Annotated in this window: 60 protein-coding genes (1 of these 60 cut by a window edge); 41 read left to right on the top strand and 19 right to left on the bottom strand. The window is 63.1% G+C overall.

The genetic code is table 11. From position 1 onward, the window contains the following. The 3 genes from dapA to LB555_RS20300 form a co-directional block, all read left to right on the top strand. On the top strand, positions 1-212 hold the 3' portion of the coding sequence (gene dapA / locus LB555_RS20310; RefSeq protein WP_015318586.1) for a 4-hydroxy-tetrahydrodipicolinate synthase. It extends 670 nt beyond the left edge of the window; 212 of the gene's 882 nt are visible here — the last part of the coding sequence; its start codon lies beyond the left edge, outside the window; it ends in the stop codon at positions 210-212. Positions 213-362: 150 nt separating this feature from the next. Continuing rightward, on the top strand, positions 363-842 hold the full coding sequence (smpB, locus tag LB555_RS20305) for an SsrA-binding protein SmpB (protein WP_006202221.1): 480 nt from the start codon (positions 363-365) through the stop codon (positions 840-842). Positions 843-915: 73 nt separating this feature from the next. Beyond that, positions 916-1,626: a GH25 family lysozyme gene (locus LB555_RS20300; protein ID WP_224683590.1), complete on the top strand. Its 711-nt coding sequence runs from the start codon at positions 916-918 to the stop codon at positions 1,624-1,626. Positions 1,627-1,688: 62 nt separating this feature from the next. On the opposite strand, the gene LB555_RS20295 is transcribed toward LB555_RS20300, so the two are convergent. Further along, positions 1,689-2,612 (bottom strand): DMT family transporter, encoded by a 924-nt coding sequence (locus LB555_RS20295; RefSeq protein WP_224683589.1) that lies wholly within the window; start codon positions 2,610-2,612, stop codon positions 1,689-1,691. A gap of 145 nt (positions 2,613-2,757) precedes the next feature. Here LB555_RS20295 and LB555_RS20290 point away from each other — a divergent pair, with 145 nt between their 5' ends. Then, the gene (locus LB555_RS20290; RefSeq protein WP_015318584.1) at positions 2,758-3,231 is read left to right on the top strand and encodes an Lrp/AsnC family transcriptional regulator; all 474 of its coding nucleotides are present in this window, start codon (positions 2,758-2,760) and stop codon (positions 3,229-3,231) included. 33 nt (positions 3,232-3,264) lie between these two features. Here LB555_RS20290 and LB555_RS20285 read toward each other — a convergent pair whose 3' ends face one another. Together LB555_RS20285 and LB555_RS20280 are read right to left on the bottom strand one after the other, a co-directional pair. Next, entirely contained in the window at positions 3,265-3,921 is a 657-nt protein-coding gene (locus LB555_RS20285) for a uracil-DNA glycosylase (RefSeq protein ID WP_140663089.1), read from the bottom strand. An 11-nt stretch (positions 3,922-3,932) separates the two neighbouring features. Beyond that, a complete protein-coding gene (locus tag LB555_RS20280; protein ID WP_015318582.1) occupies positions 3,933-4,514 on the bottom strand; it encodes an NYN domain-containing protein in 582 nt (193 codons plus the stop codon). Positions 4,515-4,831: 317 nt separating this feature from the next. Between LB555_RS20280 and rpoZ the strand changes: the two genes are divergently transcribed. The 18 genes from rpoZ (at position 4,832) to LB555_RS29325 (ending at position 23,139) form a co-directional block, all read left to right on the top strand. Continuing rightward, positions 4,832-5,233: a DNA-directed RNA polymerase subunit omega gene (gene rpoZ / locus LB555_RS20275; protein WP_015318581.1), complete on the top strand. Its 402-nt coding sequence runs from the start codon at positions 4,832-4,834 to the stop codon at positions 5,231-5,233. Between the two features lie 187 nt (positions 5,234-5,420). After that, positions 5,421-7,649 (top strand): RelA/SpoT family protein, encoded by a 2,229-nt coding sequence (locus tag LB555_RS20270; protein ID WP_023771627.1) that lies wholly within the window; start codon positions 5,421-5,423, stop codon positions 7,647-7,649. A gap of 24 nt (positions 7,650-7,673) precedes the next feature. Continuing rightward, positions 7,674-8,252 (top strand): orotate phosphoribosyltransferase, encoded by a 579-nt coding sequence (gene pyrE / locus LB555_RS20265; RefSeq protein ID WP_023771628.1) that lies wholly within the window; start codon positions 7,674-7,676, stop codon positions 8,250-8,252. 13 nt (positions 8,253-8,265) lie between these two features. Beyond that, entirely contained in the window at positions 8,266-8,646 is a 381-nt protein-coding gene (locus LB555_RS20260) for a VOC family protein (RefSeq protein WP_015318578.1), read from the top strand. A 335-nt stretch (positions 8,647-8,981) separates the two neighbouring features. Continuing rightward, positions 8,982-9,581 carry a DUF2062 domain-containing protein gene (locus LB555_RS20255; RefSeq protein ID WP_015318577.1) on the top strand — a complete coding sequence of 200 codons (600 nt, stop codon included), beginning with the start codon at positions 8,982-8,984 and terminating at the stop codon, positions 9,579-9,581. Further along, positions 9,578-9,991: a holo-ACP synthase gene (gene acpS / locus LB555_RS20250; RefSeq protein ID WP_224683588.1), complete on the top strand. Its 414-nt coding sequence runs from the start codon at positions 9,578-9,580 to the stop codon at positions 9,989-9,991. The genes LB555_RS20255 and acpS overlap by 4 nt, the downstream gene beginning before the upstream one ends. 78 nt (positions 9,992-10,069) lie before the next feature. Next, positions 10,070-10,819, top strand: coding sequence for a signal peptidase I (gene lepB / locus LB555_RS20245; protein ID WP_027144187.1), 750 nt, complete (start codon positions 10,070-10,072; stop codon positions 10,817-10,819). Continuing rightward, a complete protein-coding gene (gene rnc, locus LB555_RS20240) occupies positions 10,819-11,535 on the top strand; it encodes a ribonuclease III (protein ID WP_140663269.1) in 717 nt (238 codons plus the stop codon). Before lepB ends, rnc begins: the two co-directional genes overlap by 1 nt. Continuing rightward, a complete protein-coding gene (gene era / locus LB555_RS20235) occupies positions 11,532-12,452 on the top strand; it encodes a GTPase Era (protein WP_015318573.1) in 921 nt (306 codons plus the stop codon). The genes rnc and era overlap by 4 nt, the downstream gene beginning before the upstream one ends. A 743-nt stretch (positions 12,453-13,195) precedes the next feature. Continuing rightward, the gene (locus LB555_RS20230) at positions 13,196-14,356 is read left to right on the top strand and encodes a porin (protein ID WP_140618485.1); all 1,161 of its coding nucleotides are present in this window, start codon (positions 13,196-13,198) and stop codon (positions 14,354-14,356) included. Positions 14,357-14,489: 133 nt separating this feature from the next. Beyond that, a complete protein-coding gene (gene recO / locus LB555_RS20225) occupies positions 14,490-15,266 on the top strand; it encodes a DNA repair protein RecO (protein WP_224683587.1) in 777 nt (258 codons plus the stop codon). Beyond that, positions 15,263-15,781, top strand: a complete 519-nt coding sequence (locus LB555_RS20220; protein ID WP_224683586.1) for a PaaI family thioesterase — start codon at positions 15,263-15,265, stop codon at positions 15,779-15,781. The genes recO and LB555_RS20220 overlap by 4 nt, the downstream gene beginning before the upstream one ends. Before the next feature lie 82 nt (positions 15,782-15,863). After that, positions 15,864-18,611 (top strand): DUF2339 domain-containing protein, encoded by a 2,748-nt coding sequence (locus LB555_RS20215; RefSeq protein ID WP_224683585.1) that lies wholly within the window; start codon positions 15,864-15,866, stop codon positions 18,609-18,611. A gap of 161 nt (positions 18,612-18,772) precedes the next feature. Continuing rightward, complete coding sequence (locus LB555_RS20210) at positions 18,773-19,291, top strand: RNA polymerase sigma factor (protein ID WP_140618480.1); 519 nt, start codon at positions 18,773-18,775, stop codon at positions 19,289-19,291. Further along, the gene (locus tag LB555_RS20205; protein WP_140618479.1) at positions 19,288-20,079 is read left to right on the top strand and encodes an anti-sigma factor family protein; all 792 of its coding nucleotides are present in this window, start codon (positions 19,288-19,290) and stop codon (positions 20,077-20,079) included. The genes LB555_RS20210 and LB555_RS20205 overlap by 4 nt, the downstream gene beginning before the upstream one ends. A 208-nt stretch (positions 20,080-20,287) precedes the next feature. Next, positions 20,288-21,385: a peptidase C39 family protein gene (locus LB555_RS20200; RefSeq protein ID WP_140663080.1), complete on the top strand. Its 1,098-nt coding sequence runs from the start codon at positions 20,288-20,290 to the stop codon at positions 21,383-21,385. Continuing rightward, a complete protein-coding gene (locus LB555_RS20195) occupies positions 21,385-22,848 on the top strand; it encodes a RimK family alpha-L-glutamate ligase (RefSeq protein WP_015318565.1) in 1,464 nt (487 codons plus the stop codon). The genes LB555_RS20200 and LB555_RS20195 overlap by 1 nt, the downstream gene beginning before the upstream one ends. Before the next feature lie 117 nt (positions 22,849-22,965). Then, positions 22,966-23,139: a DUF3303 domain-containing protein gene (locus LB555_RS29325; protein WP_246671945.1), complete on the top strand. Its 174-nt coding sequence runs from the start codon at positions 22,966-22,968 to the stop codon at positions 23,137-23,139. 15 nt (positions 23,140-23,154) lie between these two features. Here the strand turns inward: LB555_RS29325 and LB555_RS20185 are convergent, their stop codons facing one another. After that, positions 23,155-24,072, bottom strand: a complete 918-nt coding sequence (locus tag LB555_RS20185) for a LysR substrate-binding domain-containing protein (protein WP_140791794.1) — start codon at positions 24,070-24,072, stop codon at positions 23,155-23,157. A 111-nt stretch (positions 24,073-24,183) separates the two neighbouring features. On the opposite strand from LB555_RS20185, the gene LB555_RS20180 reads away from it, so the two are divergent. Beyond that, on the top strand, positions 24,184-25,074 hold the full coding sequence (locus LB555_RS20180; RefSeq protein WP_224683584.1) for a fatty acid desaturase family protein: 891 nt from the start codon (positions 24,184-24,186) through the stop codon (positions 25,072-25,074). A gap of 15 nt (positions 25,075-25,089) precedes the next feature. Here LB555_RS20180 and LB555_RS20175 read toward each other — a convergent pair whose 3' ends face one another. The 3 genes from LB555_RS20175 to LB555_RS20165 all read right to left on the bottom strand — a co-directional run bounded on the left by LB555_RS20175 (position 25,090) and on the right by LB555_RS20165 (position 28,792). Then, entirely contained in the window at positions 25,090-27,231 is a 2,142-nt protein-coding gene (locus tag LB555_RS20175) for a putative bifunctional diguanylate cyclase/phosphodiesterase (RefSeq protein ID WP_140726432.1), read from the bottom strand. Between the two features lie 65 nt (positions 27,232-27,296). Beyond that, positions 27,297-27,932, bottom strand: a complete 636-nt coding sequence (locus LB555_RS20170; protein ID WP_015318561.1) for an HD family hydrolase — start codon at positions 27,930-27,932, stop codon at positions 27,297-27,299. After that, entirely contained in the window at positions 27,932-28,792 is an 861-nt protein-coding gene (locus LB555_RS20165; RefSeq protein ID WP_015318560.1) for a YgfZ/GcvT domain-containing protein, read from the bottom strand. Before LB555_RS20165 ends, LB555_RS20170 begins: the two co-directional genes overlap by 1 nt. Positions 28,793-28,874: 82 nt before the next feature. Here LB555_RS20165 and LB555_RS20160 point away from each other — a divergent pair, with 82 nt between their 5' ends. Further along, positions 28,875-30,200 carry a dihydroorotase gene (locus tag LB555_RS20160; protein ID WP_224683583.1) on the top strand — a complete coding sequence of 442 codons (1,326 nt, stop codon included), beginning with the start codon at positions 28,875-28,877 and terminating at the stop codon, positions 30,198-30,200. A gap of 83 nt (positions 30,201-30,283) precedes the next feature. Then, positions 30,284-30,478: a hypothetical protein gene (locus LB555_RS20155; protein ID WP_015318558.1), complete on the top strand. Its 195-nt coding sequence runs from the start codon at positions 30,284-30,286 to the stop codon at positions 30,476-30,478. Between the two features lie 214 nt (positions 30,479-30,692). On the opposite strand, the gene LB555_RS20150 is transcribed toward LB555_RS20155, so the two are convergent. The 4 genes from LB555_RS20150 to LB555_RS20135 all read right to left on the bottom strand — a co-directional run bounded on the left by LB555_RS20150 (position 30,693) and on the right by LB555_RS20135 (position 33,084). Then, the gene (locus LB555_RS20150) at positions 30,693-31,478 is read right to left on the bottom strand and encodes a hypothetical protein (protein ID WP_015318557.1); all 786 of its coding nucleotides are present in this window, start codon (positions 31,476-31,478) and stop codon (positions 30,693-30,695) included. A 70-nt stretch (positions 31,479-31,548) separates the two neighbouring features. Further along, entirely contained in the window at positions 31,549-31,806 is a 258-nt protein-coding gene (locus LB555_RS20145) for a hypothetical protein (protein ID WP_015318556.1), read from the bottom strand. Between the two features lie 351 nt (positions 31,807-32,157). Next, on the bottom strand, positions 32,158-32,532 hold the full coding sequence (locus LB555_RS20140; protein WP_015318555.1) for a TIGR02301 family protein: 375 nt from the start codon (positions 32,530-32,532) through the stop codon (positions 32,158-32,160). A 129-nt stretch (positions 32,533-32,661) separates the two neighbouring features. Next, positions 32,662-33,084, bottom strand: a complete 423-nt coding sequence (locus tag LB555_RS20135) for an NUDIX hydrolase (RefSeq protein WP_224683582.1) — start codon at positions 33,082-33,084, stop codon at positions 32,662-32,664. Positions 33,085-33,212: 128 nt separating this feature from the next. Here LB555_RS20135 and LB555_RS20130 point away from each other — a divergent pair, with 128 nt between their 5' ends. After that, a complete protein-coding gene (locus LB555_RS20130; RefSeq protein ID WP_140618466.1) occupies positions 33,213-33,974 on the top strand; it encodes an SOS response-associated peptidase in 762 nt (253 codons plus the stop codon). A 75-nt stretch (positions 33,975-34,049) separates the two neighbouring features. Here LB555_RS20130 and LB555_RS20125 read toward each other — a convergent pair whose 3' ends face one another. Beyond that, the gene (locus LB555_RS20125; protein WP_015318552.1) at positions 34,050-34,205 is read right to left on the bottom strand and encodes a hypothetical protein; all 156 of its coding nucleotides are present in this window, start codon (positions 34,203-34,205) and stop codon (positions 34,050-34,052) included. Positions 34,206-34,619: 414 nt separating this feature from the next. Here LB555_RS20125 and cysS point away from each other — a divergent pair, with 414 nt between their 5' ends. From cysS to rarD, 8 genes are all read left to right on the top strand, one after another. Next, positions 34,620-36,071: a cysteine--tRNA ligase gene (cysS, locus tag LB555_RS20120; RefSeq protein WP_224683581.1), complete on the top strand. Its 1,452-nt coding sequence runs from the start codon at positions 34,620-34,622 to the stop codon at positions 36,069-36,071. Between the two features lie 280 nt (positions 36,072-36,351). Beyond that, entirely contained in the window at positions 36,352-36,756 is a 405-nt protein-coding gene (locus tag LB555_RS20115) for an endonuclease domain-containing protein (protein WP_224683580.1), read from the top strand. Next, positions 36,753-37,139: a VOC family protein gene (locus LB555_RS20110; protein WP_015318548.1), complete on the top strand. Its 387-nt coding sequence runs from the start codon at positions 36,753-36,755 to the stop codon at positions 37,137-37,139. The genes LB555_RS20115 and LB555_RS20110 overlap by 4 nt, the downstream gene beginning before the upstream one ends. Before the next feature lie 6 nt (positions 37,140-37,145). Next, a complete protein-coding gene (locus LB555_RS20105) occupies positions 37,146-37,637 on the top strand; it encodes a GFA family protein (protein WP_015318547.1) in 492 nt (163 codons plus the stop codon). Next, positions 37,634-38,110, top strand: a complete 477-nt coding sequence (locus LB555_RS20100; protein ID WP_224683579.1) for a GFA family protein — start codon at positions 37,634-37,636, stop codon at positions 38,108-38,110. Before LB555_RS20105 ends, LB555_RS20100 begins: the two co-directional genes overlap by 4 nt. Next, positions 38,107-39,057: a prolyl aminopeptidase gene (gene pip, locus LB555_RS20095; protein ID WP_224683578.1), complete on the top strand. Its 951-nt coding sequence runs from the start codon at positions 38,107-38,109 to the stop codon at positions 39,055-39,057. Before LB555_RS20100 ends, pip begins: the two co-directional genes overlap by 4 nt. Then, positions 39,054-40,676 carry a citramalate synthase gene (gene cimA, locus LB555_RS20090; RefSeq protein ID WP_224683577.1) on the top strand — a complete coding sequence of 541 codons (1,623 nt, stop codon included), beginning with the start codon at positions 39,054-39,056 and terminating at the stop codon, positions 40,674-40,676. Before pip ends, cimA begins: the two co-directional genes overlap by 4 nt. A gap of 83 nt (positions 40,677-40,759) precedes the next feature. Beyond that, positions 40,760-41,686 carry an EamA family transporter RarD gene (rarD, locus tag LB555_RS20085; RefSeq protein WP_140718288.1) on the top strand — a complete coding sequence of 309 codons (927 nt, stop codon included), beginning with the start codon at positions 40,760-40,762 and terminating at the stop codon, positions 41,684-41,686. On the opposite strand, the gene LB555_RS20080 is transcribed toward rarD, so the two are convergent. From LB555_RS20080 to LB555_RS20070, 4 genes are all read right to left on the bottom strand, one after another. After that, positions 41,664-42,662, bottom strand: coding sequence for a transporter (locus LB555_RS20080; RefSeq protein ID WP_224683679.1), 999 nt, complete (start codon positions 42,660-42,662; stop codon positions 41,664-41,666). The genes rarD and LB555_RS20080 overlap by 23 nt on opposite strands. Before the next feature lie 108 nt (positions 42,663-42,770). Continuing rightward, positions 42,771-43,553, bottom strand: coding sequence for a glucose 1-dehydrogenase (locus tag LB555_RS20075; RefSeq protein WP_224683576.1), 783 nt, complete (start codon positions 43,551-43,553; stop codon positions 42,771-42,773). A gap of 159 nt (positions 43,554-43,712) precedes the next feature. Next, entirely contained in the window at positions 43,713-43,847 is a 135-nt protein-coding gene (locus tag LB555_RS29320; RefSeq protein ID WP_263489209.1) for a hypothetical protein, read from the bottom strand. A 148-nt stretch (positions 43,848-43,995) separates the two neighbouring features. Continuing rightward, positions 43,996-44,607, bottom strand: coding sequence for a TIGR00730 family Rossman fold protein (locus tag LB555_RS20070; protein ID WP_015318539.1), 612 nt, complete (start codon positions 44,605-44,607; stop codon positions 43,996-43,998). A 127-nt stretch (positions 44,608-44,734) separates the two neighbouring features. On the opposite strand from LB555_RS20070, the gene LB555_RS20065 reads away from it, so the two are divergent. The 4 genes from LB555_RS20065 (at position 44,735) to LB555_RS20050 (ending at position 48,995) form a co-directional block, all read left to right on the top strand. Continuing rightward, positions 44,735-46,216 (top strand): LysM peptidoglycan-binding domain-containing protein, encoded by a 1,482-nt coding sequence (locus tag LB555_RS20065; RefSeq protein ID WP_224683575.1) that lies wholly within the window; start codon positions 44,735-44,737, stop codon positions 46,214-46,216. A gap of 79 nt (positions 46,217-46,295) precedes the next feature. Beyond that, positions 46,296-46,643, top strand: coding sequence for an ArsR/SmtB family transcription factor (locus LB555_RS20060; protein ID WP_015318537.1), 348 nt, complete (start codon positions 46,296-46,298; stop codon positions 46,641-46,643). Positions 46,644-46,668: 25 nt separating this feature from the next. Continuing rightward, positions 46,669-48,552 carry an ABCB family ABC transporter ATP-binding protein/permease gene (locus tag LB555_RS20055; RefSeq protein WP_140718280.1) on the top strand — a complete coding sequence of 628 codons (1,884 nt, stop codon included), beginning with the start codon at positions 46,669-46,671 and terminating at the stop codon, positions 48,550-48,552. Between the two features lie 95 nt (positions 48,553-48,647). Beyond that, on the top strand, positions 48,648-48,995 hold the full coding sequence (locus tag LB555_RS20050) for an antibiotic biosynthesis monooxygenase (protein ID WP_041163878.1): 348 nt from the start codon (positions 48,648-48,650) through the stop codon (positions 48,993-48,995). Here LB555_RS20050 and LB555_RS20045 read toward each other — a convergent pair. Then, on the bottom strand, positions 48,992-49,858 hold the full coding sequence (locus tag LB555_RS20045; RefSeq protein ID WP_015318534.1) for an SMP-30/gluconolactonase/LRE family protein: 867 nt from the start codon (positions 49,856-49,858) through the stop codon (positions 48,992-48,994). The genes LB555_RS20050 and LB555_RS20045 overlap by 4 nt on opposite strands. Before the next feature lie 405 nt (positions 49,859-50,263). Here LB555_RS20045 and LB555_RS20040 point away from each other — a divergent pair, with 405 nt between their 5' ends. Continuing rightward, a complete protein-coding gene (locus LB555_RS20040) occupies positions 50,264-50,962 on the top strand; it encodes a phosphatidylserine decarboxylase (RefSeq protein WP_015318533.1) in 699 nt (232 codons plus the stop codon). A gap of 2 nt (positions 50,963-50,964) precedes the next feature. Continuing rightward, the gene (locus LB555_RS20035; RefSeq protein ID WP_015318532.1) at positions 50,965-51,783 is read left to right on the top strand and encodes a CDP-alcohol phosphatidyltransferase family protein; all 819 of its coding nucleotides are present in this window, start codon (positions 50,965-50,967) and stop codon (positions 51,781-51,783) included. 27 nt (positions 51,784-51,810) lie between these two features. Here the strand turns inward: LB555_RS20035 and LB555_RS20030 are convergent, their stop codons facing one another. Beyond that, a complete protein-coding gene (locus tag LB555_RS20030) occupies positions 51,811-54,033 on the bottom strand; it encodes an AMP-binding protein (protein WP_015318531.1) in 2,223 nt (740 codons plus the stop codon). 103 nt (positions 54,034-54,136) lie between these two features. Continuing rightward, positions 54,137-54,544, bottom strand: a complete 408-nt coding sequence (locus LB555_RS20025) for a tautomerase family protein (RefSeq protein WP_015318530.1) — start codon at positions 54,542-54,544, stop codon at positions 54,137-54,139. A gap of 109 nt (positions 54,545-54,653) precedes the next feature. Here LB555_RS20025 and LB555_RS20020 point away from each other — a divergent pair, with 109 nt between their 5' ends. After that, on the top strand, positions 54,654-55,517 hold the full coding sequence (locus LB555_RS20020) for a LysR substrate-binding domain-containing protein (protein ID WP_015318529.1): 864 nt from the start codon (positions 54,654-54,656) through the stop codon (positions 55,515-55,517). Positions 55,518-55,672: the final 155 nt, after the last annotated feature.

The raw sequence follows: 55,672 nt of genomic DNA, 5'->3' as shown, positions 1-55,672 counted from the left end.
CGGGCGACAGTGCGAAGGCGCTGGAGCTGCAGGACCGTCTCTTGCCGCTGCACAAGGCGATCTTTATCGAGCCCGGCGTGTCCGGCGCGAAATATGCACTGTCGAAGCTGGGCAAGGTCGAGAACGTGCTGCGTTCGCCGCTGGTGACTGTTGAACCGGCAACGGCCGAGAGGATCGATGCGGCCATGAAGCACGCCGGCTTGATCAATTAGCGAGCCGTTTGGGAAGTCTGCTCCCGCGATCATCTGAAGGCGCCACCTGCGCTTCCGGTGTTCCCGTACTATATGTACGCTCCGCTCCGGTTCTCGGTAGCACCATCATCTGACTCGCGGGAGCGAGTTTCGAAACGGACTCTAGACCTCATGAACCAAGTCAGAAAAGCCGATCCCAACAACAAGACCGTTGCCGAAAACCGCAAAGCGCGGTTTTCCTACGAGGTGCTCGACACGATCGAGGCCGGCCTTGTGCTGACCGGAACCGAGGTCAAGTCGCTGCGTCAGGGCCAGGCCAACATCCAGGACAGCTATGCCTCGGTCGAAGGCGGCGAGATCTGGCTGATCAATTCCTATCTGCCCGAATATCTGCAGGCCAACCGCTTCAACCACGAGCCGCGCCGCCGCCGCAAACTGCTGCTCAACAAGCGCGAAATGGCCAAGCTGTCGCAGAGCGTGGACCGCGAAGGCATGACCCTGGTGCCGCTGAAAATCTATTTCAACGACCAGGGACGCGCCAAGCTGCTGCTTGCCGTCGGCCGCGGCAAGAAACTGCACGACAAACGCGAGACCGAAAAGCAACGCGACTGGTCGCGCGAAAAAGGCCGGCTGCTGAAGGAACGCGGGTGATCGGGAGATGGCCTGCAAAGCCAACGGTCTGGTTTTCAACGCCGAACAACCGGCAAGTCCAACAGGGGTGGTCTTGAAGAAGCGGATTGTTCTCTGGGGCGCGGCCAGTCTTGCCCTGGCATGTGTCATTGCTGCGGGAGGAGTGGCCTATTTCCGCAGCTACTCTCCCGACCGCGACCGATATCCGGTCAGGGGCATCGACGTCTCCCATCATCAGGGCCGGATCGACTGGCGGCGTGTTGCCGCCGATGATGTGGCTTTCGTCGTCATCAAGGCGACTGAAGGCGGCGACCATGTCGACGACGCCTTCGCCGGCAATCTGCGCGAGGCCCGCGCCGCCGGACTCGCCGTCGGCGCCTATCATTTCTTCACCTTCTGCCGGCCGGGCGCCGACCAGGCGAGGAATTTCATCTCGGTGGTGCCGCACGATCAGCCGCTGCTGCCGCCCGTGGTCGACATCGAGTTCGGCGGCAACTGTCCGCGGCGTCCGTCGCCCGAACAGTTGAATGCCGAACTCCAGGCCTTCCTCGGACCTGTCGAGGCGGCATTCGGCAAGCCGGCGATCGTCTATCTTACGGATGAAGCCGAGGCCGCTTATGCCGGGCAAATCGCCGCTCGCCCACTCTGGCTACGCTCACTGCTCATGGAACCGGACCGCCGTGACTGGATCTACTGGCAGTACCACAACAGGGGGCGCGTGAACGGCATCGAGGGGGACGTCGATCTGAACGTTTTGCAGGGCGGGCCGGAGAAGTTGGCGGCGCTGCTCGCCTCCACACCTTGATGAACAGGCCCGATCCGATGCCGGTCCGGTTCTTCGGCAGCCTGCCATGCCCCTCAAACCATTCACGATCCAGCTGATGTCGAGACAGCCAGATTTTCCCTGGTGCTGCGTCGACCCATCGCCGAATAACCCATCCCGGCGGCCATGATGGCGATGGCCACGCATTGGATAGCCAGCGGGGTCTCGCCAAGCACGACCATGCCGACCATCACGGTGGCGACCGGCACACCCGGCAGGAACAGCGATGCAGCCTGTGAGCCCAATCGGTCGACAATGTAAGTGTAGAGGAACATTGCCGCAGCGCCCGAGAGAAGACCTTGAATGACGATCTGGCTGGCGATTTCGGCGCCTGCGGCGGCATGGAGGCCGCTTGGCGCAAAGACATAAAGAAGTGGCAGCGGCAGGCAGGACAAAAGCACGACGCTCGCGGTCGCCGTGACCGGGTCGACACGCCATCGCTGCACAAGAACGGCATATGTGGAAAACATCGCGCCCGATCCGATAAACAGCAGGTCCCCGAACAGGACATCGCTGGCGCCGGTGCGCGCCGGCGCTATGAACAGCAACAAGCCGGCGATGATCGTAACGACGCCGATGATCCGCCGACGCGACGCGCTTTCCCTGAACAGCGACAATAGGAACGAGAAGAACACGATCGAGGCCGGGCAGAGCGCCGCGGCATGGGCGGCGGGCGCGTGGGTTAGACCCCAGTTGATGATCAGCGGATAGGGCAATCCGGCCAGTGCAGCCAACGTCAGTCCACGCCGCCAGCCCAGCGCCTTCATGGTCGCCAGGCCGCGTCTCCAGACGATCGGCAGGAACACCGCGCCGGCACCTGCAAAGCGCAGGCTGGCCATGTCGGTGGCCGTCAGATGCTCCCTGAGGCTGAAGCGGGCGGCGACGAACTGCGCCGCATAGATGGCGATCATGACAAGGCCGGCGATCACCGCCAGTCTTGTGTCTCCCGTGTCTCGTCCGTCCGCCATGTCAGTTCCGCCGCATGTTCATGCCGCCAGGAGGAGACAGCCCCGACCTTGCGATGAAGCGCAGCCTATGGTCGAAATGGTCGCGACAAAATACGCTGTTTTTTACAATTTGAAGTGTAATTCACGCAAATAGGAGGGCTTGAACGTGAATCCTGAACCAGTCGACCTGGACGCCGTCGACCGCAGTCTTCTGCGACTGCTGCAGGAAGATGGACGCCGTACCACGCTCGACCTGGCAGCGCGCGTCGGCCTGTCACCCACAGGCGCCAGCCAGCGCGTGAAACGCCTGTTTCGCGACGGGTTCATCACCGCCGTCAGGGCGGTGCTCAATCCGGCAAAGATTGGCCGCGGCATGCTTGTCTTCATCGAGGTGCGGCTCGATCATGCGGCCCCGCATATCTTTGACCGCTTCGCCGAGGCGGTGGCAAAGGCGCCCGAGGTTCTGGAATGCCACATGGTCGTCGGCGGCTTCGACTATCTCGTGAAGGCCCGCATTGCCGAGATGGCCGACTATCAGGACTTTCTCAAACGCGTCATCCTGCCGCTGCCGGGGGTGAAGGAGACACATACCTATGCCTCGATCGGCGACGTGAAGCCGGATGCCTTGCTGCCGGTGTGAGCAGGCACCGCAGACCGCACGGTATCCGAGAGCTCAGTTCTTCAGGAATGCCGCAATCTCGCCAAATACCCTGACGAACATGTCTTCGGTCAACACACCGGTGTTGGTGTTGTAGCGCGAGCAATGGTAGCTCGAAAACAGCATGATGCCGCCGGCTTCCAACTGGCCGCCATGTTTGAATGGATAGGCGGCGACGCGCCCGCCCAGTGCCCGCACGGTCGACTGGTGCGCGATCGATCCCAGCGCCAGCACGGCGCGCAGGTTGGGAAAGCGAGCGATCGTCGGCACCAGGAATGTCCGGCAGGTGGCGATCTCGGCACCGACCGGCTTGTTCTCCGGCGGCACGCAGCGCACCGCGTTGGTGATCGCCGTGCCGAGGAGTTCCAGCCCATCATCGGGCCGCGCCTTGAACTCGCCGCGTGCGAAGTTGTGGGCAATCAGTGTCGAATAGAGCAGGTCGCCGGCATAGTCGCCGGTAAAGGGGCGCCCGGTGCGGTTGGCGCCGCGCAGGCCAGGCGCCAGACCAACGATCAGAAGCTGGACGGTATCTTCGCCACCCAGTGGCAGGAAGGTCGGCACCGGCGCGTTGAACCATGACGGCTCGCGCTGCCGCCATTCGGCGATGAAATCATGCAGCCGCGGGCAGAGCGGGCAATCGCGGCTGGGTTCGGAAAGTGAAGGGGCGGTCAAGTCGACCTGCCTCAGTAGTCGTCCTCGTCGACTTCAGCCGGTTCGGGCCGCCGTGCCGGTCGTTCGGAGGGATCGCGGCCGACTTCGTTCTTCAGCGTCGCCAGGTCGATGAAATGGTCGGCCTGCCGGCGCAGGTCGTCTGAGATCATCGGAGGTTGCGAGGCCATGGTCGAGACGATCGACACCTTGCGGCCACGCCGTTGCAGCGCTTCGACCAACGTTCGGAAATCACCGTCTCCGGAGAATATGACATAGTGGTCGACGACATCGGCGAGTTCCAGGGCATCGACGGTAAGCTCGATGTCCATGTTGCCCTTGATCTTGCGACGGCCGGTCGAGTCGGTGAATTCCTTGGCCGGCTTGGTGACCACCTTGAACCCGTTATAGTCGAGCCAGTCGATCAGTGGCCGGATCGAGGAGTATTCCTGGTCCTCGACCAGCGCGGTGTAATAATAGGCGCGCAACAGGTAACCGCGCTTGTGGAAGCTCGCCAGGAGCTTGCGATAATCGATGTCGAACCCGAGCGCGCGCGATGTGGCGTAGAGATTGGCGCCGTCGATGAACAGGGCGATTTTTTCACGAGGGTCGAACATGGAAATAATCCTTTTCGAAAAAACGGCCGTCTAAACGAAATGCGGTAGCGACTATCGGTCAGGCTCTAATAACCGGCCGACCTTGGACCAATCGAGATAACGCCAGTTTGGTGGCAATCCAAGGGCATGTGGCGCACTGCAAGCAATTGTGATCGTGGCGCCGAACCCTGGACCCGGCTGCTTTGCTAGATCGGGAGTTCGATATTGAGATTGAGTGCCCTGTGGGCCCGCATTGCCATGATGCTTGTATTTTGGCGCCGTTCGGGTTATGGACCGCGCCTGTTTTCCATTAAATCCAGGCATGAAAGGGGCAGTCCATGGCCCGCGTAACCGTTGAAGATTGCATCGACAAGGTCGACAACCGCTTCGAGCTGGTGCTTCTGGCCGGCCACCGCGCCCGTCAGATCAGCCAGGGCGCGCAGATCACCGTCCCGCGCGACAACGACAAGAACCCCGTCATCGCACTGCGCGAGATCGCCGACGAGACGCTGTCGCCCGATGATCTCAAGGAAGATCTGATCCATTCGCTGCAGAAGCATGTCGAGGTCGACGAGCCCGAAGCCGATGGCGAAGTGATCGCTGATCAGACCGGCGGCGCTGTTGCGGCCGCCGAAGCCGACGACGCCGAGGAGAACGTCACCTTCGACCGGATGACCGAGGAAGATCTCCTGGCTGGCATCGAAGGCCTGGTGCCCCCGGAAAAGAGCGACGACTACTAAGCCTCCGTTCCGGCACTTCCGTCCCGGCGGTTTCGTGGCTATCTAGTACCAACTGTCGCAAATACCGGATGCAGCTTTGGCCGCACTTGGCATAATGCGTGAATCTGGTATTTGCGACAGTTGGTACCGGCATGCGCCGTACAACAGTGCGGCGCATGATTCATTTCATCGCCGAGAGATTTAGCCCATGATGCGTCAGTATGAGCTTGTCGAGCGCGTCCAGCGCTACAAGCCTGACGTCAACGAGGCGTTGCTCAACAAGGCCTATGTCTACGCCATGCAGAAGCATGGCCACCAGAAGCGCGCTTCCGGCGATCCCTATTTCTCGCATCCGCTCGAAGTCGCCGCCATCCTCACCGAGATGCACATGGACGAGGCGACCATCGCCGTCGCACTGCTGCACGACACCATCGAGGACACGACGGCGACGCGGGCCGAGATCGACGATCTGTTCGGCCCCGAAATGGGCAAGCTGGTCGAGGGCCTGACCAAGCTCAAGAAGCTCGACCTCGTCTCCAAGAAGGCCGAGCAGGCGGAGAACCTGCGCAAGCTTTTGCTGGCGATCTCGGAAGATGTTCGCGTGCTGCTGGTCAAGCTCGCCGACCGTTTGCACAACATGCGCACCCTCGATCACATGCCCGAGGCCAAACGCCTGCGCATCGCCGAGGAGACGATGGATATCTACGCGCCGCTGGCCGGGCGCATGGGCATGCAAGGCATGCGCGAGGAGCTGGAAGAGATCGCCTTCCGCTTCATCAATCCGGAAGCCTACCGGGCCGTCACCGCGCGGCTCGCCGAGATATTCGAGCGCAACAAGGGCGTGCTGACCGACATTGAAAAGGCGCTGTCGGCCCTGTTTGAAAAGCACGCCATCAACGCCGGCGTGAAGAGCCGGCAGAAGAAGCCATGGTCGGTGTTCCGCAAGATGGAGGCCAAGGCGCTGTCCTTCGAGCAGCTGTCCGACATTTTCGGCTTCCGTGTTGTCGTTGACAGCGTCGAGGACTGCTATCGCGCGCTGGGTGCCATCCACACCACTTGGTCGATGGTGCCCGGCCGTTTCAAGGATTACATCTCGACCCCGAAGCAGAACGACTACCGTTCGATCCACACCACCATCGTCGGGCCTTCGCGCCAGCGCGTCGAACTGCAGATCCGCACCCGCGAGATGAACAAGATCGCCGAATACGGCGTCGCCGCCCATTCGATCTACAAGGACACCGGCGGCAAGACGAACGGCGCCGGCCATGCGATCTCGAAGGAGACCAACGCCTACGCTTGGCTGCGCCGTACCATCGAGCAGTTGGCCGAGGGCGACAATCCCGAGGATTTTCTCGAGAACACCAAGCTGGAGCTGTTCCAGGACCAGGTGTTCTGCTTCACGCCGAAAGGCATGCTGATTGCCTTGCCGCGCGGCGCCACGCCGATCGATTTCGCCTATGCGGTCCACACCGATGTCGGCGACACCTGCGTCGGCGCCAAGGTCAATGGCCGCATCATGCCGCTGATGACGGAACTGAAGAATGGCGACGAGGTCGAGATCATCCGCTCCAAAGCGCAGGTGCCGCCAGCCGCATGGGAATCGGTCGTCGTCACCGGCAAGGCGCGCGCCGCCATCCGCCGCGCCACCAAGAATGCGATCCGCAAGCAGTATTCTGGCCTTGGCGCGCGTATCCTGGAGCGTGCCTTCGAACGAGCCGGCAAGACCTTCACCAGGGAAAGCCTGAAGCCCGTGCTGCACAGGCTGGCACGCAAGGACATCGAGGATGTGCTGGCATCCGTGGGGCGCGGCGAACTGGCCTCAACCGATGTCATGAAGGCGGTGTTCCCCGACTACAAGGACGAGCGCGTCACGCCGGCAGCGCCCAAGCAGCGCGAGGAGGGCTGGTCGAAGATCCGCAACGCCGCAGGCATGCTGTTCCAGATACCTGGCCGGGCCGCGCGCAAGGACAAGGACCAGCCAGGCGCCGGCGCCGTGCCGATCCGCGGCGTGCGCGGCGACCTGCCGGTGCGCTTCGCGCCGGAAGGCGCGGTCCCTGGCGATCGTATCGTCGGCATCGTCCAGCCGGGCACCGGCATCACCATCTACCCGATCCAGTCTCCGGCGCTGCAGGCCTTCGACGATCAGCCGGAGCGCTGGATCGACGTGCGCTGGGACATCGACGAGCGCACCAAGGAACGGTTCCCCGCGCGCGTCTCGGTCACCGCCATCAACGCGCCGGGTTCGCTTGCCGATATCGCCCAGGTCGTTGCCTCCAACGACGCCAACATCCATACGCTGTCGATGGTGCGCACCGCGCCCGATTTCACCGAAATGCTGATCGATCTCGAAGTCTGGGACCTGAAGCATCTCAACCGGCTGCTGTCGCAGCTCAAGGACAATTCGAGCGTCAGCGATGCGCGGCGCGTCAACGGCTAGCGATAGCCGGCCATGGGGGACGAGATGAATACCGACGAAGTGCTGGACATATTCCGCGAGGCTGGCGCTGTTCTCGAGGGTCATTTTATCCTGACGTCGGGCCTGCGCAGTCCAGTTTTCCTGCAGAAGGCACGCGTCTTCATGCATGCCGACAAGACCGAGCGGCTGTGCAAGGCGCTGGCCAAGAAGATCCGCGCCGCCGTGCCAGGCAAGATCGACTATGTCGTCGGGCCGGCGATCGGCGGCTTGATCCCGGCATACGAAACCTCGCGCCACCTTGGCGTGCCGGCGATCTGGGTGGAGCGGGAAGGGGGCGAGTTCCGCCTGCGCCGCTTCGAGATCGATCGAGGCGCCCGCGTTGTCATCGTCGAGGACATCGTCACCACCGGTCTGTCGATCCGCGAAACCATTGATTGCCTGCGCGACGTTGGCGCAGAGGTGGTCGCGGCCGCCTGCATCATCGACCGTTCGGCCGGCAAGACCCATGTCGGTGTGCCGTTGATCGCGCTTGCCGAATATGAAGTTCCAGCCTACCCGCCGGACAGGTTGCCGCCGGAGCTTGCCGCCATCCCGGCCATCAAGCCGGGCAGCCGCAACATCTGACGAGGAGGTCGAAATGATCGCCGGCATCGACCATTTCGTGCTGACGGTCCGCTCGGTTGAAGCGACCTGCGACTTCTACCGGCGCGTGCTTGGCATGCGGCGCCTGGATCAGCCGAACCGGCCGACAGCGCTTCTGTTCGGTTCGCAGAAGATCAACCTGCACGAAGTCGGCCGCACTTTCGAGCCAAAGGCGAGGACGCCGACGCCGGGTTCTGGCGATTTCTGCCTCGTGTCGGCGGTGCCTCTCGCCGAAATCCAGGCCGGCCTCGCGGCCGACGGCGTTGCCATCGAAGTCGGTCCGGTTGAGCGCATCGGCGCGCGAGGACCTATGATGTCGGTCTATTTCCGCGATCCCGACGACAATCTGGTCGAGGTCAGCGAATATCTGAAGTAGGCACCGCGCCGGAAGGATATCGTCTCGGCCCCGGATGGTGACCTTGTCGAAGCCGGCCGGAACCCTCGGCCGCATATCGGTCATCCGGCTGCGACAATTAGCCGAAACCACTTCTCAAATTCGCCGCGATTGTCCGATGTGGAGAAGATGGATCTGACCAAAAATCTGGCGCTGCGGACGCTGAGCGTACGGCCTTCGGTTGTTGTTGGGCTTGCGGATGGCTATATCAAAGTCGCGATTGCCTTCTGGCGACCGTAAAGCGCAAGATGTGGCGGTCGAAGCCTGGCTGGAAACAGCCGGCGTGTAAGCTGTGAACTGTCGGGAATAGGAAGAGAGTGCTTTTTCGTCGCCGCAAGCCTGATGGCCTTTTCGAGCGGGTGCGTACCTATCTGTGGCCGCGCCGTTCGTTTTCGCGCTCGCTTCAATATTTCTCCAAGCGCATTCTGCGGCTGAAGGCCACCCCGCATGCGGTGGCGGCCGGCGTCGCCGCGGGTGTCTTTGCTTCGTTCTTCCCCGTCGGTTTCCACTTCATCATTGCCGCCGTTCTGTGTTGGGTGATCGCCGGCAATCTGGTGGCCGCCGCTCTGGGAGCCGTATTCTTCGGCAATCCGCTGACTTTTCCGCTCTTGTGGGGCGCATCCTGGGAAACCGGCAAGCTCATCCTGCACGATCGCCTGCCGACACATGGTCCGCCGGCGCATCTGGGCGAGATGCTGCACACGCTTTCCTTCGCCAAATTATGGCATCCCGTCCTGGAGCCGATGCTGATCGGTGCGGTGCCGCTCGGGCTGGTGTTCGGCCTGGTGTTCTACGGCATCACGCGCTGGGGCATGAATGTCTTCCGCGAACAGCGGCGCAAGCGGCTGGCCGAGCGCGCGAGACGCCGTGAGCATTCGCCTCATCCCGGCGGAAGCGTCGGTTCCGCCGCCCAATGATCATCGGCATCGGCAGCGACCTGATCGACATCACACGCATCGAGAAATCGCTGGTGCGTCACGGCCAGCGCTTCATCCAGAGGATCTACACCGAGGTGGAACAGGCGCGTTCGGAGAACCGGCGCGCCCGCGCGGCTTCCTACGCCAAGCGCTTTGCCGCCAAGGAGGCGTGCGCCAAGGCACTGGGCACTGGTCTGGCACAAGGGGTCTTCTGGCGTGACATGGGTGTCGTCAACCTGCCCAGCGGTGCGCCGACGATGGCGCTGACCGGCGGGGCGCTGGCGCGGCTGGAAAAGATCCTGCCTCAAGGTCATCGGGCGGCGATCCACCTCACCATCACGGATGATTTCCCGCTCGCTCAAGCCTTTGTGATCATAGAGGCGTTACCGGTCGAAGAAGCGCCACATTGATTGCATCTGACGACCGGCATGGACGTTGCCCAGCGCGCGCCGAGACTCTATACCATCCAACGCACAATCGAGGACGACATGAGCGTGGCTGAAAAATCTCAGAAGAAATCCGGCGGGCTTGGCGAAACCGTCAGCGTCATCGTCCAGGCGCTTTTGCTCGCCCTGGTCATTCGCACGCTGCTGTTCCAACCGTTCTCGATCCCGTCGGGCTCGATGCGGCCGACGCTTCTGGAAGGCGACTATCTGTTCGTCACCAAATGGTCCTACGGCTATTCACGCTATTCGCTGCCTTTTGGACCGGACATTTTCTCGGGCCGCATCTGGGGCTCCGAGCCCAAGCGTGGCGACGTGGTGGTGTTCAAGTTCCCGCCTGATCCGTCCGTCGACTACATCAAGCGCGTCATCGGCCTGCCCGGCGACAAGATCCAGATGAAGGATGGCCAAGTCTTCATCAATGGCGTTGGCGTGCCGCGCGTCAAGACCGGCCAGATCGACAATCCCGACATCACGGAAAAGGATTATCCGATCGACGTCTATCGCGAGACGCTGCCCGATGGTGTCAGCTATGACACGCTCGACCTGTCGCCGAACTCGATTGGCGACAACACCCGCGAATTCGACGTGCCCCCCGGCCACTATTTCATGATGGGCGACAACAGGGACAATTCCGCCGACAGCCGTTTCACCGTCGGTTATGTTCCGGCCGAGAACCTGGTCGGCCGCGCCAACCTTGTCTTCTTCTCGATCGCCGGCAAGGCTAGCCCGCTCGAAATCTGGAAATGGCCGTCGCTGATGCGCGCTTCGCGCCTGTTCCACTTCGTCAACTGATGGCCTTGAAGCGCCCGACAGGCGAGACTCTGGCCGGTTTGGTGATGGCCAGGACCGGCCATGTTTTCAGGGACATCCGCTTACTTGAGACCGCCTTGACGCATTCCAGCGCGGTCAAGGCGGCAAGCAACAATCAGCGTCTTGAATTCCTTGGCGACCGCGTGCTTGGTCTTGTCGTCGCCGATATGCTTTTCGAGAAATTCCCTGATGCACCGGAAGGTGAAATCGCGCCCCGTTTCAATGCGCTGGTCGATGCAAAGACATGCTCGGAAGTCGGCATCGAGATGCAGCTGGAGAATCTGGTCCGGGCCGACGCCGCCTTGAAGACGCGATCGCGCGGCTCCGGCGGAAATTATCTGGCTGATGCCGTCGAAGCCCTAATCGCGGCAGTTTATCTCGATGGTGGTATCGACGCCGCGCGGCGGTTCGTTCTGCGTTATTGGGAGCCACGTTCGAGCACGGTTGTGACGAAGCCACGTAATCCGAAATCCGATTTGCAGGAATGGATTGCCAAGACGAGTGACGCGCGCCCCGAATACGTGATCGAAAAACGCGAAGGGCCCGACCATCAGCCGGTCTTCACTATTTCTTTGCAGGTTAGCGGCTTTGCACCTTCCGTCGGTACCGGCGGCTCCCGCAGGGCGGCCGAAGAAGCGGCGGCTTCGGCATTTCTCGTGCGCGAAGGCGTGTGGGCCAATAAAGGGAGCGCGGCATGACCGCCGAAGACACCGCAGCCGCTCCCGTCACGCACTCCGGCTTCGTTGCGCTGATCGGCGCGCCTAACGCGGGCAAGTCGACACTGGTCAACCAGCTGGTCGGCGCCAAGGTCTCGATTGTCACCCATAAGGTGCAGACGACACGCGCCATCGTGCGCGGCATCGCCACGCACGACAACGCGCAGATCGTCTTTGTCGACACACCGGGCATCTTCAAGCCCAAGCGGCGGCTCGACACCGCGATGGTGACCACCGCCTGGGGAGGCGCCAAGGACGCCGATATCGTCCTGCTGCTGATCGACGCCGAGCGCGGCATCAGGGGCGATGCTGACGCCATCCTCGAACGGCTGAAGGACGTGCGCCAACCGATGGTGCTGATTCTCAACAAGGTTGATCGGGTCAAGCACGAGGCGCTGCTGGCCCTGTCTGCGGCAGCGAACGAGAAAGTGCCGTTCCAGCGCACCTTCATGGTCTCCGCGCTGACCGGTTCCGGCTGCAAGGACCTCCTCGACTATCTGGCGCAGGCGCTGCCGGCCGGCCCCTGGTACTATCCGGAAGACCAGATTTCGGACCTGCCGATGCGCCAGCTGGCAGCCGAGATCACACGCGAGAAACTCTATCTCCGGCTGCATCAGGAACTGCCCTATTCCTCGCACATCGAAACGGAGAAATGGGAAGAGAAAAAGGACGGCTCGGTGCGCATCGACCAGACCATCTTTGTCGAGCGCGACAGCCAGAAGAAGATCGTGCTCGGCCACAAGGGCGAGACCATCCGCGCCATCGGGCAGGCCGCGCGGATGGAAATATCAGGCATACTGGAACAGAAGGTGCACCTGTTCCTGTTCGTGAAAGTGCGCGAGAACTGGGGCGATGATCCCGAGCGCTACCGCGAGATGGGGCTGGAGTTCCCCCGCTAAGGCCGAAAAATCCTGGCGCGCCATCGCGCGGTGGCCGACCACAAGCATTGGGCGTGAGGCTAATGCATGTCGCCCGGAAGTGTCCTCGGTTCCGGGACAACGACAAAATCAGAAGCTTACAGCAGGTCGGCGAATCCGATTCGCCGCGACGTGCTGTAGAGCACGTCGCGGTTTACGCGAACCGCGAACCGCCCGGGGTGCTGGGAAGCAGACTAAGGCGAAGCGCGGGCTCCACCATGCGGCCCGCGATTGGCGCGAGACCAACTCAGATTCTTGGCAAGCCGCCAACGAAGCGGCGACGCGCGCTGAGGCCGGCTTTCCGCGCCGTGATCTGGAGCCGCTGCTGGTGTTGTTTTCGCGCCGACAGCGATACGAGGACAGAAATCACAAATTTCTCGAGTTATTTTAGATTTAGAGTTTAAAAGACCGCAATCCATAGACTAAACTGGTCTATGCAGAAGGATACACTTATTTGTTACAAAAATATGACGATGTTCCATTTGTGCCATTTTAAATTCAAGCCAGATCTCATTAGTGTTATTTGTGCAACACGTATTTAATCTGTAGCGAGAATCCAGCGCATTTATGGAATTGTCATTGAAGGTGGACGATTGGTGGGTATGTTCGCCGCGAAAAGGGGACGCGGTGCGGGCCTTTTTCATTGTGGGGGTGAGGCGGGAAAACATATCCGCCAGCCACAATTCAGAAGCCATTTTTTCAAACTTGACTGGAGAGGTCAGAAAATGAACATCAAGAGCCTCCTTCTCGGCTCAGCCGCGGCTTTGATCGCGGTGTCCGGCGCGCGCGCCGCGGACGCGGTTGTCGTCGCCGAACCGGAACCGGCCGAATACGTCAAGATCTGCGACGTCTACGGCGCCGGCTATTTCTACATCCCGGGCACCGAGACCTGCCTGCGCATCGGCGGCTATCTCCGCTATGACATCGGCGTCGGCGATTCCGGCACGCTGGATGGCGTCAACAACGTTGGCGATCACATGGACGGTGGAAACCACGACACCTACTACAAGAACATGCGCTTCACGCTGAGGACGTATACCGGCCAGGAAACCGAACTCGGCACGTTGAAGACCTTCACCGAGACCCGCTTCCAGTTCGGCAACTCCTCGGGCGACTATGATGGAAGCTCCTCGACCTCCTGGCAGGCCGGCAACAAAACCACCAGCCTCAACTTCGCCTGGATACAGCTCGGTGGCCTGCGCGTCGGTAAGGATGAAACTGCATACGACCAGTTCATCGGTTACGCGGGCAACGTCATCCAGGACACGATCATCCCGTACGGCGTCAAGGACACCAATGTCGTCCAGTACTATTTCGACGCTGGCAGCGGCTTCACGGGCGTGGTCTCGCTCGAAGAAGGCACGGGCGTCAACACCATCGACAGCTATGTTCCGCATGTCGTCGGCGGCTTGAAGTACAAGGGCGACTGGGGCGCGATCACCGGTGTTGTCGCCTATGACAGCAACTACGAGGAAGTGGCCGGCAAGGTTCGCCTGGATGTCAACGTCAGCAAGGAACTGTCGCTGTTCATCATGGGCGGCTACGGCACCGACGACAACCTCACAGACGACGCCCACAATGCCATCGACGTACATGGCCGCAGCCAGTACAAGCCGTGGGGCGGCAACTGGGCCGTCTGGGGCGGCGGTACCTACAAGTTCAACGAGAAGACCTCGTTCAACGTCCAGGCTTCGGCTGACGACGACAAGAACTATGCTCTCGCCGCGAACGTCGCATACACCATCGTCCCGGGCTTCACGGTCACGACCGAAGTCGACTGGGATCACTACGGCAATTTCGGCAATCCATCCATCTACGGCAACTGGTCCAAGGCCGACAAGAAGGACAGCGTCGGCGGCATCGTCCGCTTCCAGCGCAACTTCTAACGGATCGACTGACCTCACCAACCGCCCGCAGCACATTGCTGCGGGCGGCTTTTTTATGCCTCGTTGCGAGAGCCGGCACAGGCGCCAGACCCATACCTTGATTTCGCCACCCGATCGGTGAAAAGCTCCTGATATGGAATGGCGCGACGAGGGAATCATTCTCGGCACCCGCAGGCATGGCGAAACCAGCGCCATTCTCGAGGTGATGACGCGCGCCCATGGCCGCCATCTCGGCCTCGTGCGCGGTGGCCGCTCGCGCAAGCAGCAGCCCGTTCTCCAGCCAGGCAATCGTGTCGATCTCTTGTGGCGCGCGCGCCTCGACGAGCACCTGGGCACTTTCCAGGCCGAAGCCATCGAGATGAACGCCGCCCGGCTGATGGACAGTGCCGTTGCCGTCTACGGCCTTCAGACGATGGCGGCGCATCTGCGCCTGCTGCCCGAGCGCGATGCCCATGGCGGCCTCTACGAGGCGCTTTCGGTGATGATCGTTCATCTCGACGACGCAGATGCCGCCGGCGAATTGGTGGCGCGCTTCGAGCTTCTGATCCTTGATGAACTCGGCTTTGGCCTCGATCTCAGCCAATGCGCCGCCACCGGCACGAGGCAGGATCTGGCCTATGTCTCGCCTAAATCCGGACGCGCGGTGTCGCGCGGGGCCGGCGCTCCGTGGCACGACAAGATGCTGGTGCTGCCCGCCTTCCTGCAGCGCGGCTCCGGCCAGCGCGCCAATCATGCGGCGATCGCGGACGCCTTCCGCCTGACCGGCTTCTTCTTCACCCGTCACGTCTACGAGCCGCGCGGCATCGATCAGCCCGATGCGCGCGCCGGCTTTCTGGCCGCACTGCGCAAGCACCACGCAGCGCAGAAGCCCATCGCCGGAGAGAGCGCGGCCGGAGAAATCATCCGATGAGCGAAGTCGAACTCTATCCGGGCCGGGTCTCGCCGCTCGGCCTCGGCACCATTCCTCATGCCGACATCCTGAAATACACCGGCTTGGAATTGCTGCAGCGAATCGTCGACGGCAAATACCCGGCACCACCGATCTCCTTCCAGCTCAGCTTCGCGTTGACCGAAGTATCGGAAGGTCGCGCCGTGTTCCGGGGCGTGCCGAACGAACGCCACCTCAACCCGTTGGGCGGCGTTCACGGCGGCTGGGCGGCGACGCTGCTCGATTCAGCGTTGGCGTGCGCGGTGCAGACCCTGCTCGACAAGGGCGAGGCTTACACCACTGCGGAGTTCAAGGTGAACCTGACGCGGCCGATCACGCCCAGGACCGGTGAGGTTGTCTGCGAAGGCAAGGTGGTTCACAAGGGCCGCACGCTTGCCGTTTCGGAAGCGACGCTGAAGGATGCCGGCGGCAAGCTGCTGGCTTTGGGTACCGAGACATGTTCGATATTTCCAGCCGCCAATCTGGCGGCACGTTGAACTTTCAGCCGTTTAGCCGCCGTATTTCAATGTCAGTGAGATGAAGCGTCAGTGAAAACTGGCCTGGTTTGGGGGAACCGCCATGTTTGAGAGCCTGATCGGCCTCGTCGCCATCATTGCCTTGTTCGTCATTATTTCGCGTCAGCAGGGCCGCATCGGTCTGATCGAGCGTGAACTTGGCGCACTGCGCAGCCTCGTGCTTTCGAGCGCGGTATCGCCCACGGTCAAGCCGTCGGAACTGGAGGCGGCGCAGGGCAGGGCCGACACCGCGCCGGTGGCCGCGCCTGCCGACATCGCCCCGGCAGCAATCGGCGAGCCGGCCCCCGCGCTACAGGCCACGGAGGCGGAAATCCCGGCCGGAGGGCCCGGCCCTTGGAGCGCGCCCGAGATCACACCGAAAACGCCAGAGGTCGCGCCGGCCGCGGTCGCCAAAGCCGCTCGCCAGTCCGACGTCGAAACCGCGCTCGGCACGCGTTGGGCGGTCTGGGTCGGCGGCATTGCGCTGGCTCTGGGCGGCTTGTTCCTGATCCGCTACACCATCGAGGCCGGCATTTTCGGGCCCGGCGTGCGGCTCACCATGGCGGCGGTGCTCGGGTTGGTGCTGGTCGCCGGCGGCGAGTTCATTCGCCGCACCGGCTTCAAGGTACCGGTGCAAGGTATTGCCGGCGCCTATATTCCGGCGATCCTGACCGCGGCCGGCGCCTTCATCCTGTTCGGCACCGTCTATGCCGCCCATGGCATTTACGGCTTTATCGGCCCCGCGCTTGCCTTCACGCTGCTCGGTGCGATCGGCGTTGCGACCATTGCCGCCGCTCTCGTCCATGGCCAGGCGCTGGCCGGCATCGGTCTCGTCGGCGCCATGGTGACGCCGGTGCTGATCGCTTCGCAGGCGCCCAATCCGTGGGCGTTGTTCGGCTATCTGGCCATCGTGCTCGCCGCCACTGGCGTGATCGCCCGCATGCGCGACTGGAGGACGCTGATGGCGGCCGCTTTTTTCGGTACCGGCGTCTGGACCATCCTCTACATGACCGACGCACCGGGCGCGAACCTCTCCGCCATACTGCTCATCGATGCTGTGACGCTGGCTGTGCTTGCCCTTGTCTGGCTGAGCAGTCGTGGCGGCGAGACCGGACTAGCAGGGACTTTCGACTGGCCATCCATCGTGCCTGGACTGTTCGTCGCCTTCTCGGCGCTTGGCCTCTCGGTTGACCCGGTCTTCGCCGCTGCCGGTGATGCTTTGCCGGGCGCGGTGCTGCTTGTCGTGATGATAGCGGTCGCGCTCTACCGCCCACTGGCGCTGCCACTGCTTTATGGCGCGGGACTGGTGACGGTGCTGATCTATCTCGGCATCATCCCGCCAACGTCTATCGCTTCCGACTTTTCGGGCGGCGCTTTGGGTGTTGATGGGGTGCCCTTGGCCACCGCTGACGCGCTGAGCTTGCGTATCGGTATTGGTCTCGGTCTTGTTTTCGTCGCCGCTGGTTTGTGGGCCGCGCGCCGCTTCGCCGCCACGGCGCGGATCCGAGCAGCCTCTTGGGCTGCATGGGGTGTCATCGTGCCGCTGGTGGTCCTGCTGGCGCTCTGGTTCACCTTCGGCAATCTCGACCGCGACTTTGTCTATGCCGCCATCGCGGCCCTGCTGGTCCTGATCTTCGCCGCCGGCGGCGAGTGGATCGCGCGGGCCGAGGAACCGCCGCTCAAGGGCGGAGCCGCAGTGTCGTTTGTTTTGGGCGGCGCGGCAGTCGCCGGCCTCCTGATGCTGCATATGGCTTTTGATTCCGGTTGGACCACCATCCTGCTTGGTGCCGCCGCGATCGTGCCGGCGCTCGCCACGCGCTGGCGCTCCTATCCTGTGCTCGGCTGGATTTCGGTCGCCGCTGTCATCGCGGTGCTTGGCCGCGCCGCCTTCGATCCGACGATCGTCGGCGCCGAATTCCTGGCGACGACGCCGGTCTTCAACTGGTTGCTGCCGGGCTACGGCGTGCCGGCGCTCGCCTTCGGCTTCGCGGCCTGGCAACTCGCCCGCACCACCGATGGCCGTCCACGCCTGGCCATGGAAGCGGCGGCGGCACTGTTTGCGCTGCTGACGCTCGCCATGCTGGTGCGTCACGCAATGCATGGCGGCGTCATCAACAGCGATGCGCCGACGCTCGCCGAACAGGCGATCTACACGCTGATCGCCGTCGGTGCCGGCGCCATCCTGATCGCCATCGACAGGCGCTCGCCAAGCTCGGTGCTGCGCTATGGTTCGATGGCGGTGGGCGTGCTCTCGGCCGCCTTCATCGTCATCCAGCATTTTCTGGTGCTCAATCCGTTGTTCACGGACGAATCGACCGGCCGGATACCAGTCTTCAACCTCTTGTTCCTCGCCTATCTCCTGCCGGCCGTCGCCGCCGGTGGTCTGGCGCTCTATAGCAGGGGCAAGCGGCCGAAATGGTATTCGGCCATGCTGGCGCTGATGGCGGCGCTGCTTGCCTTCGCCTATGCCACGCTTTCGGTCAGGCGCCTGTTCAAGGGCGAGTTCATCGGCATGTGGAGCGGCCTTGGGCAGTTGGAGACCTATACCTATTCGGCGCTCTGGCTGGTTATCGGCGTGGCGCTGCTCACCGCCGGCGTCTGGCTGAAATCGCAGGTGCTGCGCATCGCCTCCGCCGCGCTGATCGCGGTGGCCGTCCTGAAAGTCTTCCTGTTCGACATGTCGGAACTGGAAGGTGTGCTCAGGGCGCTGTCCTTTATCGGGCTCGGCGCCGTTCTGATCGGCATCGGCCTGTTCTACCAGCGGCTGCTGACGCGGGCGGCAAAGGAGAAATTGCCGGCCGGCGAACAATAATAGTCGGAATTCAACACTGCGCGGGAATAAACCGGCATCCGCCGGCGTTATCTCATTGCTTGGGTGACCGGAGCGGTGGACCGCTTCGCGCTGGCTGCTTGCGCCGTGCCGGGAAGGCGCGTTCTATCGGATCAACAAGGGCGACCTCAGAACCAGCGGTCATGGACGAAAAAAAGGCAGCAATCCTTGGTGAAATACCGCGCCTGCGCCGCTACGCACGCTCGCTTCTGCGCGGCCGTGATGCTGCCGACGACCTCGTTCAGGACTGCCTCGAGCGTGCGCTGTTGCGGCTCGACAACTGGCAGACGGGAGAAAGCCCCAGGAGGTGGCTGTTTACGATCATGCATCATTTGTTCATCGATCAGATGCGCAAGGTGAACCGCCGCGGCGAAGCGGCGATGCTGCCGCTGGAGGCGGGCGAGGCGGTTGCCCAGCCGCCCGAACAGTTGGAGGGCATCGCTTCGCGCGAGATCATCGACGCGTTGCAGGCGCTCAGCCCCGATCGCCGCGCGGCCATCGTCATGGTTGCCATAGAAGGCTTTTCCTATGCCGAGGCTGCCAACATTCTGGGTGTTCCCGCCGGCACGCTGATGTCGCGCATCGCGCGGGGGCGTGAGGAATTGCGCGGGCTGCTGGACGACACAGCGCGCCGGCGCGCCATAAGGATCGTCGAGAAATGATCCGCCGCGATTTTTCCGAACGGGACATCCATATGGCGCTCGACGGCGAACTGCCGGCCGATGAGCGCGCCGCCTACGATGCCTGGCTCGACGCCAATCCCGAGATGAAGGCCAGGAGCGCCCGCTTCACCGCCGACCGGGAGGCGTTGCGCTCGGCCTTCGCCGGCGTGCTGGACGAGGTGGTGCCAGTGCGCTTGCGCAAGGTGGTGCTCGGTGAAGCGCCTGTTAAGGCAGCAGTGCGACGCTCACGCTGGTGGCTTGCCGCCGCCGCGGCCGTGCTTCTCGCCACGGGCGGATTTGGCGGCTACTTTGCGGGTATCGGAGGGATCGGGCAGGAGGATCCGGCGGAGGATCAGCTCGCCGAACAAGCGATCGCCGCCCATGTCATTTATGCCGCCGAGAAGCGGCACGCGGTGGAAGTGCCGGCCAGCGACAAGGATCATCTGCAGACCTGGCTGTCCAGTCGGGTCGGCCTGAAACTGGTGGCACCGGACCTGAGCGCGAACGGCTTCCAACTGGTTGGCGGCCGGTTGCTGCCGGCGGGGGAAAGCAAGGCCGCGATGCTGCTCTACGAAGACGACAAGGGCGAGCGCATATCCCTCTTCGTGACGGCGGAATCGACCGAGAATGCCAAGGGCACCTATGCTTCGGCGCAGGACGGTCCGCAGGCCGTCTACTGGCTGGATAAAGGCTATGGCTGTGCCGTCGTTGGTTCGCTGCCGCGCGAGCAGTTGGCGGCCGTGGCCAAGAGCGCGTATGGCCAGCTTCTGGCCGGTCTCTCCAGCTGAGCCGGCTGCGATCTTGCGCGGTCGGCTGGCATGAAAACAGCGATTCCGTTCAAAGCTTGTCAGCTTCCCTGCCGTCGCGGAAAGTGTCACAATTCGGCCCTAATCAAGGAGCGATAGCGCTTGATGAATACCGGCGCTTCGGCCGGTGTTTGCGACGCTTTTCGACCGGGGACGTTGCCGCAACGCAATCGAGGTTTTCTCAAGCCGCATGCCTGCCGAGATCCGCACGGCCCGCGCGTCTGACGTCGATGACCTCGCCGCCATCGAGAAAGCTGTATTCTCGAGCGACCGCATTTCCCGCCGCTCCTTCCGCCTGTTCATCGAGCGCGAGACCGCCGAGACGCTGGTCGCCGAAATCGATGGCCGCGTCGGCGGTTATGCGATCGTGCTGTTTCGCAAGGGCAGTGGGGTAGCACGGCTCTATTCGATCGCCGTCGGACCGTTTTTCGGCGGGCTCGGCATAGGCCGGCAATTGCTGGCCGCGGCCGAAGAGGCAGCCTTCGAACACGACCGCATGATGCTGCGTCTCGAAGTGCGCGAGGACAATGGCCGTGCCATCAGCATCTATGAACAGGCCGGCTACCGCAAGATTGGCCGCGAGCCCGGTTACTACGAGGACGGCGCGACGGCACTGCGCTATGAAAAAACCCTGCGCGGCGACCTTCCGGTCGCCACCAGGGTGCCATTCTATCAGCAGACCTGCGAGTTCACCTGCGGTCCATGCTGCCTGATGATGGCCATGGCCAATTTCGATCGTGGCTTCGTGCCCGACCCGGTGATGGAAATCCGACTCTGGCGCGAGGCGACGACCGTCTTCATGATGTCAGGACCGGGCGGCTGCGAACCATTCGGCCTGGCTGTCTCGGGCTACGAAAGCGGGCTTGCGGCGGAGATTTACGTTTCCTTCTACGGCGCATTGTTCCTGCAGTCGGTGCGTAGCGAGGACAAGCGCCGGGTCATGGAACTGGCACAGGTCGACTTTCGCCGCCGCGCGGAACTTTACGGCATCCCGGTGAATTACCGTCCATTCACCATCGACGATATCAGGGCGGCTCTCGCCGGGGGCAAACTGGTGCTGGTGCTGATCAGCGGCTTCCTGATGTTCGGCAAGAAGGTGCCGCACTGGGTGCTGGCCATCGGCGATGATGGCGATCATATTCTGATCCACGATCCGTGGGTCGAGGATGAAAGGCAGGAAACCATCCTTGATGCCGCCAACATTCCCGTGCCTTACGGCATCTTCATGAACATGGCGCAGTTCGGCCGCGACGGACTGCGTGCCGCCATCACTTTGGGAAAGAGATAATGACCTGGGTCATTCTTACCGGCAGGCAGAGCGATCTCGACCAGGTGGCGACGCCGCACAAGATCATCACCAATCGCGACTATCTCGCGCATCCCTCGCTGTTTCGCGGTCAGCGGCCTAAGGTCATCAACCTGTCGAACAACTACGGCTATCAGAGCCGCGGCTACTATGCCTCGCTGCTGGCGAGTTCGCGCGGCCACAAGGTCATCCCGACTGTGGAGACGATGATCGACCTATCGGAGCGCAAGCTCTACGAGCACGCCTTGCCGGAACTGGAACTGGCGCTCAACAAATGCCGCAAGGATCTCGGCGGTGTATTTCCGGCGAAGGTCTGCATCTTCTTCGGCATCGGCCCGTCCAAGGTCTGGGACCGTTTCGCCAAGCTGTTGTTCGACTGGTTCCGGGCGCCGGCGCTCGAAGTCCATATCAAGGACAGCGCCGAATGGGCTTCGATCCGCAAGATCGGCTTCCACCCCCTGGCTCGGATGACGGAGGACGAGGAAAAAAGCTTCATCCAGTGCCTGGAGACCTACACCAACCGCGAGTGGCGCGACACCAAGGGCCGCACGCCGGCGCGCTACACCTTCGCCACGCTGGTCGATCCGCATGAGGAATTGCCGCCTTCGGAAATCTCTTCGCTGCGCTACTGGGCCAAGATCGCCGAAAAGATGGGGGTCGAAATCGAGCCGATCACCAGAAAAGATCTGGCCAAGCTCGCGAATTACGATGCACTGTTCATCCGCGAGACCACCTCGATCTCCAACCACACTTACCGCTTCGCTCGCCGCGCCCAGCAGGAAGGCATGCCGGTCATCGACGACCCGCTGTCCATGATCCGCTGCACCAACAAGGTCTATCTCAACGAACTGATGGCCTACAACAAGGTGCCGGTGCCGCCGACGGTGATGATCGCCGGCACCTCTGACCTCGAACTGGCCGCACAGACGCTGGGTTTTCCACTCGTGTTGAAGATTCCGGATTCGTCCTTCTCGCGCGGCGTCAAGAAATGCGAGACCCTGGAGGAACTGACGCGGCTCGCGACCGAGTGGCTGGAGGATTCCGACCTTCTCATCGCGCAGAAGTTCATCCCGACCGAATATGACTGGCGTGTCGGCGTGCTCGGTGGCCAGCCGCTGTTTGCCGTGCACTATCTGATGGCCAAGAAACATTGGCAGATCGTCAACCACAAGGCCAATGGCAAGCCCGACCAAGGCGGCATCAAGACCTTCACGCTGAAGGAGACGCCGGCCCATGTCGTCGAGACCGCCGTCAAGGCGGCGCGCTGCATCGGCGACGGCCTCTACGGCGTCGACCTCAAGGAGACCAAGGACGGCGTCTTCGTCATCGAGGTCAACGACAATCCAAACCTCGATCACGGCTGGGAAGATTCCGGCGAGAAGGACGAGGTCTGGGTGCGGCTGACGCAGTGGTTCCTGGAGCGGCTCGACCGGCCGGGGCGGTAATCATCCGAGGGGAAATATGCAGTTCATCGTCATCGAGGATTTCACCGGCTGCGACCGCAAGGAAATCTACCGCCGGTTCCGCGCGACCGCGGCCGCCTGAAGCCGGAGGAGCTTGTCGTGCATCACAGCTGGATCGCGGCTGATATGAGCCGCTGTTTCCTGCTGGTGGAGACCGATGATGTCACGTCGCTGCAGCGCTGGGTCATCGAATGGGCTGATCTGGTCGAGTTCGAGATCGTGCCCGTGGCGACCAGCAAGGACATGGTGGCGGCCTTGAGCGGACACCTCTGACCATCTCCCTCCCGGTCAGCGCAGCGCCGGCGAGCCAACCGCGCGTTGGCATCGGTTGACCAGCCAATCGCGGAACGCGGCCACGACATCGCGGCTTGCGCTTCGCTCTGGAACCGTCAGGCAATAGGGCTGGCGCAATGCAATCGCGCCGCCGGCCGGCCGGACCAGCCTGCCGTCCTCCACGGCTTCGGCACAATAAATCCCTTGCGCCAGCGCCACGCCCAACCCCGAAATGGCGAGGTCGAGGGCCGCGCGCGACGAATTGGCCGAAAGGCCGCGCCGTGCCGCTCGGCCAGGGTGAGCACCCGCGGCCTCGAACCAGTTGGGCCAGGACGGAAACGATGCGCCTGTCGGCCCCCAGTCGGTGTGGATGAGCGGCAGCCCGGCGAGCGGCTCGCCGCCCGCCTTGGTGATGCCGGCAAGCCCTGGCGCGCAGACGGGATAGACGGCGTCCCTGGCGATCTCCTCGGTCGGGTGCTCGCGATAATGCGGACCATAGGAAAGCCTGATGTCGATCAACTCGCGGTCGAACGACACCGGGTCGTCATCGCCCCGGAGCGATATGTCGGCGGCGCCGTGGCTTGCGACAAAGCCGGCGAGGCGCTGCGAGAGCCAGCCCATGGCCATGGATGGCGGCACCGACACCACCAGGCGCGGGCGGAATGCATCGGCGCCCAGTTCGCGAGAGACGCTGCCGATCTCCTGGAAGGCCACGGTCAGCCGAGGCAGCATTTCCACGCCGGCCTCGGTGAGGACAACGCGGCGGTTGATCCGATGAAACAGCTTGCGTTCCATCTGCACCTCCACGGTGCGGATAAGCTGGCTGACGGCGGCGGCCGAAACCGAAAGCTCTTCCGCCGCCGCGGTAAAGCTGCCCGTGCGCGCCGCGGCCTCGAAAGCCTGAAGTCCTTTCAGGGATGGGGATGTGGCCATGATCGCTAAATAGGTAAGGTAAGCTTATCTAAATCGCAGAAATCGTCGTTTCTGGAAAGCTTTTTCGTCGACTAGAATGGCTTCATCATTCTTCAGCCTGGATCGAAGCCGATGGACCATCGCGACATTATCGCCTCATTGACACCGGAAGAGCGCAACCGCCTGACGGCGAAGTCCGATGTTGCGGGCCTGTTCCAGCTCGGCACTCACTTGGGTGCGATTATCTTCATTGGATCGCTGATCGCGGCCGAGGTCCCATTCTGGCCGTTGCTGATGCTGCCGCAAGGCATCCTGATCGTGTTCCTGTTCACGCTGCTGCATGAGACGGCGCACCGCACGGCTTTCGAAACACAGTGGCTGAACGACGGCGTGGCGCGGCTGTGCAGCCTGGCCATCGCGCTGCCGGCCGACTGGTTCCGCTACTTCCATTTCGCTCACCACCGGTACACGCAGGATCCCGAAAACGACCCCGAGCTTGCCTTCCCGAAGCCCGAAACCCTGCGGCAGTACATTGTCCACGTCTCTGGGCTTCCGGTATGGTGGGGCCATCTCAAGACACTCTACGCCAATGCGATTGGCGGTAGTCAGGAGAGCTATGTACCGCCGAAAGGCCGACGCAAGGTGCGGGCCGAGGCGCGCGCCATGATTGCCTTCTACGCTGTCCTCATTCTGCTCGCCGTTCATTTCCGTCTCACCGTGCTCTTCTATGTCTGGATCACTCCCGCTCTGCTCGGACAGCCATTCCTGCGCCTCTATCTGCTGGCCGAGCACGGTCGTTGCCCGCTGGTGGCCAACATGCTGGAAAACACCAGGACGACGCTGACCAGCTGGGCGGTGCGCAAGCTCGCCTGGAACATGCCGTTCCATGCCGAGCATCATGCCTATCCCGGCGTTCCGTTTCACCAATTGCCGCGGTTTCATGCGCTGATCGAGCGGCATCTGAAGGTGGTCGAGCCCGGCTATGTCAGCTTCCATGAGAAATACCTGGAAACGCTGCGCTGACTTGCGCTGACGTCATCAGCCGGTCTGGCTGCGTGTCGTACGCGACTTCAGCAGGCGCTGGATGTCGGCCGGCTTTGACGGCACGCCGATCAGATAGCCTTGCGCCTCGACACAGCCATTGTCGCGCAGCATGTCGAGTTGCGCCTCCGTCTCGACGCCTTCGGCCGTGACGACGATGCCAAGCTCGGCACCCAGCCCGATGATGGTCCGAACGATGGCCGCCGTGTCGCGGTTGCCCATGTCGCGAATGAATGATCGGTCGATCTTGATCTTGTCGACCGGAAAACGCCTGAGGTAGCCGAGCGAGGAATAGCCGGTGCCGAAATCGTCCAGGGCGATGCGGATGCCGAGCTCACGCAACTGGCGCAGCGTTTTCAGCACGGCCTTGCTTTCGTCCATCAGCACGGTTTCGGTGATCTCCAGCTCCAGCCGTCCAGCCGGAACGCCGGAAAAAGCCAGCGCCGAGATCACCCCGCGGGCAAACCCGTTGCTTTTGAGCTGCACGGCCGAGACATTGACCGCAATGCGTAGGCCGGGTGGCCAGCTTGCGGCCTCTGCGCAGGCTTTCCTCAGCGCCCACTCGCCGAGCGGCACGATCAGCCCGGTCTCTTCGGCGACCGGGATGAAGTCGTCCGGCGCGACAGTGCCACGCCCTGGTGAATGCCAGCGCATCAAGGCTTCCGCGCCGGTGATCTCGCCGGAAGTGATGTTCATGATGGGCTGGAAATGGAGATCGAACTCCTGGCGCGGCAGTGCTGCCTCGAGGTCCACTTCAAGCGCCCTGCGGGCCTGCACGACAGCATCCATTCCGGGCTCGAAGAAGCGATACAGGTTTCGTCCTTCGCTCTTCGCCCGGTAGAGCGCCGTATCCGCGTTTTTCAGCAGCGTGTCGGCGTCCCTGCCGTCGTTGGGGAAAACGGCAATGCCCATGCTGATGCCGACATGCATGTCCCGGCTCTTGTCTCTAAATGGTTTTGCGATTGCTTCGACGATGCGCTTTGCCAGTTTTTCGGCATCGCCAATGCCCTTGAAATGGAACTGCATGACGACGAACTCGTCGCCGCCGAAGCGGGCGACGATGTCTGTTTCGTTGCGGACGCAATGCCGCAACCTCTCGGCTACGCTTCTCAGCAGCCAGTCGCCTGCGGGGTGTCCCCAGGTGTCGTTGACCGCCTTGAAGCGGTCGAGATCGAGCGAGAAGATCGCCAACGGCTTGGCTGCCGCGTCCTCCAGCGCAAGATCGAGCCGTTCGCGAAACTTCGAGCGGTTGGGCAGTCCGGTCAGCGTGTCGTGATGCGCAAGATGGGTCATGCGCTCTTCGGTCCGGCGGCGCTCGGTCACGTCGTCGAAAGTCACCACCCAACCGCCGCCGCTCATCGGCCGGCGTGTGACCAGAACCGTCCTGCCGTCGGTCAGATGCCGGTAGGCCGAATGCGTCTTTGCCGCCGCCAGACAGGCTTCGGTTTTGGCGACTTCGCTGTCGACGTCGATCTTCATGTAGATGCCGAGTTCCAGCAATCGTTCGAGTGCGTTGCGGTGCGTCGTTCCAAGCGGGAAGTCCTCCGCAGTGACGTTATAGAGCTCCAGAAAACGCCTGTTGCGCACAATCATCTTGCCGTCGGCGTCGTACATCAGCAGGCCCTGCGACATGTTGGCGAGTGCCGCGTCGAAACGGCGATGCTGCTCCTTGAGATCCTGCTCGGCGCGCCGCTTTTCGGTGATGTCCTCGTAGATCGAAACCCATCCACCCAGGGCAAGCGGACGGTGCGAGATGTTGATGATGCGGCCGTCAGACAGCGTCTCCTCGTAAGTTGAGGGTTTTGCCTGGTCGATATAGGGCTTGCGGATGGCGTAGAGTTCTTCGGCGCTTTGCGAGGCAACCCCGATATCGACGCTGTGCCGCAGGATGTCGACGAAGCGAATGCCTGGCCGTACCACTTTGGCGTCGAGCCGGAAGATGTTGATATAATTGCCGTTGCAGATGATCATGCGCTCGTCGGCGTCGAACATGCACAGGCCATGCGACATGTTTTCGACAGCAGCTGAAAAGCGTTCGTTCTGCTCGCGCAGCTCATCTTGCATGCGGCGCGGGTGTTCCATGCCTCCGGCCGCCCGTTCCGGGACGACCGAACCACCCTTGACATCCACGACGGGCATGAGGCGCCCCTGCGATGCTTGATCGAACACCACACTGTTGACGCTTCCGGTTAATTTAGCGTTTTCTATCCTAGCGCGGACGTCGGAACGTGATGCCGCGACTTCTCGATCGCCGAAAACCGCTTCAGGAACGCATTCTGCGCTGAGGTCACCGAGCGTGGCGCGAAGTCGAAGCGCTCGGCGGAAAAACCGCGCGGCCGGCCGAAGAACTCGGTCGCCTCGGCGGTCGAAAACCCGGCAAGCAGCGTCGCCTCGAAATAGGCGGCGATCTGGTCGGCGCGCTTGATCTCCTTGCGCAGGATCGCACCCGGTTCCGGCGGCAGCGAGAAGCGCAGATGGATGGCGCGCTGCAGGCGCACTTCGCAGTCCTTGTAGCTGCCGCCCATCACCGACTTGAATGGCGAGATCATGTCGCCGATGACATATTCGGGCGCATCGTGCAGCAGCGCCGCCAATTGGTCGTCGGCCGAAGCCTTGGGCACCAGCTCGTTGAACAGTGCCTCGACCAGCAGTGAATGCTGGGCAACCGAAAAGGCGTGCTCGCCGCTGGTCTGGCCGTTCCAGCGGGCGACGCGGGCAAGCCCATGGGCGATGTCCGAGATCTCGATGTCGAGCGGCGAAGGGTCGAGAAGGTCGAGCCGGCGGCCGGACAGCATACGCTGCCATGCCCGTGGCGGCGCACCGGCGCGGTCTGCCGCCATCAGGCTTCCTCCGCGCCGGCGATTTCCTGCGGAAAGCTGAATTTGGCCCAACTGGGGATGATGAGCGTCACCGGTACGTCACCCGCCAGGATCGGCTGGCCGGCATCGAGCGCCGCCTTCACCCTGTCGATGCGGGCGATGGCGAGCCCTGTCACGGTAGCACTCGAGCCGAGCGTGCCGACCGGCCGCCCACCGACGGTTAGCTCGGCACCCGCAGAGGGCAGGGGAAGCCCAGCCTGGACAATGAGCACGCGCCGCCGGGCGGTGCCTCGATGCTGCATGCGCGAGACGACCTCCTGGCCGACATAGCAGCCCTTCTTGAAGCCGACGCCGCCCATTTCGTCGAGCAGCACGTCATGCGGGAACGCATCGCCAAGTGCATAGTCGGCCCCGCTCTCGGCGACGCCGTGGGCAATGCGAAAGGCCTGCCACGCGCCAATGTCGCCACCGTCCGCGGTGCCGGCATGGAAGCGCGTGACGCCTTCGTCGCCAAAGCGCCTGTCGGCAAGCGCGGTTGAATCACTTTCTGAGGCGATTGACTCTTTTCCCCAGGCGACAGTGACAAGTGCCTGTCCCGACTTCGCAATCTCGACCTTGGCGCGAAGCTTGTAGAGCATCAGCCGGCGAATGAAATCGTCTGAAATATCGGCACGGCATTCGATGCGGAAGGCGTTTTCGCCTGCCCGTGAGATCAGGAAGTCGAACAGGATCTTGCCTTGCGGCGTCAAAAGCGCGCCCGGCTTTGCCTCGCCATTGCCAAGCGTATCGAGATCGGTGGTCAGGATGTTCTGCAGAAAATGCTCGGCATCCGGGCCGGAGACGGTGATGAGCGCGCGGTCTTTCAGCAGGGCAAAGGGCATGGGGCGGATTAAAAGCCTGATCTTGCAAAACGGTTGGCCATTACGTAAGCCGCTGACACTCCCCCCGCAAGAGAGCATCACCATGACCTACGACCTCATCCTGACAGGCGGCATAGTGGTCAATCATGACGGCGAGGGGCCACGCGACATCGGCGTGAAGGGCGGGCGCATCGCCGCGATCGGCGATCTGCGCCAGGCATCGGCTGGCGAGACGATCGACTGCCGGGGCCTGCATATCCTGCCCGGTGTCGTCGACAGCCAGGTGCATTTCCGTGAGCCGGGACTGGAACACAAGGAAGACCTGGAAACGGGTTCGCGGGCCGCGGCGCTGGGCGGTGTCACCGCCGTGTTCGAAATGCCCAACACCAATCCGCTGACCACCAGCGAGGCAACGTTTGCCGACAAGGTCCGGCGCGGCAGCGGCCGCATGCATTGCGATTTTGCTTTCTGGGTTGGCGGTACTCGCGACAATACCAGGGACGTCGGCGAGCTCGAACGTTTGCCGGGGGCTGCGGGAATAAAGGTCTTCATGGGATCGTCCACCGGTGACCTGCTGGTCGAGGACGATGAAGGCGTCGCCTCGATCCTGAGGAATACCCGCCGTCGCGCCGCTTTTCATTCGGAAGACGAGTTCCGGCTGCGCGAGCGCCTGGACGAGCGCGTCGAGGGCGATCCGTCATCGCATCCGGTCTGGCGTGATGAGATCGCCGCCTTGCGCTGCACCGAGCGGCTGGTGCGCATCGCGCGCGCCGTTCGTGCCCGCATCCATGTCCTGCACATCTCGACCGCCGAGGAGATCCTGTTCCTCGAACAGCACAAGGATGTTGCGACCTGTGAAGCCACGCCGCACCATCTGACGCTGAGCGCCGACGACTATGCGCGGCTTGGCACGCTGATCCAGATGAACCCGCCGGTGCGGGACAAACGCCATCGCGACGGCGTCTGGCTTGGCATAGCGCAAGGCATCGTCGACGTGCTCGGCTCCGACCACGCGCCGCACACGCTGGCCGAGAAGGCAAAACCCTATCCGGCCTCGCCGTCGGGCATGACCGGCGTGCAGACGCTGGTGCCGATCATGCTCGACCATGTCAACGCCGGCCGGCTGAGCCTGCAGCGCTTCGTCGATCTCTCCAGCCATGGCCCGCAGCGCATCTTCGGCATGGCCAGAAAAGGCCGCATCGCCGCCGGCTATGACGCCGACTTCACCATTGTCGACATGAAGCGGCGCGAGACCATCACCAACGCGCAGGCCGGCACGAAAGCCGGCTGGACCCCCTATGACGGCAAGCAGGTCACGGGATGGCCGGTCGGCACGGTCATTCGCGGTCAGCGCATTATGTGGGACGGCGAAATCGTGACGCCAGGCCAGGGCACGGCGGTGGAGTTTTCCGAGGCGCTGCCGGGTTAGCCACCTGTGGCTGTGCGTCACGTCTTTGATTTTTAAGCGTTCCGCATTATGTTCAAGGCATCATTCGGACACATGTCGCGCCTATGATTGACCCCGCCGAGTTTCCAGAGCTGCAAGCGCTCCTGTGGAATCGCGATGTCGCGCGACTGATCCCGGCCAACGAAGCATTTGCGTTGTACGAGCGCAATTGGCGCTTTGTCGATCAGACACGGCTTACGACGCGCGAGAAATTGCTTATCCAGAATCTCGCCAGGGAATTCGGTCAGGTATCCTTCTGACTGCCGGCTGAATTGTCCTCCCGGGCTGTTTTTTGCATCGTATCTGCAACATCAATCCGGACACGTCGCGTACGCTAGCGGTGCTATTTCGATTCTTCGAAACGAAAGCATTCGCATTTGCCCGGATGCCGACGTCAGTGCAAAACCTGCCGGCCCGCTCAAATAGCAACATCGTCCACGATGCTGTTCGCATCCTGGCGCAACCAGGGGGCCTTCAGTCGCCGGCGACGAAGAAGGTCCATTGCCCGGCTGGCGTAATGCCGACGCGATAGAAGATGTAGGCTCCGAACTGCTTCATGTCGTCGAAATCGCCGGCGGTGACGATCTTGAACAGCTCGACCCGTTGCTTGGCGTCGAGCTTGTCCAGCGGCAGCGCGAAGAAATACGGCCAGACATAGAGGTCCTGTGGCGTGCCTGCATCGACATGGACGTAGCCTGCGGAAAGCACTTCCTCCAGAATGGCCAGGATCTCCTGGCCATCAGGGTCGCCGGACAGCCCCTTGAGGAAGGTGATGGCGTCGCCGTCGATGTCGGCCAGCGACAGCTGGGTCATGCTGTCGCCCTTGCCGATCAAAGGCCTGAGCTTCTCGATGTCACCGCTCTTGCAGGCCTCGATGATCAAGTCATGCATGCGCCGCACGGGCTCGGGCAGCTTGCCGAGATCATAGACGACTTCCGGCAGAGGTGCCTCGGGATCGACACGCGGCCTGTTGCTGCCGCCATCCGATGGGCTGTCCGGCTCAGCGGCGTCGGGAGCGGCCGGCTGGCTTGTCGAAGGCGGCGTTCCCACCGGGTCAGGCATGGGAATCGTGCTTCCGGGCGGCGAAACATCGTCGTCCGACGGTGTGGCTGGAGCGGGGAGCTCTTCGCGTTTGATCTCGCTCAGCGCATGAGCCGGACTGCTGGCCAGGCAAGTCGTGAAGGTAACCGCGGCACAGCAAGCAGCGAGGCGGATGTAGAGGCCCAAGCCCTTCGGCTTGCCTGACATCGGAAAATTCACTGCCCGTATCTCCCTACTTCCGGGCATGACGCCCGAACGGCATTCGATCGTCAGAGAACCTGATATCGGTTCAGTGCCGCAGCCGCTCAGGTTCGAAGGCGCCTGCGATCACCTTCTCGCGCATGCGGTCGAGCAGGGCAAGGGCCGAGGTTTCGCCGTTGGCGCGCAACATTTCACCGAATGCCGTCTCAAGGGCCGCCTCGGCGATGATTTCTGGCTCAATGCCGGCCGAGAGGCCTTCCGCCCAGGCTTCGCTGTGGCTCTCAACCGCCGTCAGGCGCTTCTCTTCCCTGACCAGCGCGTCGATGTCGTTGGCAGCATGTTCCATAAGCGATGTCCACCCTTCCAAGCGGCAACCCATCAGTGTGGATCAGGCTTGATCTGTTACATTCATAGGCAGCTCCAAGTAAGTATCTGTAAATACGACATTTTTTTGATCGTCATTTACAGGGGCCAAGTGTGTTTGGCGAAGCTGCGTTTCAACCCGGATCAAACTTAGCCGATTAGGCTGGCCTGCGGGGCGAAAACCTTCAGTTTGAGTTAATTGCGCCTTCGCGTGATAACGTTTGATTAACGCTGTTGCAGAAGTGCAACATCAGAATTGCACCAAGATGTGGGCGGCGACAAGCCGGATATATCGAGATCCCTGGCGGCGGGCCTGATATCTGTTGATGAATGCTCAGTTGCCATACCGCGAGGCGATATCGCGCGACAGCGTCTCGCCTTCTTTCATGTAACGGCTGATGGCTTCAGTGGCCGAAGCGGTGCACTGGGTGTAAGTGCCGAAGGAACGGTAGCCGCGATTGAAGCTGGCGATGAAGCGGGCGCGGCGCTCTGGGTCCGGGTTTTCCGAATCGAGCAGTTTTTCCATCTCGCCACGCCACTGGTCGCCCTTCTCCCCGCACAGATTGCGCAGGAAATGCAGCGACCCGAGAACTTCCGCCAATCGCATCAGCCCCGGCTCGAACGGCGACTCGGCACTGAAGGCAGGCCGCGCCGGGACGACCGCGCTGACGGCAAGGCAAATGGCAAGGAGCACTGACGGACGGTTCATAAACCTTCTCTGCCTGACGGCTTAGGCCTTGTGGTCTGCCTGATGGCCTGAGACGTCGTGGCTGGCGAGACAACATAAGCCTTGTGACGAAACAATTTGTCGCCTGCAAGGCGGTTTTTCAGTGCTGCGTCAGCGGGCTTGAACGGGACCGAGGAGTTCCTCGGCGACCGCGAACACCGAGCCGGCGAGCGGCAGCAGGGTCATCTCCTTGAGTGTATAGAAGGCGGCTGTCTCGGCGTCGTCGCTGGCCTCGGCCTCGCCACCAGCATAGGTGGCGCCGAAGACCGTGAGGAGATAATCGACCGGGTGGCTGTCTTGCCTGCCGTCGATGTGGATTTCCCGAAGCGGGCGAAAGCCGGCGGCGCGCAAGCCGGTCTCTTCCATCAGTTCACGCCGTGCCGCGTCCTCCAGCGTCTCGCCGGCTTCGACCTTACCGCCGGGAAAAGCGTAGAGCCCTTGCGACGGCGAACGCGCCCGCTTGACCAAGAGTACGGTGTCGCCGCGCACGACGGCTACCGACACGGCCAGAAGTACCTTGCGTGCTGTGTTCATCGATCCCTAATCAACTCATTCGAGACAGCTCTTTTGTGGACCGACAGCATGGGCAAGCTTTAGCGGTTGCGCAACGCCGGTTCGATCGCCACTTTCAACACCGAACTATTCGAAAGACACAATCGATCATGTGCGGACGTTTTGCCTTGACCGCCACGCCGGACCAGACCGCTGCCTTGCTGAGCCTTGCGGAGCTGGAGGATTTCCCGGCCCGCTACAACATCGCACCGACACAGCCGGTCCTGATGGTGACCGCTGGCGTGCCGCGAGCCCCAGGCTCCAATCTGCCGGACCGGCAGCCGATGCTGGTGCGCTGGGGCCTGATCCCAGCTTGGGTGAAGGACACCAGGGAGTTTCCGCTGCTGTTCAACGCGCGCTCCGAAGGTGCGATCGAGAAGGCCTCGTTCAAGGCCGCCATGCGCCATCGCCGCGCGCTGGTGCCGGCATCCGGTTTCTACGAATGGCGGCAGACCGGAGGCAAGAAGGGGCAACCCTATTGGATCCGGCCCAGGCATGGCGGGTTGATCGCCTTTGCAGGTCTGATCGAAACCTATGCCGAGCCCGGTGGCTCGGAGATGGACACCGGCGCTATCCTGACCGTCAACGCCAACGCCGATTTCGCCCATATCCATGACCGCATGCCGGTGGTGGTCGATATTTCTGACTTTGCCCGTTGGCTGGATTGCCGCACGCTCGAACCGCGCGATGTCGTCGATTTGCTGCGGCCGGCGCAGCCCGATTTCTTCGAGGCGATCCCTGTCTCCGACCTCGTCAACAAGGTTGCCAACACTGGACCGGAGATTCAAGAGAGGGGCGAAATCGGGCCGGAACCCGAGAAGGTCAGGCGCCAGAAACCTGGCGCGGACGACAGTCAGATGACGCTGTTCTAGCGAAGCCGGTCGAAGTCTAAGTTCAGGACGCCTGTTCTCGCCCTCATCGTCGGCGATTGCGCCAGCCGCGTCATCTCAGGCAGCGCGAGGCGACACGATCTTCTGCGCCGGCTTCTTCTTCTTGGCGGTGTGAAGAAGGGCGGCGACGATGGCGGCCGGGCCGATTGCGCGATAGTGGTTGGCCAGCGCCGGTTGCTTGGCGCGGTTGGCTTCCTGCTTGCTTCGAGGCATGTTTCTCTTCCCTGGTAACATTTCCGTGTCTGCGTTTGCTGGTTGATTCCGACCAAATCGTGACGCGTGGTGATCTAGCCGGCGAATGTTTCATGACTGTGCCGACATGTTTAATAAAATGTTTCACTGACTGATTCCGCGCGATCGGGCGATGCGTTTGCCAGCCCTCGCTACCTTTTTCCCGGGATCAGCGACTTGACGGCAACACTGGTCAGGGCGATAAAGCCGCCGATGAAAACGTCGTTCGCCATTTGTGGCATTTGCATTATTGGCTAGCCTCGCGCTGGTCCGGACGTTTTCGCCTCATCTTCCCCAGAGTGGACAAACGCCCCGGCCAGCAGGCTGGAACCTGATTTGCGCCTCGGCGCTGGGCTGGCTCCATCCAGACAAGAAGTTCTGAACGGGAAGCATGGAATGTCTGACGCATCAAAGGGCCTGCGCCTCTACAACACGCTGACGCGCACGAAAGAGGGCTTCGTGCCGATCGATCCGCTTGCCGTGCGCATGTATGTCTGCGGCCCGACCGTTTACGACTTCGCCCATATCGGCAACGCCAGGCCGGTGATCGTGTTCGACGTGCTGTTCCGCTTATTGCGCCACCTCTACGGCGAGACGCACGTCACCTATGTGCGCAACATCACCGACGTCGACGACAAGATCAACGCGCGGGCGCTGCGCGATTTCGGCGGCGAGATCGCTTCGGGAACCCTTTCGCTCAACGAAGCGATCCGACGGGTGACCGAAAAAACGGCCGACCAGTTCCACAGGGATGTCGCCACGCTTGGGTGCCTGGAGCCGACGGTCGAACCGCGCGCCACCGAATTCGTCGAACCCCGCGCCGACGGCAAGGCTGATATGATCACTTTGATTAAAAGCCTGATCGACCGCGGCCATGCCTATGTCGCGGCAGGCGAAGTTCTGTTCGATACGGCCTCGATGCCCGACTATGGTCAATTGTCGAAGCGCAATCTCGACGAGCAGCAGGCCGGTGCCCGCATCGCCGTCGACGCCCACAAGAAGAACGCCGGCGATTTCGTGCTGTGGAAACTGTCATCGCCGGAAGAGCCCGGCTGGCAAAGTCCATGGGGCAGGGGCCGGCCCGGCTGGCATATCGAATGCTCGGCCATGTCGGCCGCCTATCTCGGCGAGGTCTTCGACATCCATGGCGGCGGCCTCGATCTGATCTTCCCGCATCATGAGAACGAGATCGCCCAGTCGCGCTGCGCCCACGGTACCGATGTCATGGCCAATGTGTGGATGCACAATGGTTTCCTGCAGGTCGAGGGCCAGAAAATGTCGAAGAGCCTCGGCAATTTCTATTCGATCCACGAATTGCTCGAGACCGAGACCTTCGGCGGCCGCAGATGGCCTGGCGAGGTGCTGCGGCTGGCGATGCTGATGACGCACTACCGCGAGCCGATCGACTTTTCCGTGCGCAAGCTTGAGGAGGCGGAGAACACGCTACGCAAATGGAAACGCGCGTCGGACCTGGCGCCGGCTGCGGGAAGCCAGGTGCCGGCGGAAGTCGTGGAGGCGCTGTCGGATGATCTTGCGACCTACGCGGCCTTCCAGCAACTGACCCAGCTTGCCGGTGAGGCAACCGACTTCAGCGGCGCTGGCGAGAATGGCGCCGCGGCTTCCTTGAAAACCTCGCTCGCGTTCCTCGGTTTCGACGTCGGCGCGGCCAAGGTCGACGAGGCCGCGATTGCGGAAACCATCGCCAGGCGCCTGCAGTTCATCGCCGCCAAGAACTGGGCCGAGGCCGACCGCATCCGCGATGAACTTCTGGCCAAGGGCGTGCAGTTGAAGGATGGCAAGGACCCGGTCACCGGCGAGCGCGTGACGACGTGGGAGGTGAAGCGGTGAGGGTGGCGCCAGGCACCTTTGCGGTTTTGGCGGGGGCGCCGGTGACAGCCGATCTCCCCCCTTGCGGGGGAGATGTCCGGCAGGACAGAGGGGGGTGTGACGGAACACCGGCGTTTCCGTTTGTTCACCCTCGCTGCAAACATTTATTGAGAAGGCAGTGGTCGCAAGCTGATAGGTCGGCGGGACAGCACCCCCCTCTGCCCTGCCGGGCATCTCCCCCGCAAGGGGGGAGATCAGCTCTCGTCGCCGATTTCGCTAATTGCCGGCGAAGGGGTGTTTGATGGGGCACGATCTCGTTCCGTCCCGTCAGCGCAAAAACGCAAAATCCATGCGGCGCGTGATGACCGATGCCGAGCTGAAGCTTTGGAATGAGTTGCGTGCTCACCGGCTGATGGGAATGAGCTTTCGGCGGCAGGTGCTGATTGGGCCTTATATCGTTGACTTTGCTTGCTCGGCCCATCGTTTGATAGTTGAAGTTGACGGCAGCCAGCATGCCGGCGCGGAACATTCAAGACGCGATCAGGCAAGAAGCGCTTATCTGAGCGCCAGCGGCTGGACTATCCTGCGCTTCTGGAATGACGACGTGATCCGCGATATCGACAATGTCTGCCAGCACATCGTTATCGCGGCCGGTCTGGCCGGCGCCAACGTGCCGGAACCAGCAACGGAGGAACTCGTTTCATGATCGACCATCTCGGCATCACCGTTTCCGATTTCGATGCCTCCAAGGCTTTCTACGACAAGGCGATGGCGCCGCTGGGTGGCTCGCTGCTTTATATGGTGCCGCAGGAATACACTGGTGGCGCCAAGGTCGGCGGCTATGGCCGCGACCGGCCGGTGTTCTGGTTGAGCGCGGCCAGGGAAAAGCCCCGAGATCATCAGCACGTCGCCTTCACCGCGCGCAGCCGCGCCGAGGTCGACGCCTTCCACGCCGCCGCCCTTGCAGCCGGCGGTAAGGACAATGGCGGACCGGGCCTGCGTCCGCACTATCACCCCAACTATTACGGCGCCTTCGTCCTCGATCCCGACGGCAACAATGTCGAGGCGGTCTGCCATGATCCGGAGTGAAAACCGATGAGCCTCGACAACCGGCCAGTCTACACAGGCGGCTGCCAGTGCGGTGCGGTGCGCTTCCGCGTCGAAGGCGCGCTCGGCGACGCCTCGGTCTGCCACTGCCGCATGTGCCAGAAGGCCAGCGGCAATTTCTACCTGCCGCTGGTCTCGGTGCGCGGCGCCAAGGTCGACTGGACGCGCGGCGAACCCAAGCGGTTCCGTTCCTCCAATGTCGTATGGCGCGGTTTCTGCGCCGAATGCGGCACGCCGCTGACCTTCGAGGCGCCCGACGGCATGGCTCTGGCGATCGCCGCCTTCGACGATCCGGCTGGTATCGCGCCGACCATCCAGTGGGGCACGGAAGCAAAACTGCCCTATGTGGATTCCATTCCGCGATTGCCGGGCGAGGACACGATGGCGGATATCGGCTCGGCTCCTTATCTCGCCGAGCTCGTCTCCTATCAGCATCCCGACCACGACACCGACCAATGGCCGCCGGAGGAAAGACCATGACCGAAACTGTCCGAACCGGCGGCTGCCAATGCGGCGCCGTGCGCTTCCGCATCAAGGGGGCGCTGGGACGTGCGTCCATCTGCCATTGCCGCATGTGCCAGAAACAGTTCGGCTCCTTCTTCGGCGCGCTGGTGACGGTACCCAAGGAGGGCGTCGAATGGACCCATGAAGAACCAAGTTATTTCCAGTCTTCGGTCAACATCGATCGCGGCTTCTGCGCCCGTTGCGGCACGCCGCTGACCTACCGGCAGCCCGGCGGGCTCGAGATCGCCATCGGCGCCTTCGACGACCGCTCGGATCTGGCGCCGCGGATCCAGGTCAACTATGCGGCACGGCTGCCTTGGGTCGAGACGATCTTCGACCAGCCTGTCCACCAGGATCCCGATTATTACGCGCGGCAGGAGCAAATCATCTCCTTCCAACACCCCGATCACGAAACGGCCAACTGGCCGCAACAGGGCCTGAAAATATGAGCTTGCGCACCCTCTATCCGGAAATCGAACCGTTCGACTCGGGGATGCTCGATGTCGGCGACGGCCATATGGTCCATTGGGAGCGGTCAGGCACCAAGGGCGCCAAGCCGGCAGTGTTCCTGCATGGTGGACCGGGCGGCACCATCTCGCCAAAACACCGGCGGCTGTTCGACCCCAAGCTCTACGACGTCATCCTGTTCGATCAGCGCGGCTGCGGAAAGTCGACGCCGAACGCCTCGCTGGAGGCCAACACGACATGGCATCTCGTTGCCGACATCGAGCGACTGCGCGAAATGGCCGGCTTCGACAATTGGCTGGTGTTCGGCGGTTCCTGGGGCTCGACGCTGGCGCTCGCCTATGCCGAGACACACCCTGATCGCGTCAGCGAACTGGTGGTGCGCGGCATCTACACGCTGACCCGCGCCGAACTCGAATGGTACTATCAATTCGGCGTCTCGGAGATGTTCCCCGACAAATGGGAGCGTTTCCTGGCGCCGATCCCGCAGGCCGAGCGCGGCGACATGATGGCCGCCTACCGCAAGCGGCTGGTCGGGTCCGACCGAAAGGCGCAGATCGAGGCCGCCCGCGCCTGGAGCCTGTGGGAGGGCGAGACGATCACGCTGCTTCCTGAACCCGAAACCAGCGGTCCGTTTGGCGAGGACGACTATGCCGTCGCCTTCGCCCGCATCGAAAACCACTATTTCGTCCATGCCGGCTGGCTCGAGGAGGGGCAGTTGCTCCGCGATGCCGGGAAGCTCAAGGACATCCCCGGCACCATCGTCCACGGCCGCTACGACATGCCGTGCCCGGCGCGCTACGCCTGGGCGCTGCACAAGGCCTGGCCGAAGGCGGACTTTCATCTGATCGAAGGCGCCGGCCATGCCTATTCGGAGCCCGGCATCCTCGACCGGCTGATCCGCGCGACGGACAAGTTTGCGGGCAAATGACGATGAGCCGCGAGCGCCTCTATCTCTTCGACACCACGCTCCGCGACGGCCAGCAGACGCCGGGCATCGACTTTTCGGTCGAGGACAAAATCGCGATTGCCAAACTGCTCGACGAGTTCGGCTTCGACTATGTTGAAGGTGGTTATCCCGGCGCCAATCCGACCGACACTGCATTCTTCCAGCAGAAGCGCACGGCACGCGCAAAATTCGTTGCGTTCGGAATGACCAAGCGGGCTGGGGTCTCAGCCTCTAACGATCCGGGGCTGGCGGCGCTTGTCCAATCGAAATCGGACGCCATCTGCTTCGTCGCCAAGAGCTGGGACTACCACGTTCGCGTGGCGCTCGGTTGCACCAACGAGGAGAACCTCGACTCCATAAAAGTCTCCGTCGAGGCATCGGTCGCTTCGGACAAGGAAGCGATGGTCGATTGCGAGCATTTCTTCGACGGCTTCAAGGCCAATCCGGACTATGCGCTCGCTTGTGCGAAAACGGCCTACGACGCCGGTGCGCGCTGGGTGGTGCTTTGCGACACGAATGGCGGCACGCAGCCCTCGGAAGTGCGGGCAATCGTCGAGAAGGTTATCGCCGCGGGCATTCCGGGCGAGCATCTCGGCATCCATGCCCATGACGACACCGGCCAGGCGGTGGCCAATTCCCTTGCCGCCGTCGAGGCCGGCGTGCGCCAGATCCAGGGCACGCTGAATGGCATCGGCGAACGTTGCGGCAACGCCAATCTGATCTCGATCCTGCCGACACTGGCGCTGAAGCCGGCTTTCGCCGACCGCTTCGAGACGGGAATCTCAGCCGAAGCGCTGACCGGCATTTCGCGCCTGTCGCGCGCCTTCGACGAATTGTTGAACCGCGCTCCGGAAGCGCAGGCGCCCTATGTCGGCTCGTCCGCCTTTGCCACCAAGGCGGGTATCCACGCTTCGGCGCTGGCCAAGGAGCCGGCGACCTATGAGCATGTGGAGCCGCAAGCCGTGGGCAACCGCCGCCGCGTCATGGTCTCCGACCAGGGCGGCAAGGCCAATTTCCTCGCAGAGTTGAAGCGGCGCGGCATCGATGTGCCGAAGGACGACCATCGGCTCGACGCCCTGATATCGGTGGTCAAGGAGCGTGAGGCCTCGGGCTACGCCTATGAGGGCGCCGACGCCTCCTTCGAACTCCTGGCGCGCAAGATGCTGCATGGCCTGCCCGAATTCTTCCACGTCACCTCGTTCCGCTGCATGATTGAACGCCGCTTCGATGCCAATGGCCAGTTGAAGACGGTGTCGGAAGCAGTGGTCAAGGTGCTGGTCGAGGGCGAGGAGAAGATGTCGGTGGCCGAGGGCCATGGTCCCGTCAACGCGCTCGACATTGCGCTGCGCAAGGATCTCGGCAGATACCAGAACGAGATCGCGGATCTCGAGCTTGCCGACTTCAAGGTGCGTATCCTCAATGGCGGCACCGAGGCCATCACCCGCGTGCTCATCGAATCGCATGACGGTACCGGTGCGCGCTGGTGGACGGTCGGGGTCTCGGAAAACATCATCGACGCCTCGTTTCAGGCGTTAATGGATTCGATCGTCTACAAGCTGATGAAGAATCGCGAGATGGCGGGGCTGGTGGCGGCGGAGTAAGTTTGAACCATCAGCGAAAGTCCATTGATCCATCAGAACTTTGCGATGGTCTTGCCAAGATTACTGGGCCATAGCGTTGGGCCATGGCCGCTGAAGCAATTACCCCCGATGCAGAATCGAAAGCCCGCCGCGGCTTCTTGCTGGCGCTGGGTGCCTATCTCTTGTGGGGGTTGCTGCCCTTCTACATGAAGGCGGTGGCGCATCTGCCGCTTGCCGAGGTGATTGCACACCGCATCGTCTGGTCGGTGCCGATTGCCGCGGCGGTCCTGGTCTGGGCCGGCCGCACGGCCGACTTCAAGGTGGCGATCCGCTCGCCTCGCACCATCGCCATGGCGGGGCTGACGGCGGCGCTGATCTCGGTCAACTGGGGCATCTATGTCTGGGCGATCGCGGTCGACCGCACCGTCGAGACGGCATTGGGCTACTACATCAACCCACTGGTGAACGTCGTGGTCGGCGCACTGCTGCTCGGCGAGCGGCTCGACCGGTTGCAGATCGCGGCGGTGGTGCTTGCGGCGGTCGCCGTCGCCGTGCTGACGATCGACGGCGGCAAACTGCCCTGGGTGTCGCTGGCATTGGCGTTTTCCTTCGCCGCCTACGGCTTCTTCCGCAAGACGCTGCCGATCGGTCCCAGCCAGGGCTTCCTGCTCGAAGTGCTTTTGCTGTCGGTGCCGGCGCTGGGCTACATCGTCTTCCTTATCGCCACCGGACAGGACCATTTCGTCTCCAGCAATGGCACCGACACCGCGCTGCTCATCGGCTGCGGGCCGGTGACGGCCGTGCCGCTGCTGCTGTTCGCCTTTGGCGCCAAGCTGCTGCGCCTCTCGACCATCGGCATCATGCAGTACATAGCGCCGACCATGGTGTTTCTGATTGCCGTGCTGATCTTCGACGAGCCGTTCGGCACCACGCAGGCCATCGCCTTTGCCCTGATCTGGGCGGCTCTTGCGGTCTATTCCTGGTCCATGCTGGCGACGGCGCGCCGGGCTACATCTGCCCGAGCCGCCTGACAAAAAGATAGGTCACGCCCGCGATCAGCAGCGACGCGCCCGTGATCACCCAAAAACCCGACGGGGTGTTGACCAGCGGCAAACCGCCGACATTCATGCCGAACAGGCCTGAGATGATGGTCATCGGCAACAGCACCGCCGTCATCACCGAGAGCACGTAAAGCAGCCGGTTCGACTGCGTCGTCAGCTTGGCCATCAGCTCGTCCTGCAGCAGCCGGGCGCGCGCCTGCAACTGCTCGCCGTCATAGTGCAGCGTCTGTGCGCGGTGCGAAAGCCGCGCCGCCATGTCGTTGATCGAATCCGGCAGGTCGTTGCGGTGCGAATGGTCGAGATGGCGAAACAGATTGGTTAGCGTCGCCATCTGCCGGTGGATGACCACCAGATGCCGGCGTGCATCGACCAGCGCCTGCCGCTCATTGTGCCATGCGTCGCAGACGATACGGTCCTCGATGCCGTCGAGACTGTCGCTGAGTGCCGCGAGTTCCGTCGCCATTCCGTCGAACGACTGGCCGACGACAGCCTCGATCAGCTCGGCCGGCGAGCGAAACTTGCGCGATCCGTTCTCGATCGCCTTGCGGATGTTGTCGACCGATTGCAGCGGCTGCTTGCGGGCGCCGACAAGCATCGTGTCGTTGAGGGCGAAGCGGAAATGACCAAGCCCGCCGGCTTCCGCCGAATAATCATGGCGCAGGTCCGGCAGATCGCCATAGAGCCAGTCATCCTCGAGGTCGATGTGGCAGCCATGACTGGCGGTCAGGAAGGCTTCGCGCACCGGCGCCGGCAATGCCTGATCGGCGCCGATCTCGTGGCGGGCGCGCATGTCGGAAAGCTGGTAGCTGCGCCATGTCCAATGCGCGGCGGCGGCATCGCTGGTGCGAGCGCCCTCAGCGGTAAAGTGGTAGATGAAGAACAGACCGTGCTCATCGGGCAGGTAAGGCGACAGGTCAGTGCCTTCGGAGGGGATGGCGATGTTCATGGCGGCTTCGCCGGTCTCTGATGCGGTCGGGGTCGCGGGGGCGGCCAAGCGCGATTTCTAGCATGGCATCCCCGATTTCGTGTGACTGTTTCGTGACGGCGTGCCCCCTTACAGGACGCTGGTGATCCCGCCATCCACCAGCAGCGTCTGTCCGTTCACGAAACTGGCGGCGTCGGACGCCAGGAACACGGCAGCGCCCGCGAGTTCCCTCACTTCGCCCCAGCGCCGCATCGGCGTGCGGCCGGTCAGCCAGGCGGAGAATGTCTCGTCGGCGACCAGCGCGGCATTGAGCTCGGTCTTGAAATAGCCCGGCGCGATGGCGTTGACGCGCACGCCGTGCTGGCCCCATTCGCCGGCCATCGACTTGGTCAGCATGGTGATGGCGCCCTTGCTCGCCGCGTAGGGCGCGATCGACGGGCGTGCGAGCACGCTCTGCACCGAGGAGACATTGATGATCGACCCCCTTTGGCGCGCAATCATGCCCTTTACGACGGCCCGGCTCACCTTGAACACGCCGTCCAGGTTGGTGGCCATCAGCGCGTCCCAGTCGGCGTCGCTGAAGGTCTCCAACGGCGCCCGTCGCTGGATGCCGGCATTGTTGACCAGGATGTCTATCGGTGCGGTGCCGGTTTCCGCCGCCGCGATTGCCCGGTCGACCGACTGGGTGTCGGTCACGTCGATCACCGCTTCCGTGATCGAATGGCCCGCGGCGCGCAACTTGTCCGCGGCCGCTTTGAGATCGTCGGCCTTGCGGCCGCCGATCGTGACGCGCGCGCCGGCGCTCGCAAGCGCCTCCGCGAAGGCGAGGCCCAGGCCACGGCTGGCGCCGGTTATGAAGGCATGCTTGCCTTCGAGGCCGAACAGTTGGCCGAGATAGTCGGTCGAATGCAATTTGCACCTTCATCGATTGCGATTTATCGCCGGTCAGTCGAAGGCTCGTTCGGCCCTTGGCAAGCGGCAGCGCCAGCGTGCCGCGTGGCTTGATGAGATGCAAGGCGCTTGTCGGCTTGGCGGTCCTGCTGACGACCTCGATTGTCGCGGCCGTCGGCCTCAGCGCTTCGGCCCAAATCCCCGATAGGGATTGAGTGGCACGATCGCGGCAATGTCCATCATGCCAGCCTTGACCAGTGGCAAGGTGGCGAGATGGCCGCGCACATCGGCATCGCTGCCGACTTTGAACATCATGCCGCTGCCGGGAATGTCGCCGACCTGGGGCAAGCTGCTCGGAGGGAGCAGGCAGTAGGCAGTAGGCAGTAGGCAGTAGGCAGTAGGCAGTAGGCAGTAGGGGGAAGTGTACGCTCCGACACTGCAAACCTACTGCTCTCCCGCAACCTTACATCTTGTCGATCACCGACTGGACGCCCTCGGTCGGTGCGTCGACCGAGGAGCCGGCGACCATGATGGCGGCGACGATGGCCTCGGGATCGTTGACGACCAGCGGCTTCACACGCTGCGCGGTATGAATGAAGCCTTCCGCCGCCATGTGATCAAGCAACGCCGTCATCGGATCCCAGAATCCGTTGACGTTGCCGAAGACAATCGGTTTGCGGTGATGGCCAAGCTGCGCCCAGGTCATGATCTCGACGATCTCCTCGACTGTGCCGATGCCACCAGGCAGCGCCACAAAGGCGTCGGATTTCTCGAACATCTTGTGTTTGCGCTCGTGCATGTTGTCGGTGATCGACAACTCGTCGAGCCGGTCAAGCGCGGTTTCGGTTGCTTCCTTGTTGATCAGGAAGCGCGGAATGATGCCCGTCACCTTGCCGCCGGCCTTGAGCGCGCCTTCGGCGACGGCGCCCATAATGCCTTTGGTGCCGCCGCCATAGACCAGCCGCAGGCCTGCCTTTGCAATTGAGCGTCCAAGCAGGTGGCCGGCCTTGACATAGATTTCATCGCGGCCCGGAGATGAGCCGCAATAGACGCAAACGGATCGAATCGTGTTCATGCCGATGATTGGTGATTGGGTCTGAAAGCGCGGTCAAGCCCTAGGGTTGAGAAGGCCGGGCTTTTTCTTGTCGGTCATGGCAAAACACGCTAGACCGGCGTTAGGTGGCTAAGGGGCAGGGAAATACATGGCAATCAATCCATTGAAGGCGTTCTTGTTCGCGGCGGGTGGGACCGTAGCGGCCGCGGGAACCGCCTATGTATCGGGCGCACTCGACCCGTATCTTCATCGCACACCGCCGGCGGAAGTCGCGGCGTTGACGCCGCCCGCGGCGCCGAAGCCGGCCGATCCTGGCACGGAAGGGCGCCTGCCGGCTCCGACGATGCCGGCCACGCCGGGCGCGGCACCTCAGGCGACGGCCCCGGCAGCACCTGCAACCGACGCTGCGGCGCCTGCGGCGCCCGCGACGGCGGGTCCGATCGCGCCGACTTTCGATGTCGTACGGGTCGAGAGCAACGGCTCGATCGTCGTTGCCGGCAACGCGGCGCCCAACTCGAAAGTCGAAATTCTCAACGGCGCGACGGTGATCGGCTCCACGGTTGCTGGTCCCGATGGTGCCTTTGTCATCGTGCTCGAAGATCCGCTGAAGCCCGGCGACTATACGATCGCCCTGCGTTCGACGGTTGGCGCGGTCGTGACCGCCTCGGCGCAGACCGCAGTCGTCTCGGTGCCCGCGAATGCAGCTGGCCAGGTGCTGGCCATGGTCGAGGAGCCGGGCAAGCCGGCCGAACTGCTGACCGTTCCGGCATCTGAGCCAAAGCCGGCGCCGGCAACCGGCGACCAGGCTGCCGCTCCTGCTGCTGAAGCGCCCGCCGCGCCGGCGACGGCCACGCCAGCCGTGGCTGAAGCAAAACCCACTCCGGCGGCACCGGCCGCGCCCGCGGCAGCCGTGGCCGAACCAAAGATCGTGGTCGAGGCAGTCGAGATCGACGGCAACAAGATCTTTGTCGCCGGCCTCGCCGATCCGGGCCGCAAGGTGCGCGCCTACGCCAACGACATCCTGCTCGGCGACGCGCAGACCTCGTCGGACGGCCATTTCCTGGTCGAGGCGACGCGCGATATTCCGGTCGGCAGCTATACCATCCATGTCGACGGCCTCGATGCCGATGGCGTGAAGGTGGTGGCCCGCGCCGCGGTGCCCTTCGAGCGCGAACCGGGCGAGGCGGTCGCCGCCGTTGCCCCCGCCGAGACCAAGCCCACCGAGACCAAGCCCGCCGAGGCCAAGCCCGCGGCGCCCGCTGTTGCCGCCGCTGCTCCGGGCGAGACCGCGCCGGCTCCCGCCGCGCCAGCCACCGAGGCTCCGGCTAACGTCGCAGCAGCCACGCCGCCAAGCGACGTGCCCGAAATCGTGTCGCCCAAGCTCGAACATGCCGACAGCGCGGTCATCATTCGGCGCAACGATACACTGTGGCGGATCTCACGGCGCGTCTATGGTCATGGCGTGCGCTACTCCACCATATACCTCGCCAACCAGGACCAGATCAGGAATCCGAACCGCATCTGGCCGGGGCAGGTGTTCAAGGTTCCGGAAAAGTCGAAGGAAGGCGAAGCCGCCGACCTCAAGGCAATGGGCGAGCAGGCGACGACCGCACCGATGAAGACGGAATAGGGATAGACCGGCAATTCCGGCGATCTACCCATCGGCCTAGCTTGCCCTGTCATCGTTCATCGTCTATCGCCGATGAACGATGACAGAATGCGTTCCCTTACCAGACCATGCCGCCTCGGCACTGCCTGGCTGCATGCCGGACAGCCGCGCTGTCGCGGCGCGGTTCGCAGCACTTTCGCATCCGGCGCGGATCGAGATACTGAGGCATCTGTCGGCCAGCAATTCCTGCTGCTGCCGTGAGGTCGTCGACCGTTTCGCTCTGGCCCAGTCGACGATCTCCCAGCATCTGAAAATATTAGTCGAGGCGGGCCTCGTCCGGTTTGAGCCCGACCGTCAGCGATCGCGCTATGCGGTCGATCGCGCGGCACTTGCCGACGTATCGGCATCGCTGGGCGCGCTCATCAATTCCTGCTGCTCCGGCCGCTAACCCTCTCACCCAAAAGGCAAGAAAAGTGGCCGAAAAAACCGTCTCCGCCGACACCTCGACACTCACGACACTGCGCAATCTCTGGCCCTATATGTGGCCGGCCGACCGCGCCGATCTCAGGGCGCGGGTGACCTGGGCGACGCTGCTGCTGGTCGTCGCCAAGGTGACGCTGGTCGCCGGTCCCTATTTCTTCAAATGGGCGACCGATGCGCTGGCAGGCGGCTTCAAAACGCCACCGCCGCTGCCATCGTTCATGCTTGCCCCGGTGATGCTGGTCATTGCCTACAATGTGCTGAGGCTCGTCCAGCTCGGCTTCAACCAGCTGCGCGATGCGCTGTTTGCCCGGGTCGGCCAGCATGCGGTTCGCCAGCTTGCCTTCCGCACCTTCGTGCACATGCATCAGCTGTCGCTGCGCTTCCACCTGGAGCGCCGCACCGGCGGCCTGTCGCGCATCATCGAGCGCGGCACCAAGGGCATCGAAACGATCGTCCGCTTCATCATGCTCAACACCGCGCCGACGATCCTCGAATTCGCGCTGACCGCGGGCATATTCGGTTTCACCTATGGCTGGAAATATGTGGCTGTGGTGGCGGTCACCGTCTGCCTCTACGTCTGGTTCACGGTCAAGGCCAGCGACTGGCGCATCTCGATCCGCCGCGACATGAACGACAGCGACACCGACGCCAACACCAAGGCGATCGACTCGCTCCTCAACTTCGAGACGGTCAAGTATTTCACCAATGAGCGCATGGAGGCCGAGCGCTTCGACCGCTCGATGGCGCGTTACGAGATCGCCGCAACCAAGACCTGGACCTCGCTCGGCTGGCTGAACTTCGGCCAGGGCTTCATCTTCGGCGTCGGCACGGTCGTCGTCATGTGCATGTCGGCGCTGGAGGTGCAGGCCGGCACCCAGAGCGTCGGCGATTTCGTTTTCATCAATGCCATGCTGGTACAGCTTTCCGTGCCGCTCAACTTCATCGGCTTCATCTATCGCGAAATCCGCCAGGGCCTCACCGACATCGAGCACATGTTCGACCTGCTCGACGTGCCGCAGGAGATCGTCGACAAGCCCAACGCCAAGCCGCTGGCCGTCAGCGCCGGCAAGGTCGAGTTCCGCGACGTCCACTTTTCCTATGATCCGAACCGCAAGATCCTGAAGGGCGTCTCCTTCGAGGTGCCGGCCGGCAAGACCGTTGCCATTGTCGGGCCGTCGGGTGCGGGCAAGTCGACCATCTCGCGGTTGCTGTTCCGCTTCTACGACGTGCAGGGTGGCCAGGTTCTGATCGACGGCCAGGACGTGAGGGACGTGACGCAGGACAGTCTGCGCGCGGTGCTCGGCATGGTGCCGCAGGACACGGTGCTGTTCAACGACACCATCGCCTACAACATCCGCTACGGCCGTGTCGGCGCCGGCGAGGAGGAGGTGCGCAAGGCCGCCGAACTCGCCCAGATCGGGCCGTTCATCGAGAAGCTGCCCGACGGCTACAAGTCGATGGTCGGCGAGCGCGGGCTGAAACTTTCCGGCGGCGAGAAGCAGCGCGTGGCGATCGCCCGCACCATCCTGAAGGCACCGCCGATCCTGATGCTCGACGAAGCGACCTCCGCACTGGACAGTCATACAGAGCAGGAGATCCAGGCCGCGCTCGACCTCGTCAGCAAGGGCCGCACCACCATCGTCATCGCCCACCGCCTGTCGACGGTGATTGCCGCCGACGAGATCATCGTGCTGAAGGACGGCCAGATCGCCGAGCGCGGCACTCATGTCGAGCTGATGCGAAAGCACGGCCTCTATGCCTCGATGTGGGACCGCCAGCGCGAGGCGACCGAAGCCGAGGAGCGGCTGCGCATTGCCCGCGAAAGCGACGAACTGGGTGTCGTCGTACGCCGGCGCACATCGGAGATGTCGTAGCTCAAAAAAGCCTCTTGACCTCAACTTAGGTTGAGATTGTAGACCGTCGCCCGAGAGCCGCAAAACAGCATCGTCGAGGACGGAATCAAATGGATATGAGCTTTACGAATCAGGATGTTAACGGCGGCAGCGTGTTCAGGGTCGACAAGTTCGTCGTGCCCGCCAATGCCCGCGATGAAATCCTCGCAAAGGTGAAGATGACGCACGAGTTGCTGCGTCTGCAGCAAGGCTTCGTCCAGGACTTTCTGCTCGAGCAATTCTCAGGACCGGGCGAATTCAACCTCGTCACCATCGTCGAATGGGAAAGCCAGGCTGCGGTCGACAACGTGGTGCCGATCGTCAAGGCTGCGCACGAGCGCATAGCCTTCAACCCGCAGGAGACGATCGCCCGGCTCGGAGTGCGAGCTGATATCGCCAATTATCAGCGCGTGCCGGGACTCTAGCCAGGCCACCCCACACTCGGTGCCGGCGCTTCAATGCCGAGCACCTGGCCGGTGCGGGCCTCGCTTGTCATATGCTCGAAGCCGCGCCACTCGGCGGCGGTGATGAACAGCGTTTTCCGGTCCGCAGCGCCCAGCATGCAGGCAAAGCAGCCGCGATCGGCGGTGACGGTCTGCAAGACGTCACCGCCTTCGCGCACCCGCACGCAATGCTTGTTGGGAACGTCGGCATACCAGACCGCCCCGTCCGCATCGAGGCAGATGCCGTCGGGATATCCGTCGAGATCGGCCCAGGTGCGTCTGTTGGACAAGGAACCGTCGGCGGCAATGTCAAACGCGGTCAGCCGGTTGGCATGGGATTCGGCAATGATCAGCGTCTTGTTGTCCGGGGTCACCGCCATGCCGTTCGCAAAGGCGATAGTGTCCGCCACTTGCCTGACCGCGCCATCCGGTGTGACCAGCACGATGGTGCCGGGACCGAAATGCTGGCCGGTCGCCGGCGCCGGCCCGCCGCCATTGACGTAGATGTTGCCGCGCCCGTCGACGACGATCTCATTCCACGGGCTTTTCGACAGGCCGCGCAGGTCGGCGTGGATGACGAGCGAGCCATCGGCTTCCTGCCGCAACAGCAGGCCCTCGCGGCCTGAGACAACCAGCAGACGACCATCCGGCAGCCAGTCGATTGAGTACGGCAGGACAGCCGGAATCGTGAGCATGATCTTGCGGCTGCCGCCGGCATCGACGGCGATGATCTCGCCGGTGCCCCAATTGCAGACCCACAGGCGTCCGTCATGCCAGCGTGGCGATTCCCCGAAGGCGAGACCTTCCATGACGATGTACGGTTTGTCGCCGGACGATATTCGCATGATCAGGAGCCTCCGTTGCGCGCGTCATCGGCCCTTGCGATGAAGCGCTTCCCACCAAGGACGGGCGAGATGAGAGTCTCCCGACAGCGGACCGCTGTATTTTCGCGCAGGAAGAACGCCGCATCGGTGTGACGTTGACGCCACAGGTGCCGGTCTGCGCAAGGGCGGCGTCGGCGCAGATAGGTTTTTCGGCCATTCTGGCTGCCTTGGCGCAGTCAAGGGATGGCTTTTGACGGCAGGACAGGCATGCGACCCGGTATCCATTTCACGACACACGGAGCGCCCGGCTATCCGCGGTCACAGGCCCGCCCTTGCCCGTTCATCCGCGCCGGCGATTGTCGCGTTGCGGGCAGGGGGTGTTTCGGCTATTGAGGCCGGACCTGAAACAGGGACCGCCCCCAGCCCATGAGCCTTGTCGACACGGTCAAGAACGCGTTCGTACCGATCCATCGCGAAGGCTATCCCTTCATCGCGGCGTTTGGCGCGGCGACGCTGTTCCTCGGCTATTTCTCCTCGATCCTGTTCTGGATCGGCCTGATCCTGACCGCCTGGTGCGTCTATTTCTTCCGTGACCCCGAGCGCGTCACGCCTGTTGACGATCGCCTGGTGGTAAGCCCCGCCGATGGCATCGTCTCGGCGGTCGGGCCGGCCGTGCCACCGCGCGAGCTTGGCCTCGGCAATGTCGAGATGACCCGCATCTCCGTGTTCATGAACGTCTTTTCCTGTCACGTGAACCGCTCTCCGGTGCGCGGCCGCATCGCCAGGATCGAACATCGGCCGGGAAAATTCCTCAATGCCGAGTTGGACAAGGCGAGCACGGAAAACGAGCGCAACGGCCTCGTCATCGAGAGCCCCAACGGCACGGTGGCGGCAGTCCAGATCGCCGGCCTGGTGGCGCGCCGCATTGTCTGCTGGACCGAGGCCGGCGCTTCGATCGGCACCGGCGAGCGTTTCGGCCTAATCCGCTTCGGCTCGCGCGTCGACGTGTTCCTGCCCTTGACCGCCACGCCGCGCGTCGCCGTTGGCCAGACGGCGGTCGGCGGCGAAACCGTGCTCGCCGAATTCGGCGGTGTCGCCGGCACGCCCCTGGTGCGGATTTCCTGACGGTGGGCACGCAATATAAAAAATTCGAGGCCCATGCCAGCGGCGGTCCGCGCATCCGCGAGATCCCCATGCGCATGGTGCTGCCCAATCTGGTCACCGTGCTTGCCATCTGCGCCGGCCTGTCCGGGATCCGCTTCGGCTTCGAGGGGCGTTTCGAGCCGGCGGTGGTAATGGTGCTGCTGGCCGCTTTTCTCGACGGCATTGACGGCCGCCTGGCGCGGATGCTGAAGGCGACCTCCAAATTCGGCGCGCAGATGGATTCCCTGGCCGACATCGTCAATTTCGGCGTTGCGCCGGCACTGGTGCTCTATGCCTTCCTGCTCGACCGCGCCGGCTCGCCAGGCTGGATCGCGGCACTGCTGTTTGCGATCGCTTGCGGGCTGCGGCTGGCGCGTTTCAACGTGCTCGACGACGAGAAGGCCGACCGCCCGATATGGCAGACCGAATATTTCGTCGGTGTGCCGGCGCCGGCAGGCGCCGTTCTGGTGATGCTGCCGCTCTATCTCTATTTCCTGCGGCTTGGGGTGGAGCCCAGCCGGCCGGCCGCCTTCGTCGCCACCGGCTTCACCATCCTGGTGGCCTTCCTGCTGGTCAGCCGCTTGCCAGTCTATTCAGGCAAGAGCATCAAGATCCCCGGCGACAGGGTGCTGCCGGTCATCCTCGCCGTCGTCCTCTACATTCTCTTGCTGATGACCTATCCCTGGTACACGCTGACGGCATCGGTCGCGGGCTACCTGATCTTTCTCCCATTCAGCGTGCGCGCCTATTCCAAGCGAGCCAAGCTGGAAGGCGAGAAGGTGCCGCCTTCGGACATAGGTTAGAAAGTCGGCCGAAGTCCTTGGTCCGACTCAGGCCGCCACGCCAAGTCCGAGCCGGTCGATCGCCAGCTTTCTCGTCGACACATAGTCGGTCTTGCCGGAACCGAGCACCGGGATCTCCTCGACCTTGACGATGTCGTTCGGCACCATCAGTTCGGCCGCTCCGGTCTTTTTGCCGAACTGACGCAACTCCTCGGCGCTGGCATCGTCGGCGGTGGTGACCAGCACGATGCGCTCGCCCCGCCTCTTGTCCGGCACCGCCACCGCCGCATGGCGTTCTTCCGGCCAAAGCGACTGCACCAGCATCTCGACCGCACCCAGCGACACCATCTCGCCAGCGATCTTGGCGAAGCGCTTGGCGCGGCCGCGAATGCTGATGAAGCCTTCGCGGTCGACGGCGACGATATCGCCCGTGTCGTGCCAGCCGGTCAGGGGCTGGAGCTCGCCGGGGCGGTCCGCGGTCATGTAGCCCATCATCATGTTCGGCCCGTCGAGCCACAACTGGCCGGCATCGTTGATGCCTTCGACCGGCTCCAGTTTCATGCGAATGGCCGGCAGAAGCCGGCCGACCGTGCCGTCGCGGCCGTGGATCGCGGTGTTGACGGCAACCACGGGCGCCGCCTCGGTGAGACCGAAGCCTTCGATGATCTCGGCCTGGAAGCGTTCGCGATAGACGCGGCGGGTATCCGGCTTCACCGCCTCGGCGCCGGCGACGACGAAGCGCAGACTGGAAAAATCCCCGTCCTTGGCGGTGCGCGCATAGTTGGCGAGGAAAGTGTCGGTGCCGAACATGATGGTCGGTTTCACCTTGCGCGCGATCTCGGGGATGAGCTTGTAGTGGAGAGGCGAGGGATAGAGGAACAGCTTTACCCCGGTGACCAGTGGCAGGATGGTGCCGCCCGTCAGGCCGAACGAATGGAACACCGGCAACACGTTGAGCAGGATGTCCGCCGGCGAAATGGTGATCCGCGCCTCGGCCTGCATGGCATTGGCGAGGAGATTCTTTTGCGACAGAACAACGGCCTTCGGCGTGCCTTCGGAGCCCGAGGTGAACAGGATCACGCCGGGCTTTGCCGCGTCCTGTCGCTGCAGCGGCAGGCGCCACAGCAAGGCGGCTGCAAGCTTGTCCAGCGTGGTGACGCTTTCGCGTACATCTTCCAGCCACAGCAGCCTGGCGCCGCCCTTCTCGACCGCGGCGACGATATCGGCGAGATCGGCCTTCTCGACGAAGGCACGCGAAGAGACAACGGTGCGGATGACGGCGGTGCGGACAGCCGCGGTGACGCTTGCCGGCCCGGCCGTGTAGTTGATCATCGCCGCCACACGGCCCGCCGAGAGCAGGCCGACGAGCGACAGCACGACGCCGTTGGCGTTGGGCAGCATTACCCCCACAGCTTCGCCCGGCGCCGTCACCGCCTCGAAGCGCCTGCCCAGCACCCGCGCGCCGATGAACATCTTGCGGTAGCTCAGCGCCCCGGAAATGACGTCCTCGATGATCGGACGCGAAGCGCCGATCCTGGTTGCGGCGTCGCGCATGGCAAGGAACAGGCCGCGGTCGAGGTCGGTGCCAAAAAGCCGGGCCTCCGCGACGCGGTCGAACAGCGCATTGGTGTTGGAAGCCTGGTCCGGATTGCGCGCCACCAGTTCGGCGATCGTCATCGGCTCCAGGACACTGATCGACAGCCGTGGAAACCAGTGACGCGGTGCCTTGTCCGCCGACGTCAGCGACACCGGCAGGTTGCGGGCGCCGGCGACGAAGATCGGCACGATGCGGGCGTCGGCCTGCATGGCGATGCGGGTGACGGCGCGGAACAGCCGAAACGTCTTGACGTCGGGCTCGACCGCGTCCGGCAGATAGACGGCCAGCCGGCCCTTGCCCTTCAGCACGCGCACCAGCCGGCGGCTGACGAAGACATGTTCGGCGTTGAAGGCAATGGTGCGGCCGAGTTCGCGCCACGGTTCGAGCCAAGGCGAACGCGCCGAGACCTCGTCGAGTATATGCAGCGTGTCGTCGGGCAGCAGCGACAGCATCAGCGCCGGCTCGAAGCGCGACTGGTGCGAGATGACATAGATGACCGGCACCTGCGCCTTGCGAGCGATCTTGATGCGATTGTCGCTGATCCGGTAGGCGAGCTTGAACGGTGCGTAGAGCAGCGCTTGGGTGAAGCGCAGGCCGAGGCGGAATTTTTCCACCACGCCGATCAGCAACCAGGCCACAACCAGACCCGCAAGCAGCGCCAGTGTCAGGATCATGCCGCGTCTCTCCCAACGATTTTGTCATTGCGGCTCTTGTGCGGCCGCTTCGGGGGCAGAGCCTAGCGGAAGTCGAGGCAAGGTCAATGCGGAAGGGGCGCCCTCACGCCGCGTTCAGCCGCCCGCTGATGAAACGGAACTCCTGCGTCTTGCCGCCGTAGCCATAGGCCGCTGCCGGAACCTCATGCACGAAAGCATAGCTCTCCTGGTGCACGCCGCCTAGCAGGCGGCCAAGGGCATCGAAGATCGCCTTGAGATAGGCCTCCAGTTCGAGCTTTGTGTTGGTGCCGTCGACCACCTTGATGTCGAGCCAGAATGTGTTGGTGCCGTGCTCGGCGAGCGACTTGCCGCCGGCGAACCAGTGCTGCGGATCGAGATAGGACACGGCAACTGCGGTGATCGTCGGATCCTTGCGCAGATGCGTGGCGGTGATCTCGGTTATTTCCCTGGCGATGCTGGCCGACAGGGTGGCGTCGGGCTTGCCGGTGACGCTGACATTGATGATGGGCATTCTTCTCTCCTTGGTTTTTAGCGGCGTGGGCGCCGTTGAAGACCATGCCATCATCTTTTGATCGAAATAACTGAATTGTTTTCAAATGACGATTCGATAATATCGAATTATGGAAACGCTTGATCCCGACCTGCTCAGAACCTTCCTTGCTTTCGTCGACAGCGGTTCGCTGGCGCAGGCGGCGGCCAATGTCGGCCGCTCACCCTCGGCGGTGACGGCGCAGATGCAGCGCTTGGAAGAGATCGTTGGTGAGCCGGTTCTGGCGCCGCAGGGCAGGCGGCGCGGCCTGACGCCGGCAGGCGAGGATCTTGTCGGGCACGCCAGGCGTATTCTTGCTGTGCATCGCGAGGCCTGGCTGGCGCTGAAGGGCGCACGCGCTGCCGGGCGCGTCGCCATCGGCACGACGCAGGATTTCGCCGATAGCGGCCTGCCGGACCTGCTGCGTGCCTTCGCCTCCAGCCATCCCCGCGTCAGGATCGAACTGCGTGTCGGCCGCTCCGCCGAACTGGCGCAGGCGTTACAAGCTGGCAGCCTCGATCTGGCGATCGTCATGCGCCAGGCTGCCGTGCCGGACGAGGTCGGCGTGCTGCGCGAGCCGATGATATGGCTGTGTTCGAACAAGGGACTGGCCTCGCGGCAGGAAGAATTGCCGCTGGCGCTGCTCGACCCCTATTGCGGGTTTCGCGAAGCGGCACTCGCCGCGCTCGACGCCGCCGGCCGCCGCTATCGCATCGCTGCCGGCAGCGCCAGCCTGGCCGGGCTGCGCACTGCGGTAAATGCCGGTGTTGCGCTGACCTTGCGAACCCCGCGCTTTGCCCATTCCGGCATCGTCGAAGCGCCCCGCGAACTTGGCTTGCCGCCGGCTCCGATGGCTGAGTTCGCGATCCGCCTGCGCGCCGGTGCCGATGCGCCCGCGGGCGATCTGGCGACGCTGCTCGGCGGTAGCCTCGCCTTGTCCGGACCGCTTGGTTGATTTGACTAGGCGCGAAGTTCCGTCGCCGGTCTATTGGCTGGAAAGCCGACTTGCGGTCGACCCGTCTGTTGCAAGCAAAAGCTGTCGCAAAGAAAAAGCCGACCTTGCGGTCGGCTTGGAGTAGGACGGGCCGAGGGGTTTGGGGGGACTTGGGG

This window comes from Mesorhizobium sp. BR-1-1-10, from assembly GCF_020165595.1.
Taxonomy (GTDB): Bacteria; Pseudomonadota; Alphaproteobacteria; order Rhizobiales; family Rhizobiaceae; genus Mesorhizobium; species Mesorhizobium australicum.
The sequence above is the reverse complement of the archived record's forward strand: the minus strand, read 5'-3'. Positions and strand labels throughout refer to the sequence as shown.

Excerpts from the sequence above, each read along its gene's own strand:
- smpB (WP_006202221.1), top strand. The coding sequence starts at position 363 with ATGAACCAAGTCAGAAAAGCCGATCCCAACAACAAGACCGTTGCCGAA.
- LB555_RS20295 (WP_224683589.1), bottom strand. The coding sequence starts at position 2,612 with ATGGCGGACGGACGAGACACGGGAGACACAAGACTGGCGGTGATCGCC.
- LB555_RS20280 (WP_015318582.1), bottom strand. The coding sequence starts at position 4,514 with ATGTTCGACCCTCGTGAAAAAATCGCCCTGTTCATCGACGGCGCCAAT.
- rpoZ (WP_015318581.1), top strand. The coding sequence starts at position 4,832 with ATGGCCCGCGTAACCGTTGAAGATTGCATCGACAAGGTCGACAACCGC.
- LB555_RS20270 (WP_023771627.1), top strand. The coding sequence starts at position 5,421 with ATGATGCGTCAGTATGAGCTTGTCGAGCGCGTCCAGCGCTACAAGCCT.
- pyrE (WP_023771628.1), top strand. The coding sequence starts at position 7,674 with ATGAATACCGACGAAGTGCTGGACATATTCCGCGAGGCTGGCGCTGTT.
- LB555_RS20260 (WP_015318578.1), top strand. The coding sequence starts at position 8,266 with ATGATCGCCGGCATCGACCATTTCGTGCTGACGGTCCGCTCGGTTGAA.
- acpS (WP_224683588.1), top strand. The coding sequence starts at position 9,578 with ATGATCATCGGCATCGGCAGCGACCTGATCGACATCACACGCATCGAG.
- lepB (WP_027144187.1), top strand. The coding sequence starts at position 10,070 with ATGAGCGTGGCTGAAAAATCTCAGAAGAAATCCGGCGGGCTTGGCGAA.
- rnc (WP_140663269.1), top strand. The coding sequence starts at position 10,819 with ATGGCCTTGAAGCGCCCGACAGGCGAGACTCTGGCCGGTTTGGTGATG.
- era (WP_015318573.1), top strand. The coding sequence starts at position 11,532 with ATGACCGCCGAAGACACCGCAGCCGCTCCCGTCACGCACTCCGGCTTC.
- LB555_RS20230 (WP_140618485.1), top strand. The coding sequence starts at position 13,196 with ATGAACATCAAGAGCCTCCTTCTCGGCTCAGCCGCGGCTTTGATCGCG.
- recO (WP_224683587.1), top strand. The coding sequence starts at position 14,490 with ATGGAATGGCGCGACGAGGGAATCATTCTCGGCACCCGCAGGCATGGC.
- LB555_RS20220 (WP_224683586.1), top strand. The coding sequence starts at position 15,263 with ATGAGCGAAGTCGAACTCTATCCGGGCCGGGTCTCGCCGCTCGGCCTC.
- LB555_RS20215 (WP_224683585.1), top strand. The coding sequence starts at position 15,864 with ATGTTTGAGAGCCTGATCGGCCTCGTCGCCATCATTGCCTTGTTCGTC.
- LB555_RS20210 (WP_140618480.1), top strand. The coding sequence starts at position 18,773 with ATGGACGAAAAAAAGGCAGCAATCCTTGGTGAAATACCGCGCCTGCGC.
- LB555_RS20205 (WP_140618479.1), top strand. The coding sequence starts at position 19,288 with ATGATCCGCCGCGATTTTTCCGAACGGGACATCCATATGGCGCTCGAC.
- LB555_RS20200 (WP_140663080.1), top strand. The coding sequence starts at position 20,288 with ATGCCTGCCGAGATCCGCACGGCCCGCGCGTCTGACGTCGATGACCTC.
- LB555_RS20195 (WP_015318565.1), top strand. The coding sequence starts at position 21,385 with ATGACCTGGGTCATTCTTACCGGCAGGCAGAGCGATCTCGACCAGGTG.
- LB555_RS20185 (WP_140791794.1), bottom strand. The coding sequence starts at position 24,072 with ATGGCCACATCCCCATCCCTGAAAGGACTTCAGGCTTTCGAGGCCGCG.
- LB555_RS20180 (WP_224683584.1), top strand. The coding sequence starts at position 24,184 with ATGGACCATCGCGACATTATCGCCTCATTGACACCGGAAGAGCGCAAC.
- LB555_RS20175 (WP_140726432.1), bottom strand. The coding sequence starts at position 27,231 with ATGCCCGTCGTGGATGTCAAGGGTGGTTCGGTCGTCCCGGAACGGGCG.
- LB555_RS20170 (WP_015318561.1), bottom strand. The coding sequence starts at position 27,932 with ATGGCGGCAGACCGCGCCGGTGCGCCGCCACGGGCATGGCAGCGTATG.
- LB555_RS20165 (WP_015318560.1), bottom strand. The coding sequence starts at position 28,792 with ATGCCCTTTGCCCTGCTGAAAGACCGCGCGCTCATCACCGTCTCCGGC.
- LB555_RS20160 (WP_224683583.1), top strand. The coding sequence starts at position 28,875 with ATGACCTACGACCTCATCCTGACAGGCGGCATAGTGGTCAATCATGAC.
- LB555_RS20155 (WP_015318558.1), top strand. The coding sequence starts at position 30,284 with ATGATTGACCCCGCCGAGTTTCCAGAGCTGCAAGCGCTCCTGTGGAAT.
- LB555_RS20145 (WP_015318556.1), bottom strand. The coding sequence starts at position 31,806 with ATGGAACATGCTGCCAACGACATCGACGCGCTGGTCAGGGAAGAGAAG.
- LB555_RS20140 (WP_015318555.1), bottom strand. The coding sequence starts at position 32,532 with ATGAACCGTCCGTCAGTGCTCCTTGCCATTTGCCTTGCCGTCAGCGCG.
- LB555_RS20135 (WP_224683582.1), bottom strand. The coding sequence starts at position 33,084 with ATGAACACAGCACGCAAGGTACTTCTGGCCGTGTCGGTAGCCGTCGTG.
- LB555_RS20130 (WP_140618466.1), top strand. The coding sequence starts at position 33,213 with ATGTGCGGACGTTTTGCCTTGACCGCCACGCCGGACCAGACCGCTGCC.
- LB555_RS20125 (WP_015318552.1), bottom strand. The coding sequence starts at position 34,205 with ATGCCTCGAAGCAAGCAGGAAGCCAACCGCGCCAAGCAACCGGCGCTG.
- cysS (WP_224683581.1), top strand. The coding sequence starts at position 34,620 with ATGTCTGACGCATCAAAGGGCCTGCGCCTCTACAACACGCTGACGCGC.
- LB555_RS20115 (WP_224683580.1), top strand. The coding sequence starts at position 36,352 with ATGGGGCACGATCTCGTTCCGTCCCGTCAGCGCAAAAACGCAAAATCC.
- LB555_RS20110 (WP_015318548.1), top strand. The coding sequence starts at position 36,753 with ATGATCGACCATCTCGGCATCACCGTTTCCGATTTCGATGCCTCCAAG.
- LB555_RS20105 (WP_015318547.1), top strand. The coding sequence starts at position 37,146 with ATGAGCCTCGACAACCGGCCAGTCTACACAGGCGGCTGCCAGTGCGGT.
- LB555_RS20100 (WP_224683579.1), top strand. The coding sequence starts at position 37,634 with ATGACCGAAACTGTCCGAACCGGCGGCTGCCAATGCGGCGCCGTGCGC.
- pip (WP_224683578.1), top strand. The coding sequence starts at position 38,107 with ATGAGCTTGCGCACCCTCTATCCGGAAATCGAACCGTTCGACTCGGGG.
- cimA (WP_224683577.1), top strand. The coding sequence starts at position 39,054 with ATGACGATGAGCCGCGAGCGCCTCTATCTCTTCGACACCACGCTCCGC.
- rarD (WP_140718288.1), top strand. The coding sequence starts at position 40,760 with ATGGCCGCTGAAGCAATTACCCCCGATGCAGAATCGAAAGCCCGCCGC.
- LB555_RS20080 (WP_224683679.1), bottom strand. The coding sequence starts at position 42,662 with ATGAACATCGCCATCCCCTCCGAAGGCACTGACCTGTCGCCTTACCTG.
- LB555_RS29320 (WP_263489209.1), bottom strand. The coding sequence starts at position 43,847 with ATGATGTTCAAAGTCGGCAGCGATGCCGATGTGCGCGGCCATCTCGCC.
- LB555_RS20070 (WP_015318539.1), bottom strand. The coding sequence starts at position 44,607 with ATGAACACGATTCGATCCGTTTGCGTCTATTGCGGCTCATCTCCGGGC.
- LB555_RS20065 (WP_224683575.1), top strand. The coding sequence starts at position 44,735 with ATGGCAATCAATCCATTGAAGGCGTTCTTGTTCGCGGCGGGTGGGACC.
- LB555_RS20060 (WP_015318537.1), top strand. The coding sequence starts at position 46,296 with ATGACAGAATGCGTTCCCTTACCAGACCATGCCGCCTCGGCACTGCCT.
- LB555_RS20050 (WP_041163878.1), top strand. The coding sequence starts at position 48,648 with ATGAGCTTTACGAATCAGGATGTTAACGGCGGCAGCGTGTTCAGGGTC.
- LB555_RS20045 (WP_015318534.1), bottom strand. The coding sequence starts at position 49,858 with ATGCGAATATCGTCCGGCGACAAACCGTACATCGTCATGGAAGGTCTC.
- LB555_RS20040 (WP_015318533.1), top strand. The coding sequence starts at position 50,264 with ATGAGCCTTGTCGACACGGTCAAGAACGCGTTCGTACCGATCCATCGC.
- LB555_RS20030 (WP_015318531.1), bottom strand. The coding sequence starts at position 54,033 with ATGATCCTGACACTGGCGCTGCTTGCGGGTCTGGTTGTGGCCTGGTTG.
- LB555_RS20025 (WP_015318530.1), bottom strand. The coding sequence starts at position 54,544 with ATGCCCATCATCAATGTCAGCGTCACCGGCAAGCCCGACGCCACCCTG.
- LB555_RS20020 (WP_015318529.1), top strand. The coding sequence starts at position 54,654 with ATGGAAACGCTTGATCCCGACCTGCTCAGAACCTTCCTTGCTTTCGTC.